The following is a 57,671-nucleotide window of genomic DNA, read 5'->3' on the forward strand; positions in this document are numbered from 1 at the left end:
GGATCCAATCCTGAAAAACACAGTACGACAGGTCGCATAACCGCTCCTTTTATATATTTTGAAATAAGTAATAAATACTATAGCCACCTACTGCCAAAAAATCTATCGTAGTCTAGCGTTTATAGAGCAAGTAGCAAGTAGCAAAAACATCATCAACGATGACCAAGTAAGTAGTGATGCTTCGCTAAGAGATGGTACAATTTTTAGCAATAGTACGTGAGATAGGTGCTTATATCTTTAATTATGATAAAAGCTGCATTAAATTAGCAGACAAGGCTTGCAATTCATTTTGGCTTTGTTATAATACTCGCCCACGACATGAGACGTATTGTTAGCATCAATACTATGTTTATAGCGGTTTTATAAATGTCTTGATTCGTTAGGTGAAGTGGGTGAGTGGCTGAAACCAGTTCCCTGCTAAGGAACCATACGTGTAAGCGTATCGAGGGTTCGAATCCCTCCTTCACCGCCATTTATTCAGTTGTTATTAGAGTAGTAGCGCAGTATACTGGCGTTGAACATTTTAATGGTTAAATCAAAAAGTATTTTGTTTTTAATTAAAAAAGATGTTGACACAAGCGATATTATCTATATAATAGCCAACCTAATTTACTGAGATTGTTTTTAACAAGTCAGTAAATGATTTGCAAAATACGCGCCTGTAGCTCAGTTGGATAGAGCACTTGGCTACGAACTAAGGGGTCGGGAGTTCGAATCTCTCCAGGCGCACCATTTGCATAATCAACTAAATCAATCGCCTGTCTTATGACAATTGGCGGTTTTTTTATGTCCAAATTTTGTGTTGTTTAAAACCTTAAGTCGTCGTCTAAAGTTATCAGTGACTCCTTTGTAATTTGTCATCATTATCTTATGACTGATGTAGATGCATGGTGTCGGTCGCTAGCGTGATTGGACAGTCATTTAGGATAATGTACGACAGTCCAATAATTTACGGTACAATAGCGCTATTATTCACTGCTTGCTATGAGCTTGTACCATGTCAAAACGTCCATCTAAACGCCCGTCAAAGCCTACTCGCAATGCGAAGCCTCAGCCGAGCGCTTCTGTGCAGCAAAATCCCAATGAAGAGCCTACCATCGCTAAACCCACGACTAGAGTTGTGGCGATTCTTTATGATGGCATGCTGATTTTGGCATTGTTGTTTTTGGTGGGAACGATACTGACGGTAGTGGGAACGATTCTAACGATGGAGACGGGGACTGAGTCATCGCAGGCCCAGTCGCTACCGCTATGGTACCAAAACGCCATTATGACGCCGTCGTTTGTACTGACGTTGGTCGCATTCTATGGCATATTTTGGCGCCGCGGCGGGCAGACATTGGGAATGCAGACATGGCGATTGAAGACTATCAATGATGCTGGTCAATGGCTAACATGGGGGCAGTCGTTCAAACGTATCTTGTCAGCTTGTTTGATGCCATTACTTTTTGGCATTATTGGTAGTTTAGTCGATGGGTCACGCGCCGCCTTACTTGCCAGCGCGTTCCTTGGATTGGTATTTAACTATGTATTCTGTTTGTTCAACCCTCGCGGTCTGGCAGTACAAGACATGCTATCAAATACCATCACGCTAAAAATGCCAAAAGTAGCACACGAAGGGTTATGGCGCGGCTTTAGAAACCGTAACAAAAAACCGTAACATCATCCAATAGAACGCCTTTTTGCTAAACCCTAAACAGACCGTTTGAAACGATACCATCCAAATTATTGAAAGTTGGATGGTATAAGAAAAATGCTAGTTACATACTGACGCTTTGGATCAGCCATGCGGTATAGCCCACAAAGAAAAGTACCAATGTAGCGCCTGACAGACGACCAAATTGACGATTTTTCATAAAAGCAAACACGCATAGGGCGACAAGCAACACGGTCAGTAATCCCATCGCCATCACATCGCGTGAAAATATAATTGGATCAGCGGTAATAGGGGCAATCACGGTTGCCAAACCGACAACGGCTAACGTGTTGAAGATGTTTGAGCCAATGATATTACCTAGCGCCATATCATGCTCGCCTTTACGCGCCGCTGACAAGCTAGACACCAGCTCGGGCAATGAGGTGCCAACGGCGACAATCGTCAATCCAATGATAAGCTCACTGAGCCCCCACAGCGTCGCCAGCTCGACCGCACCCCAGACGATAGCACGTGAACTGATGACCAGCATCAGCATACCAATAAGTAAGCTGACAAGACCACGCGCCATACTTGGCTCTATGTGATCTGGATCAGTGCTCTCAACAATCACATCATCCTCATGCTCATGATACCCTTCACGGATACTCAGTACGATCTGTATCGCCAAGACGACAACCAAGAGTATCAGTAGCACAATACCATCAGCTTGGCTCAACACGCCATCACGTAGCTGCCACGCCGCTGTAGCAGTGATTAGGAGTAATAGAGGTAGATCGCGCTTTACGATACCCTTACGAATGATAATAGGGCTAATCAGTACGGTTGCACCGAGTACCAAGGCAATATTGATGATGTTTGAGCCGTAAGCATTACCCAAAGCCAGCTCAGGGCTGCCTTCAATTGCGGCTAATACTGATACCACCATTTCAGGGGCTGATGTGCCGATACCCAGTATCAATACGCCGATCAAGAAGCTTGGCACGCTAAACTTCTTTGCTAGGGCTGTCGCCCCATCAATAAAGACATCGGCACTCCAAACCAAAATTGCTAACCCAATCAGTATTGCAATCACTGCCAACCACATCAGTATGTTTCCTTATAGATAATAAAAGTGATGAACTTGATAAATAAAACTGGCACAAAAAAAGCTGAATCGACACAAAGATTCAGCTTTCGTTTTAGCATCGAGGTTTTTGGCAATAACCAGAGTTAAACCAACGCTCTAGTTTGACATCTCTCTTGATCTAACCAAAACCTCGTCATCCTGTCATATTAAGCAACTTGTACAGGGATGATATTTGCTGTGTCTTTAACCGTGTTGTCTTCATTACAGTAGACAAGTTTTGGTTGGTAGGTAGATGCTTCAACTTCATCAAACTGGGCATAAGCACAGATAATGACGATGTCACCTAAATCTGCCATATGAGCTGCAGCACCATTTAATGAGATAATACCAGAGCCTGCTTCAGCACGGATAGCATAGGTGCGAAAGCGCTTGCCATTGGTCACATTATAGATATCGATAGATTCGTTTTCACGTAGACCAGCAAGGTCAAGTAGATCACCATCGATACCGCATGAGCCTTCATAATGAAGCTCAGCATGGGTAACACGAGCACGATGTAATTTGCATTTAAGCATATTAAGTAGCATAGGTTGCTTCCTTAGCGTAACTGATATTAAATAACTAAATCAAAAGGTTAATGGGGACAAAACTACCAAAATAAAAGGTCGTTGTTATAATGACGCTATATTATTCAGGTAATTTAAAGCCATTAATTTGTGAGCGGGCTTTCTCAGTATCGCCACTCATCAACAGGGGTAGTGCTTCAAAAGCTGCTGTCAATGCGCTATCGATAGCGATTTGCTCATCGGGTGACGCTTTTGAGAGGACATGTCCACTAACTTTGGACTTGTGTCCTGGGTGGCCAATACCTACGCGTAGACGATGAAAGTCATTGCCGATGTGCGGTGTAATATCACGCAGACCATTATGACCGCCATGACCGCCATCGGTTTTGAGCTTGATGCTGCCAGCTGGGATGTCGAGCTCATCATGAGCAATCAATAGCTCGTCGTTTTTGATGCCATAAAAATTTACCATAGGCACGACTGACTGACCAGACTTATTCATAAACGTCAGCGGCATCAGTAGACGCACATCAGACCCATGAATTTGCCCGCGTCCTGTCACCCCGTGAAACTTCTTGTCAGGGGCGAGCGTGATATTGAACTGCTGTGCCAAATGATGAACGAACCAAAACCCAGCATTATGACGCGTGAACATATACTGCTGACCAGGATTACCAAGACCGACAATAAGCTTTATGGTCATAAAAACACCCTGCTTGAATACGATAAATAGAAATAAGGCTTTAAATTTGAGAAAACTGTGTATTTTCAAACCTTACTTACAAAAACAGCAGGAGATTTTAAATCACCTGCTGTTTTGTTGACTAAACGAGTCTGTTACTACATAGCGCAATATGAGTCGCTACATAGAAAGTGTATCTTACTCGTCGTCTTCTTTCTCTTCAGTGTCAACTTCAGCGTTTTGCTCAGTTGCTGGTACTTCATCAGCATCAACGTCTTCAGCATCTTCGTCAACTTCTTCAACAGTAGGTGGCTGCATGTTAACGATAGTACGGTCATGGCCGTCTTCTAGCTCAAGCTCATGAATCACCACACCTTCAGGAAGTTCGATGTCTGATAGACGGAACAAATCACCGATTTCCATACCAGAAACGTCTACATCTAGGTATTCAGGAAGTTTAGATGGTAGGCAGATGATTTCGATGTCAGATACTAGAGTAGACAATACGCCACCAGCAGCAGTACCAGGAGCATCTTCACGGCCAGAGAAATGCACAGGAACGTTCATGTGGATTTTTTGACCTTTCACAATGCGCTGGAAATCAGCATGCATTGGGAAACCTTTAGCAGGATGACGCTGCAAATCTTTGATGACTGCTTGATGCTCTTCACCATCAACATTGATAGTCAAGATGTGTGAGAAGAACGCTTCGAATTCTAGTGATTTTACTAGTTCGTTAAGCTTGATAGAGATAGCTGTTGGTTCTTCATTACCACCATAGATGATAGCAGGAACTAGGTTCTGCTTACGTAGGCGGCGGCTCGCACCTTTACCTTGTAGTTCAGCAGAACGATCAACGGCTTTTAGTTCAAAATGATTAATGCTCATGGATATAATCCTATAAAAAGAATGATGAAGTGTCTGGTCATAAAAAAGTGGATTTGCGACCAATCCACTAATACGTGATGATAGCTAAGAGGTGTCACCGCATATAAATCATACGACTAACAACATTAGCCATTTGCCTATAACAATGATATTTATAGTAATAATTACTACAGTAGCCATTATTATTCAGCTTGATCAGCACTTTTAATAATGCCAACCTTGTATAATAAAACAAAAGGTCAGCACAGGCGCGCATTATACGGGATTTTGTAGCAATAATAAAGACCTACGCAAATCACGGACATAAAAATAGCGCCAAGTACTCATACTTGGCGCTATTTCTTTGGCTTATTCAATACCTGTTAACACAGTGGTTGCTGTTTGGATTATAACAACTACTATCTAGCGTTCAGTATTAAACACCGATCACTAAACATTAGGCATCAAACATTGCACTAATAGATTCTTCGTTGTTGATACGGCGTAAGCTCTCAGCAAGCATCGGCGCGATACTGACCTGACGGATTTTGCTGCAGGCTTTTGCTTCAGCTGATAATGGAATCGTATCAGTCACAACGACTTCGTCTAGCGCCGATTCGCTGATGTTTTTGAGTGCATTACCCGATAGGACAGGGTGGGTGATATAAGCCAATACGCGGCGTGCACCATTTTCTTTTAGTGCTTCGGCAGCTTTGCATAGCGTACCTGCGGTATCGACCATATCATCAACGATAACGCAATCACGGTCACGGACATCACCAATGATATGCATCACTTGTGACTCATTAGCACGCGCACGGCGCTTATCAATAATCGCCATGTCAGTATCGCCTAACTGCTTGGCCATTGCACGTGCACGAACCACACCGCCAACATCAGGAGAAACCACCATGATATTGTCATAATCTTGTTTTTGTAAGTCGTTTAAGAGTACTGGCGTACCGTAGATGTTGTCTACAGGGATATCAAAGAAACCCTGAATCTGATCTGAGTGCAAATCAACCGTCATGACGCGATCGATACTAACGATATTTAGCATATCAGCGACGACTTTGGCTGAGATAGGTACACGAGCTGAACGCGGGCGACGATCCTGACGAGCATAACCAAAATATGGCATGACAGCTGTGATACGGCCAGCACTAGAGCGACGCAAGGCGTCTGCCATCATCATGATTTCCATCAAGTTGTCGTTGGTCGGTGCACAAGTAGGCTGCATGATAAACACATCTTTACCACGTACGTGTTCTTTGATTTCCACGGCAATTTCGCCATCAGAAAAACGCGTGATGTCAGCTTTACCAAGAGGTATATGAAGATGATCGGCTACGGTTTTTGCTAATTCTGGGTGGGCATTACCCGTAAAAATCGCCAAATAAGGCATGACAGAAGTCCTATTGATTGACTCAAGCAGCGACCGCTAAGCAGTGACAAACTGCTCAAATTAAGAAAAGAGTGGTGAAGGTGTTGATGACTACTATTATAGTAAAAATGGCAGGGGTAGCTGGACTCGAACCAACGGATGTCAGGATCAAAACCTGATGCCTTACCAACTTGGCTATACCCCTGTAATGTCTAGGCTATATACGTCCGATAGCTAATATTGATTGTTTAATCATTATTAGAATGGCGTCACGACCTATCAGTTATATTATAAACGATTGAGCCGTCTAAAGTATAACTTTTCCCTAGCGGTGTCCATTGCGAACTATACCGAAACTGGGATAACGTTGTCAATGACAATAAGATAAGAGGTTGTCTATAAACCGCTTATACTCGATGTATCTCTAACGCTTCGTACTAAAAAATGGCAGGGGTAGCTGGACTCGAACCAACGGATGTCAGGATCAAAACCTGATGCCTTACCAACTTGGCTATACCCCTATTGTGGCGACCTATTATAAGTAAATTTTCAGATTTTGCAAGTCATTTGCGCTTTTTTCTGAGATTTATTAATAAGAATCAGCCGTTGTCAGTTTTTAGTTGGTCAAAACTACCAGCATTACATCAACTTTAAACAAAAACAAAATTTATGGGAGCAATGATAGAGACTTATAAACTTTCCACCACATACCCTGCACAAGGTGCCTCTGCAACCCACTTTTCCAATAGTTTTTTATTACTGGAAATACTCGCGTCCAAAGGCAAAAACACTGCACTACCTGAGCCAGTCATACGTGCTGTACTCATTGCTTGTGCCTCTAACCCTTGCAAGTAATCTAAAGCCTCTGCAACAGCGGGAGCCAGGCTTGTCACTACTGGGGTAAAAACATTGTGATAGGGCGCGGTAAGCGTTTGCACATAGTCAGCGTATTGGTTCTGAATAGTGTCAGCCGAAATAGGGGAGATATTTCGCTGTAGCTGGGGATGGACAAATAGGGTAGCAGTATTGACATGCGCATCAGGCGTTAAAACTAAATACTGCTGATCAGGTAGATCAATGGCCGTCAATTCTTCACCAATACCCATGGCAATGGCATCTCGACCAAAGATAAATATGGGTACGTCCGCACCTACCTTTGCACCAATTTTTATCAGCTCATGGCAAGTAAAATTGAGCTGCCAAATCTCATTGAGTGCCAGCATGGTCGTTGCGGCATTGGACGAGCCACCGCCCAATCCTGCACCCATTGGTAAATGCTTGTCTAAGGTGACAGTAACTTGTACCAATTGCTTCGGTAGCTCACCTAATTGCATAGCAAATGCTAGCAATGCGCGCGCTGCTTTAAATATTAAGTTGTCTTCTATATTGGCCGTGATCGTCTCTGCACCAGATAATACCAACAGTTGATGACAGAGGGTAGTAGCATCTGATTCACTATTTTCAGTAGAAATCATAGCATCATCGCCGACCGAAAAATGCAAGTAATCGCCCCAGTCGAGCAGGCGAAATACCGTTTGCAAATTATGATAGCCGTCAACTCGTCTGCCCGTAATGTGCAAAAATAGATTGATTTTTGCAGGGGACAAACGAGTGAAGGTAGAAGTCGACGCTATAGCAGTATCTTTAGTCATAGTTTCGGTCAAAAACAGCTGTCTCAATAGGCAATGATAGCTTGTGGAATGGTTTTATTAGTGAGTCGTATGCGTTAGTGGTTGATCGTCATCACAACTTTATTTCCTTGTGACCGTACGGCACTGATCTTACTAGGTAGCTTATCATTACCCTTGTAAGTGAAGCTCGCATTCCATTCGCCATTGACTGAACTGACTAAGCGGTTTTGAGCGTCAAGCTGCGGCGCGCTGTCTGAAGGAGCCGGACGTCCAGATATCCAATAAGGCATCTGTGAGATAGGCGCTTGCCAGCCAGTGGCTTTTTTGAGCAGAGTCTCAGGATCATTAGCGGTCAATGTGCCTGTTTTTTCACTAACTAGCGTGGCCGTTTGACCATTGTACTCAATATTGGTTTTGCCGATACCGAGTGCGCCGATGAGCTCAATCGCAAAACGATCGTCTTGTTGACCCCATGCATAAAACGCACTACCGCCTTGGGTACCTGAGGTATCATTGGCAGGCATTGTCACCCCAATTTTACCAGTGATGTCAAAGCTTTCTAGCTTTTTGGGTTGATCGGCGTTTTGACCTTGCATGGTGGTTGGTTGATTGGTTGCGCTGGCTGTTTTTAGCGACTGACAGCCAGAGGTGATAACCATTGCGGTCGCCATGGCAGTCAACAGCGTCAATTTGTTTGGTTTGTAAGACGAGAGTGATACAGACATAATAGGTTCTCAAAGTAGGAAGTTAAACAAAGATATTAGCTTAAGCGTTATTTGTTGCTCGGTTATGCACGGCTGTTAGCTTCTTATAACTGCCTTGTAATTTATAACTGCTATATCATTTATAGAGCTAAAAGACCAAACAGGAAGCTTGAGCAGTCGATATCAATACAACTGTATGCGGTCATTGATATTGTGTTGTCCAAATGAGAAGCGCTGTTGTAAGTCTGCGAGTAGGGCTTCAACCTTGTCGTTATTGCCTAGCCCTTGGTAAGCGCGCAATAGCAAAGTACCTGAGCGCAGGGTGGGCAGAACATCATAAGGTGTCTGTAGATAATTAATCACTTGTTTATAGTTTTCTTTTGCCAGTGCGTTACCCGCCAATACATTTAGGGCTTGCAGATGGAGCTCATTATCATAGCGGGGGTCATCGTAGCGAATCTGAATGATAGCAGTGGCTAGTGCTAGACCCTGCTCTGAGCTGCGCTCGTTGGCCAGCAGTAACTGCGCATAACTGAGCTGGTAAGATAGGTTGCTAGGATCTAATGCCTGTAAATGATTGAGCAAAGTGCGTTTGACAACGTAATCGTCTTTGTCGTCTAAGAGCTGAGCCCGAGCAAACAGCAGCATTTCGTTATCAGGATATCTGCGGGCAGCTTGTGTTAATAAGCGTAATGCTTCTGCTGACTCATTCTGTTGCCACAAAATATCGGCCTGCATGACAAACGTGTCAGGCGCAAACACCGTAAAGTCTTTGCGTAGCTTCTCTAACGTGGCGATTGCAGCATCGACATCATTATCAAGTAATTCAAACGCGACTACTTTTCTACGTGCTTCTAATACCAAATCTTCTTGCATCACGTCATTGAGATAGTATTTGGCTTGTTCAAAGAGCTGTTGCCGCTCAGCACTGATACCGAGATAGTAATACGCTTGATCAAGATAGGTGGGGCTTTTGGCAAGCATATTGAGTAGATCGTCTGCGCTCGCATACTCTTCGATATCCAGACTCACCAACGCCGCTAGCAAAGTAATCTCGGCATCATCACTAAAGCGATCATGTGCTTCGAGCAGTAATCTCCAAGCTTGCTCGCTTTGTTTTAGATCTAATAAGTAGCGAATTTCATACAAGTACAAGCTTTTGCTATCAGGGTTACGAAGGCGCGCTTGGCTGACATAGTTGACCACGGTCTCGGCGGTAACGATTTTGCGCAGTATGTCGGCTTTTAAGGTAATAAAAGGCACATAGTCAGGCTGACGTTCTAACGCACGGTTGATGTGTACGATAGCAATTTCAGGCTCATTAAACTGGTAGAGCAGACCTGCTTTTAGTACAGATAACGAGGCATTTTGCTCGCTATCTAAAGGCTGCAAAGCAGCGAGTAGCTCACGTTTATCCTCATCGTTATTTGGATAAATACCAATGAGAATCTCGCTCAGATCTGCACGCGGATCATAACGTAAGATACGGTTTAGCGTCTCACCAGCTAAGATATAATCGTGTGCGCGCAGGGCTAAATGCGCCACATAAAACCAAGCAGGTACATGATCAGGGTTTTGGTCTTGCCATGATTTGGCAAATGCTAACGAGTCTTCAACCCTCTCGTTGCGCAAGGATAAAGTCAGTGCTCTCTCAAAAACTGCGGTGGCATCCTCTTTAAAAGATTGCTGCTTATAGATTGCAATCGCTCGCTGTCGATTGTCGCGATCCGCGGCAAACTCTGCATCTAGTAGAGCATATAAACTTGGCTCATTAAGCTCAGGCTTCCACAAGCCAGTAGGCGCTAGACCATCAATATTTGCAATGCTATCTGCCGGCTGACTGACTCTACGAACGGTCGTGTTAATAGTAGTGTTGGTGCTAGTACTGGTATTATTCGGATTATTATTGATAATAGCTGGTGCTTGCGGAAAGGTTGCCTGTGACGAAGTATCAGGCTGGCTGGCATGAACTGGTGTGGTCAAGCACAAACAAACGGCCAATGATAAGGCAAGCTTATACCGTTGGCACAGACGCTCCATAACGACCTGCAACAGAGCACGCAGGCTAGATTGCTCATTAAGTGGAGGATGCGCGTGAAATAATGATCCAAAAAACATCATAGATAGCCGTATTCGTCCATGGTTTACCTACATCACTGAGGTATTTTATTTTAATCATTGTAAATCAGATAATGGTAACGAGTACCTATGACAGACATTATAAGAGCAGAGGCACAGTATAAACAATAGGAGCCGTGTTACTCCGATGAGAGTCATAGTTCTTATATGAATACGCGACATGTGAGGCCTGTTTTAAGCCCAAACACGGTCGACTATGTTTTTATTTTTAGGTGCGTATCGATCAGAATACTGTTGAAATATAACAAGTTAAGTCATACTAAGCGAGCGATTTATGTTTGTTTTATTGAGCACTTGCCAAAATCTGGCTATTGATTTTATAAATCGTATGGGTAGTTGATTTGTTACCGCCGTGACCAGATACAGAGATATAGCTATCATAGATGGCTGAGTGTTAATTAACGCCAGCAATAATGATATAATAAGCGGTTTTTAGGGTCTTCCTTTCAGCGCTGTCATCAAAAACTGTCTTTTGAGCACAATAAGATAGCGTAAGTAGGCAACTGAGCGTCATGTTTATGGTCTATCAATAATGAGATTAGTGGTCATTGGGGTCAATCACAAAACCGCACCAGTCGCTCTACGAGAGCGCTTGGCACTTGTGGGTGACGATGTGAATGTCGCGCTCGACCAGATAGAGAGTTTCACTGACGGTAGTGTGATTGTCTCAACGTGCAACCGTACTGAGATCTATGCCCTCGTGCCGCACAACTCAGCATCGCAACCTTCAGTGCCGCAAAGCGCAGTCTCACAGCCATCTAGCTTGCAAACGACCGTTACTACCGAGCAAAACAACTTTGGTGGTAGCAGCAATGTTTCGGCTACCGCCATTAGCGCTCACATTATCAAAATCAAGACGTGGCTTGCTGAATTCAAACAGCTCCCACTCTCAGACATCGACCCTTACCTTTATGTACATCGGGATACTCATGCATTGACCCATTGGTTAAGAGTAGCTGCAGGGCTCGACTCTATGATACTGGGCGAGCCACAAATCCTTGGTCAAATAAAGCGCTCTGTGCATTTAGCGCAAGAGCAAAAAGTACTCAGTAATCAGCTTGGCTGGATTGTAGATCAAGTATTTGCCGCGGCCAAACGAGTGCGTAATGAGACGCAAGTCGGCGCGCAAGCGGTATCGCTTAGCTTTGCTGCAGCGAAACTGGTCACGCAAATATTTGATGATCTGCCCAGTCGTACACTATTGGTCGTTGCTGCAGGCGAGATGAACCGCTTGGTCGCGACCCATATCGCAGGGCTTGGGGTAGGACGAGTCATTATCTGTAATCGCAATCCTGAGCGTGCCGAAGCATTGGCGGCGGAACTGCGTAGTCCCAATCGCCGTGTCGATGTCAAACCATTGCAGGAGTTGCCACAAGTACTGGCAGAAGCAGATATTGTCAGTAGCTGTAGCGGCAGTATGGACTTGTTGATTGATAAGACAATGACGATGCAAGCACTCAAGCGTCGTCGTTATCAGCCAATGCTGATGATAGACTTGGCAGTACCGCGCGATATCGACTCCAACATCAGCCGCATTGATGATGTATATCTATACTCTGTCGATGATTTACAGCATGTGATTGCTGGCAATATCGAGCAGCGTCGGCAAGCAGCGGTTGACGCTGAGTTACTGGTGAGTCAATTGGTTGTTGAGATAGACCGCCGCTTTCAAGTTCGTCAAGTCGGTAAAGACATTCAACAGTACCGCGCCTGTACCCAAGGTCAAGTGGATAAACTGCTACACGAGTCTATCGCTAAGCTGCAGCAGGACGATGTCAGTCCAGAAGATATCCTCACCGAACTGTCACGACGCTTAACCCAAACATTGACGCATGCACCATCAAAGCTCATGCGCAAAGCGGCGCGCGAAGGCGATAGTGATCTGCTCGACTTTGTGGTTTCAGGGCTACAGGATGCTCATCGCGGGCACTGATAGTTATACACGACTTATCAACAAATCATCGACAGTGCAAGTCATAACACTGCCCCAGCATGTCGTTGTCAACCTCTAGCATCAGTGCTAATATCAAGCTCTTATGAATGGTTTAGGTCAAAATAATGTGCTGATGTCTGCTCGTAATATGACTACAAATATATTGATGCAATATTAGTAGATCTCATCAGTGTTCCTTGTTTTTTATGCGTTCAAAAGCGAGGAACCTCTAAACAGCTCAAGACATTATTATCCAAGACAATATCATCAAAGACAATATCGCTATATTAAAGTGCTATCTGGTCAATATTTTATTCTATCCTTTGTTTTTGTTCTAGCTCAGTGCTTAATTACTACTTATTAGCTAGTCATTAATTCTGCTACTTGATCAGTATCTATATTATTTCATACCCAGATACTACGGAAAAAAGAGCCAAAAAATAGTCAATCATCTAATCACACACTAGGAGTGTTCAATGCCTGCATTACGTCAAGATATCGATCCAAACGGTTTGTTAGAGTATTCAGTGGTATATACCGATCGCGCGCTGAACCACATGTCAAAAGCTTTTCAACAAGTAATGAACGACCTATCTAGTGACCTAAAATCTGTGTATAACGCTGACGCCGTGGTGATTGTACCTGGCTCTGGTACCTATGGTATGGAAGCCGTTGCTCGTCAACTGGCAAATGACGAAGATTGCTTAATCATCCGTAATGGTTGGTTCAGTTATCGTTGGACGCAAATTCTAGAGAAAGGCAAAATCGCCAAATCTTCTACTGTGCTTACGGCCAATCGTGCAGATGATAGCGAGTCACCTAAACCATTTGCACCAGTCGACATCGACACCGCCGTAGCCAAGATCAAAGAAGAAAAACCAGCCGTTGTATTTGCACCGCACGTCGAGACATCGTCTGGTATGATTTTGTCAGATGACTATATAAAAGCACTGGGCGACGCGGTCCATAGCGTTGGTGGTTTGTTGGTTATTGACTGTATCGCGTCGGGCTGCGTATGGTTGGATATGAAAGCATTAGGTATCGATGTACTGATTAGCGCGCCGCAAAAAGGCTGGAGCAGTACGCCTAGTGCTGGTCTGGTCATGCTAAGCGACGCTGCTGTCAAAAAGGTAGACAGCACTGAGTCTGATAGCTTCAGTGTCGATCTTAAGCAATGGTTAAACATCATGCGTGCTTATGAGAATGGTGGTCACGCCTATCATGCGACGATGCCGACAGATAGCTTACGCCAGTTCCGTGACGCGGTTAATGAAGCCAAAGTAATCGGTTTTGATACGCTATGTGAAGCACAGTGGACACTTGGCAAACGTATCCGTGAAGTATTAGAAGCCAAAGGTGTTGAGAGTGTAGCGGCTGAAGGTTTCAAAGCGCCTGGCGTTGTCGTCTCTTATACCGATCGTGATGACATGCATAAAGGTAGCGCTTTCGCTGAAATCGGAGTGCAAATTGCTGCTGGCGTGCCACTAAAAGTAGGTGAGCCTGATAACTTTAAGACCTTCCGTCTAGGTCTGTTTGGTTTGGATAAACTGACCGATATCGATGGAACCGTAGCACGTTTTGAAGCGGCACTGGACAAAGTGTTGAGCAAATAAAACTATTTAGGGAACGTTTATAAACTGATGCTGTCGTGTTTATAGACGTTTTTTAGATGCTGCTATCGTCATTGAAATACTGAGCCGTCAATATTCTTATACGTGCTCAGTATTTTTTTACTCTTTTATTATATTTTATAATATAATGTATTTTTATAAATAATAAACAGAAATATCCAACACATCTATATAGGCAGCTCATTATGAGTATACAAATAGACTGGCAAGCATTTACACCGATCTCTTTGGTAGGCGGTTTGATGCTCGGCGTGGCAACGGTTATCTTGCTACTTGGCATCGGGCGTATTGCGGGTATCAGTGGCATTTTTTCAAACTTGCTAAGGCCTAAGCGTGTAGAGATGTGGCAGGTGCTATTTATAGTGGGTTTGGTCATATCACCAGTGCTATACGGCCTAGTAAGACCGCTGGCTGATGTAGAGATTAGTAGCTCGTTGCCACTGTTGATTATTGCAGGGTTATTGGTTGGTTTTGGTACTCGTCTGGGTTCAGGATGTACGAGTGGTCATGGCATTTGCGGTAATGCACGTCTGTCTCCGCGCTCGCTGGCCGCGACTATGACCTTTATGCTGTTTGGTATTGTGACCGTTTATATCGGTCGGCATGTCCTAGGGCTACTGTAGGTGCTGGATGGTAGATTACCAGACAGTAGCGATCAGTCATGTTAGAGCGTAAATGATGAATGATGGTTAATAGAAAACAATAATAGCGAGAGACAACAATGCTAAAGAATATAATCGGATTGCTAGCCGGGCTGCTATTTGGGTTTGGACTGCTGGTATCAGGTATGACTGATCCTGTGAAGGTGCAAGGGTTCTTGGACGTGTTTGGCGCTTGGGATATCTCCCTTGCTCTTGTGATGGGAGGCGGTTTGGTTGTGGCGTTTTTTGGTGTGCTATTGGCCAAGCGTCAACAAAGCAGCTGGATCGGCACGCCGATCGATATGCCAAGCAAAACTATTATCACCAAACAACTGATCATCGGTGCCATGCTGTTTGGTGTCGGCTGGGGACTGGTGGGTATTTGCCCAGGACCCGGTATCGTGCTGCTTGGTACAGGACAATGGCAAGCGTATGTGTTTATCCCAGCAATGGTCATAGGAATGCTGATTTACCAATGGCTTGAACCCAAACTTGGCTGATATCGTTAGTTCTCTATAAATTGGATACGGTGTCAGCTTCGCTTAGTCTACTATCTGTAGTACTTTTACTTAGCTTCCTTGTCTCCAAATTATATTGAACCAACTATAGTATAAATAGGCTAGCATTCGAAAAAAGGTCAGTCACTTATACGTGATCGACCTTTTTTATGAGCAATGATTAATGATATGACTTAATAAGTCGCTATTTTATTTAACACTAGCAGTTACTTTTGGCGTTTCGTGTGCCAATGATTTTGCGGCTTGGCGTAGCTCAAATTTTTGCACTTTACCCGTACTGGTCTTTGGTATTTCGGCAAAAACAATATATTTTGGCACTTTGAAGCCTGCTAGGTGCTGACTACAGTGCGCCATCACGGTATCGCGTTGTAGCGTGCTACCAGTATGAATCTCGATAAAGGCGACGGGTACTTCTCCCCATTTATCATGGGGCGCGGCGACGACCGCACAGCTCTCGATTGCTGGGAGTTTGTACAAAACGTTTTCTACCTCGATACTAGAGATATTCTCACCGCCTGAGATGATGATATCTTTGAGTCTATCCATGATTTTAATATAGCCATCAGGATATTTGACACCCAAATCACCTGTACGGAACCAGCCATCGGCGAATGCTGCTTCGGTGGCTTTGCGGCTTTTGAGATAGCCTTTCATCACCATATTGCCACGCAATGCCAGCTCGCCCATCTCTTCGCCATCGGCGGCAACGGGCTCAGTGGTACCTTGTTTAAATACCTCAAACCCTGCCATGAGATGAGACGTCATACCTTGACGAGATTTTTTTTGAGCGCGTGTGGCGATATCAAGCTCATCCCATTCTTCTTGCTCAGCGCAGACTGTCACTGGTCCATATACTTCAGTAAGTCCATAAACGTGTGAGATATGAAAGCCCATTGCTTCCATCGCTGCCAGCATAGTCTCAGATGGCGGTGCACCAGCGACCCAGCCTTTGACTGTATGGGTGATGGCATCCTTATACTCTGATTTGCCACCAGCAATCATATTGTGGACGACGGGCGCGGAGCAATAATGGGTAACCTGATGCTTAGCAATCAGTTGCAATATCAAATCCGCATCAATGTGACGCAAGCAAACATTGACCCCAGCGCGCTCAGCGATACTCCAAGGAAAACACCAACCATTACAATGAAACAGCGGCAATGTCCATAAGTAAATTGGGTGTTTTGGCATGTCCCAATCTAATATATTGGAGACGGCATTGAGCGTAGCGCCGCGATGGTGATAGACCACGCCTTTGGGTTTGCCTGTCGTGCCAGAGGTATAGTTCAGCGCGATAGCATCCCATTCGTCTGCTGGTATCTCCCAATTGTCCAGACTGTCTGAACTGGCAACCAGCGCCTCATAACTCATCTGTCCAAACGGCTCAACATCGATAGCCGCATCTGCTGCGTGAATGACGATCAGGGTGGGGAAAGTCTCAGCGATGATGTCGGCGTGCTCAGCAAACTCGCTATCTAAAATTAAAACCTTTGCTTCTGAATGCTGTAAACAAAAGGTAAGGGCATTGATATCCAGGCGTGTGTTCAGTGTGCAGAGTACGCCACCTGACATCGGCACACCAAACGCGCATTCGACCATTACAGGCGTGTTTGGCAACATGACGGCGACCGTGTCATTTTTATCTATACCCAGTTTGCGTAGTCCATCTGCCAGTTGACGACAGCGAATATAGGTCTGTTGCCACGTTTGAGTGAGGTTGTTGTGCTCTAGATCATCATAGATGATGGCGGTTTTATCAGGATAAACTTGCGCGCTACGGATGATAAAATCAATAGGGGTGAGCGGTTGGTGGTTGGCGGCGTTTTTGCCAAGACCAGTATGAAAATCTGTCATGGTGATAGTCCTTTATCGTATTGCTATAATGCGGTAACTCAGCATATTACCTTTCTATAATGCGGTCACCTAGCACAGTAATTTAACACAAAAAGGTTTTATATTAGTCGATTTTTATCGATTATCCTATTATGCTACGTGAGCTACTGTAATTATGAGAGACACTGTAACTATGAGAGATACTGGCAAAAGCATCTGCCCCACTGTAGGCAAGCTGCCTGACAATTTGGGTTGGTTTTTATAACCGCCAGTGCAATTGCTTGTTCCGTACAGGGCATCCTATTATTATTTAGCCATCCTTTAACTGTCGCCCAATTGCCATCTAGCCGTTATCTTGCTGTCGTCATGTATATAGTGCTCACTCATCAGTCGTTTGTCTGCATAGCTGACAATAATAGCGGTGTGTTACGATACTGATAACGCTACATCTTATCGCATGTCTGTTCTGCAAAAATAGTCTAAAAAAACCATTCATAAGGAAAATGATATGACCGCCAGCCGTTCTGCTAATACGATCGATACTGCCAGCACCAATGAATACTATCCGCATTTATTTGAGCCATTAGATTTAGGGTTTACTACCCTAAAAAACCGTATGGTCATGGGCTCCATGCATACGGGGCTTGAAGACCGTTTCTATAACTACGGTAAGCTCGCGGCTTATTTTGAAGAGCGTGCCAAAGGCGGCGTGGCAATGATGATCACGGGTGGTATCTCGCCCAACCGCGAAGGCTGGCTACTCCCTGCTGGCGGCACCATGAATAACAAAGCAGATGTCATCAATCATCAGCGCGTCACTCGTGCTGTCCATAAGCACGACAGCAAAATCATTATGCAGATATTGCACAGTGGTCGTTATGGTTATCATCCTTTTGCGGTGTCATCTAGCCCAATCAAATCCCCAATTTCACCGTTCAAACCACGCAAGATGAGCATCAAAAACATCGAGCAGACGGTAAAAGACTATGCACGCAGTGCCAAACTTGCCAAACAAGCAGGCTATGACGGCGTCGAAATCATGGGTTCTGAAGGCTACTTGCTCAATCAGTTTTTATCCAGTCATGTCAATAAGCGTAAAGACATCTATGGCGGTGGTATTCAAGGCCGTATGAAATTCGCGGTTGATGTAGTCACAGCTGTTCGTGAAGCCGTGGGTGAAGACTTTATTATCTTGTTCCGCCTGTCAGTAATTGACTTAGTCAAAGACGGTAACGTTATGGATGAAGTCATCACCGTAGCAAAAGCGCTAGAAGAAGCGGGCGTGACCATCATGAATACGGGCATCGGCTGGCATGAAGCGCGTGTCCCGACTATTGTGACGAGTGTCCCGCGCGCGGCTTTCGTTGATTTCACTGCTGAGATCAAAAAACACATCAATATTCCAATGATGGCGGCCAACCGCATCAATATGCCAGATACGGCAGAAGAAATTATCGCTGACGGTCAGGCAGATATGATTCAAATGGCACGTCCATTCTTGGCGGATGCGCATTGGGTCAACAAAGCCAAAAACGGTCAGACAGATCGAATTAACACCTGTATCGCCTGTAACCAAGCGTGCCTCGATCATACATTTGAAAACAAACGCTCGACTTGTCTGGTCAATCCGCAAGCGTGCTATGAGACAGAGCTGGTGTACAAAAAAGCGAAAAAAGCGAAAAAAGTCGCCGTCATCGGTGGCGGTGTCGCTGGTATGTCAGCCGCTCACGTCGCTGCCTTACGTGGTCACGATGTGACGTTGTTTGAAGCAAAAGACGTATTAGGCGGGCAGTTCAACTATGCCAAAGTCATCCCTGGTAAAGAAGAGTTCTTTGAGACCGTTCGCTACTATATTAATGAGCTTGAGCACTTGGGCGTCGAGGTCAAACTCAACACCTTTGTAGATAAAGACATGCTAGAAAAAGCTAAGTTCCATCATGTCATTGTGGCCACGGGCGTCGTTCCTAGAAGCCTAGCAGGTAAGCTCGAAGGGGCTGATCTGCCGCAAGTCATCAGCTACGCAGAATTGCTCTCTGGTGAGAAAGCTGTGGGTGACACGGTAGCGGTCATCGGTGCTGGCGGTATTGGCTTTGATGTGAGTGAATATCTGACCGCCAATCATGGTCAGTCACTGGACGAGATCGGTCCTGAGGGTCTCAAAGACCCAAGCTATCGCCCTGAACCGCAATCAATCAGCGAGTGGCGCGAAGAGTGGGGCGTGACCAATGATACTGACTATCAAAGTGATGGCGGACTGGTCAGACCTAAAGCGATTAAGCCTATTCGTCAAGTCTACCTAATGCAGCGTAGCAAAGGTCGTCTGGGCAGTGGTCTGAACAAAACCTCAGGCTGGGTACATCGCGCTCATATCAAATCGCATGGCGTCATCCAAGTCGCTGGCGTGCAGTATGACAAGATCACTAACGAGGGTATCTGGGTGACCAATGCCCAAGGTCAAAGCCAGCTACTCCGTGTCGATAGCGTCGTCGTCTGCGCAGGTCAAGAGTCGGTCGTTGAGCTGATGCCAAACGTTGGCGATGCGCCAGACGCGCAATACCATCTCATTGGTGGTGCTAAGCTCGCAGCTGAGCTAGATGCAAAACGTGCAATTCGTGATGGGGCAGAGGTTGCGGCGGAGATTTAAGAGTTAGATAGTTTGAGTTAAATGTAAAAGCAGCAAGATAGATTATCTTGCTGCTTTTTTTGCTTTAGAAAAAGTGGTAGTTAGTGCGTTATTTATCTGGCTTTATTGTGGTCCGATATCGTAACTATTTTAATGGCAAAGACTTCAACTATAGAGAGGCGTTAGTGAGAGGCTATTGTATTAGAGCATCGTCTTCAGCCAGTATTTGCGTTATTGGTTGTTTGAGGTTTTGGTAAGCCTGAGGTAGCGCTTTGAACGGCTCAAGGGTAAAGCTAAAAGGCTTGTCTGCGTTAAATACCCAATAATTTCCTATTAATTTACCATCTGTCGTTTGCAGATCATCTCGTGGTACATGGTTGATAGAAAAATGATTTTTATCAGCGTCATACCAGATACCCATCGCACGCAAATCTTTCTCATCGTTATAACTTAGTGTTAGCTGTGGCTGAATTTGGTTATTTACCGTTGCTAGCGTTATTGTCTTACTAGGAAAAGGCGCTAATGCTTTTGCCCAACCAGTACCCTGCTGTGAGTTGACTAATATGTGAGACCACTGTTTTCTGACGTGGGTTGCATCGGCATTCGAGTGGACAATAGCAAATAGATCTTGTTGAGTGATTTCTACTATTTGGCGACGAGGGTATACCGTCACAGTCGTTTTATCGGCTGCAATAGTATTGTCTTCCATCCCCAAAAAAGAAGTCAGCACAAAGAAAATAATAGCTATTTGTTCCATAAGTCATTCTACCTTTTTTAACGGATTCAACTTTAAATAGCCACCTCTAAAATGCCAAAGCTGAAATGTAAATATCAGCACAAGATATCAGCAGACTAAAAGTTTAAGCATTCATCTCACCAACCAACCACTTCTCAACATCACCCACCTGCGCCGCTATTTCATGTTGCGAGTTTGCCAGTTCAGCAAGCGCATCTTTAATCTCGCTCTTGTTATATTTCACACCCGTCAATGTCTCTTTAAGCAAATCAATAAGCTCAACATTTAACGCATCAGAGAAGATAACAACCTCTGCAATCACCGCTTGCCTCACATCCATATGTACATCCATGATACCCCAATCAAAGCGCGTCTCGATATGATGGCTAAACTCAGGCGTTTTGCCAAAGCGCCAATTCCAATCTGCCATCTGCTGATAGTAAGCGTTTAGCGTTGGCTGCTTGGCAAGGCTGGCTTCATCCAACTGCTCAACTGGCGCAGTCTCTCCATAATAGTCACAAAACGCCTCGATAATCGCATTAGACAGCGTCTCATGATTGATGGCATCATTGAATTCTACCAAGTTTGCCACACGCGAACGCACAGATTTGATGCCTTTTGCTTTGAGTTTTAGCGGATGCGGATTGAGATAGTCGCCAAGCTTTTGCATATTGGCATTGACCAGTAGTGTCCCATGATGAAAGCTGCGATCGGCCGCATGTTTAAAGGCACTGCCTGATATTTTTCTATCGCCCACTTGCATGTCATTACGACCAGATAGCGTGGCATCTATGCCCAGTTTTTTTAGTGCATTGATGATAATGGTGAAGTTGGCCGTTTGGTCATACGCGTGCTTGGGGGACAAAAAAGTAAAATTAGTGTTGCCCAAGTCATGGAAAACTGCACCGCCACCACTCTGACGCCGCGCCAAAAACACATCATCTGCCGTCATCTTATCCGTCTTGCACTCGACCCATGGGTTTTGCGAGCGACCAATGACCACGGTCTCAGAGTTGCGCCACAAAAATAATGTATGCGAGTCGGCATCAAGTGTGTTGAATATCCAATCCTCGGTGGCAAGATTGAACCAAGGATTGGTCACCGCAGACTTTAAGATGCGCAGTTTCATGATAGATCCTTTTTGGAATGTGTTTAGGGTTTATAAGTTAGATAAAACTATTCTTACTGATGGAAGGTTGGAATTCAATTGGGATGTGGTAGGAAGGGTGATTTAGAAAAGCATAATATATTTATAAAATTTTTTAATAAAATAAGCTGTATACAAGATCTAATTAATATAAAAGGTTAAGCTTACAGAAGTATTCTACTTTTAGTATAGAAGGACTTTCATGATTTTATACAAATACATGTCATTATCAGGCGCGATGAAAGTTATTGAAACTTCATCCATTGGTTTTACGCACCTCGAGGATTTTAATGATCCTTTCGAATGTACTGCTTTCGGGTTTAAAGAACAGTCGAATTCTATTGTAAGCTCTAAAATCGCTCAAGAGGCTTGTAGAAACAGGTTCTCACAAGGTTATGCTGTCTTATCATTGACTAGACAACCGTTAAACCCCTTGATGTGGGCCCACTATGGAGATTCTCATCAAGGAGTGGTTGTTGGAATTGATGTTGACGAAGCTAACTTACATTCACTTTCTAACAATTTTATTCCGTATCAGCTTGGTGAAGTAATATATACAAAAACTAAACTACACAATGACTTAGATCTAATAAGTGATGACGAGTTAATGGATATTGGTCAAAACATTCTATTTGAAGGAAATATATTTAATCTTGCAAAAAGAGCTTTTTTGTATAAATCATTAGACTGGGCTTACGAAGAAGAAGTGAGAGTCGTAAAAGAAGTTAAAAGCCTAAAAGCTAGTTATCATAGCGGGGAAGGGGTCTCTGAAGACTTCAATAAAATCACAATAGCGGGTCGACCGCTGTACTGTTTCTCTATCCCTAAAAGCTCAATAAAAGAAGTATATTTAGGTAAAAATATCTATAAAAATATATCGAGAACGGCAATAGTCACACAAGATGAGTACGCATCCCTAATTCAGAGCTGGAAAAAACAAGCTATTGAGGTTTACTACTGTGAATGTGACATGAATTCTTGGGATTTGAAGAAGAGAGTTAGTAATTAACTAGGCAGTTATTATGAATGTTCAATAGTACAGTTGAACCTATGTCAACATGTCTCAGTTCAACCTATTAGGTTCTTCTTTTCTCCAAAAAAATACGAATTGCTTCTGTATTTGATTGCCATTTACTATCTATTAATATTGGATGGTAATCTCGAGCATCGTAGCTATAAATGAGTTTGCAAATATATAACCCAAACCCAAAGATTATTCAGCACAAATTTCCCACTGCGATTTGGTACTGAGATAACACTGCATCACCGCTTTGCCAGACTGCGCATAGGCATCACTGACGATACGCTGATTGGTTGGCAGACGATATCTGATAATCGCGGGCTCATCGTTGACAGTGGTCGTCCATCCAGTCACCTCATTACGGTCATTATAGTTTGCACTAGTAGAGGTTGCCATCGTACCAAATCCTGGTAGGGTATAGGTCGCTTGTCTAAACGAATACGTCATCGCCGCGCCCTCAGCGCCCTCATACTGACAGTTTAGCTTTTTTTGTAATTTGTCTTGTTTATAAACGTAGCAGGTGGTCTCACCTGAGAACTGACCAACCCCGCAAAATCCTGCTGTTGCAACTGACATCATACCGATGAATAACGCTATCCTTTTCATAATCATTCCTCAATAATTTATAAATCCTACTAATCATATCTACCATCCGTTTTTGTACCACCAGATACGAGCCAATACCTTTTAGATAGTAAAAAATTAGTAAACAAATATCAACTATTTTATTTTTAAGGAAAACTCCTACTGATTAGATAGTATTGGTTATACTTTGATATTATTAAGATTATCTATCGCGCAGTTTTATTGTTGAAAAGCTTCGATATCAGGATAGGTTCTACTCTTATAGGTACTAATGGGAGTAATGTCTCAAGAGTGACTTCGGAGTTTGCCAGTATATGAATAGTGAGGTACTGAAATAGGCTAAAGTACATAAGTTATAGGTCAGCAGCAACTACTGGTTTGTCACTAGATAATGTGTTTTACCCGGTTATTTAAGATAAAAAAAGACGAATGTATGGATACGGCTTTAAATGAAATGGGTCAATCAATTAGAATGGCGCTATAAAATTTATAAAAAACGACATATCAAACGACTAAAGTTCTACCATCATAGTGCTTTATTAGCACGATAATTTTCACCACATAGCAGACAGTTATGACCGACACGAGTTGGCAAATGCAGTCTAAGCACTTAATAGGATTATCCAATGACCAACCGTGACCTCATCATCTTTGTGACGCTCTCTTTTATGTGGTCGCTCTCCTTTGTATTTTATCGGGTTGGCGTGCCTGAGTTTGGCTCATTGGCTTTTGCCAGCCTGCGTGTGATATTTGCCGGACTGGTCATGCTTGTCTTTGTACTACTAAAGAAAAAAAACAGAGTCGGTATCAAAGAGCATTGGAAAATGCTGTCGCTCGTCGGCATATTTTCGGCAGCGCTTCCTTTTGTACTGTTTTCTTTCTCTGCTCAGTCAGTGAATGCTGGCGTATTGGCAGTATTGAATGCCTCTGTACCAATGATGAGTGGTTTTATCGCTCGCGTATTCTTTAAAGATAGGCTATCAAAAAAACAAGCATTCGGTCTGGTCATTGGCGTGGTGGGGGTCATTATATTGATGAGCGAAAGCCTGTTTGGCGGCGCGGAGCAGGGTAAAGGCTTGGTTGAAGGATTACTACCGATGGGCTACGCGTTACTGGCCTGTGTCGGTTATGCTGTCGGCGCTAACATCACCAAAAACTATCTGTTCAATGTCTCCCCTGTTGCGATCACGGCAGGCTCACTGATTATTGGTAGCATCATTATGCTGCCTGTTGCCTTTAATGAGTTCCCTTATGGTCAGGCAATTAGTCTAAAAGCATGGGTATCTGTGATATGTATCGGCGTATTTTCGACCGCTATCGCTCTTATATTTATGAACCAATTAATCAAAAATATCGGTCCAACGCGTGCCACGAGCATCACATTGGTTATTCCTATTTTTGCGATTATTTTGGGATATGTATTGCTTGGTGAAGCGCTAAATATACAAGCTATTATTGGCTCAATCGTGATCTTGATCGGTACCTATCTGTCATTAGAGCTATCTGTTAAGAGTATGCTGCAGTCAAAGAATACCACTCAGACAAATAAGGCTTAAGACTTGGTAAACAGTCTTAGTAGCAATGACTTACAAAGATTCAAATAAGTGAATATTGGTGTATCTGTTTGTAAATATTGCTTGGAATAATTGCAGCTGCCCCTATAAAGAACTCGGCTAACGAATACAGCGCTCGGCAAATCAAATCAATAAAACTGAGCGCTATATACCAACAAATACAAAACCTATCATTTAGGTTTAATACAACGAACAAGGCTTTTTATGGCACACGATAACTTATTTGAAACCGTCGAAATGGGCACTCAGACCCTAAAGAACCGCATTATCATGGCACCGCTCACGCGTCTGCGTTCAGTTGAGCCAAGCGATGTACCGACAGCGCTTGCTGGCGAGTATTACTCTCAGCGTGCAAGCTCTGGTCTGGTCATCACTGAGGCGACGCAGGTTTCATTCCAAGCAAAAGGCTATGCAGGTGCACCAGGCGTCCACACCAAAGATCAAATCACGGCATGGAAAGCCATCGTAGATAATGTCCATGCAAAAGGCGGCAAGATCGTCGTGCAGCTATGGCATACAGGTCTAGTCTCTCATGAGAGCGTACAGCCAGATGGCAAAGCGCCAATCTCTGCGTCTAATGTCGATGTTGGTGTGCGCACCTCGCTACGTGATAGCGATAACCAAGCTATCCGCGTCGATGCAACGCCGCCGCGTCCAGCCACGCTAGATGAAATCAAACAAGTCATTGCTGATTTTGCTCAAGCAACCAAAAACGCTCAAGAAGCTGGCTTTGATGGCGTAGAGGTTCATGGTGCTCATGGTTACTTGCTACATCAGTTCTGGGTTGAGCAAACCAACCAGCGTGACGACGAATATGGCGGTAGCCGCGAAAACCGTGCGCGCCTGACGCTAGATGTCATTGACGCATGCGTAGATGCTTGGGATGCAGACCATGTTGGTATTCGTATCTCGCCACTGGGTACATTTAACAATGTAGAAGCGGGCTACGACGAAGACGAAAACGTCTGGATGGTTGAGCAAATCAACAAGCGTGGTCTGATGTATTTACATCTATCAGAGCCTGACTGGGCAGGTGGTACGCCTTACAATGACGGATTCCGTCAGCGCGTCCGTGATGCTTTTGACAATATGATTATTGCTGCTGGTGGCTACACTGCCGAAAAAGCAGAGAGAAACGTAAAAGCAGGTTATATCGATGCAGTTGCTTTTGGTCGTGATTATATTGCAAACCCTGATCTGCCTGAACGTATCCAAAAAGGCGCGGCGCTCAATGAGCAGCATCCAGAGTCTTTCTATGGCGGCGGTGCAGAAGGTTACACCGACTATCCATCTTTAGATCAAGCGTAACAGTCATCGGGTCAGTATTTCTGACTCAGTAGCTGCATGACGTATCAAAAAAGCCCTCTGACTACGATAGTCAGAGGGCTTTTTTTGGGTAAATTTTATTTATTTACCAAAATTACCGGTTTGATAATCGCGAAAGGTCTGCCTTAGCTCTTCTTGTGTATTCATGACAAAGGGGCCATAACCTGCAACTGGCTCACCGATTGGCTGCCCACTCAGCAGGAGTAACTTGATAGGAGCGCTCTCATCGGTAGTTGCAAGGCAGGTCAGCTCGATGGTATCGGTAACATCGGTAGTAGCGTCAGATAGTGGCATAGGCTGATTATCTACAGAGATTGGCGCTGCAAACTGAATCAGTCTGCCTGCACTGACGGATACACCGTTAACCAACAGAGTACCTTCTTGTACGAGCAGCAACGTGTTGTGTGTACTTGGTATTTGTAGAGTCGTTGTGCCCATTGTGTGCAGCTCGATATCCCATAAGTTAATAGGGGTAAAGGTCGTTGCCGCACCAGTGAGACCATGCCAGTCACCTGCGATGATAGCGACTTGCCCTATGACAGTTTGCTTGTCAGCACCTTTAGCAACAGTATCTTGAAGGCCAGCGCCACTATCGTCCATCAGCTCGATGATAGGCATATCAGTACGCTTGATAGATTGATATTTGGGATCAGTTAATTTATCGGCACTTGGTAAGTTTACCCATAGCTGCACCATACTAAACACGCCACCACGCTGTCCAAAGGCTTCAGAGTGAAACTCTTCATGCAGGATACCGCGACCAACAGTCATCCACTGTACCCCACCTTCTAATATATCGCCGCGTCCCCCTGTCGAGTCAGCATGACTGATCTCACCTGAGTAAGCGATAGTAACGGTTTCAAAGCCTTTATGAGGGTGTTGACCGACACCATGAGGCTGTGTCTGGTAGTCAGGATTGGGTGAAAAGGTCGTGGGCTCACCATAGTCAAACAATAAAAACGGATCGGTGTGACTGTAGTTAAAGTCTGGATGGTCATCAAGATGATTGATTAACGTCTTTACAAAAAATCCGTCACCGACCCAATGTGGTGCTTTATCTCCATGAATCTGCTTAATTGGGCGCATTGATTACCTCGCAATTCAATTAACATAAATAACGATAAGTGAATATTATATATGAATGATGCAATAAAATGAACTTATGTTGTGTTTAATTTAATAATACTGATGCTAAGTAGCGTTAAACGACTTCGCCACTAACAAACCCACTGGCCCATGCCCATTGAAAGTTATAGCCACCAAGCCAGCCTGTTACATCGAGCACTTCACCGATGAAGTACAAGCCCTCTTGCAAGTTGCTTTGCATGGTCTTTGAAGATACTTCATCCGTCTTTACTCCGCCACGTGTAACCTCAGCGGTACGATAGCCCTCGGTACCAGAGGGTTTGAGTGGCCAGCCGTTGAGAGTAGCGCCAAGATCAGCTATCCGCTCATCTTTAATATTGGCAAGCTCCGTATCTTTGATGTCATCCCACAGATGAGTCTGTAGTGCTGCCAGTAGTTTTTTGGGTAGGGCGTTGTCTGTGTTCTCTGCCAGTACAGTACGGATCAGCTGGCGTGGATGCGACTGCTTGCGGGCAAGCAAAATATCAGTGACATTCACATCAGGTAATAGATTGATACTGATGGTCTCTCCAGTCTGCCAATAGTTCGACAGCTGTAGCATCGCCGGGCCAGAGAGTCCGCGATGGGTGAACAGTACAGGCAATTTAAAGGAAATACGCTCATTACTAGCAATGACAGGTAGGCTGATACCTGCCAATGCACGTATCAGCTCGCCAGTCTTGTCTGTGAAAGTAAACGGTACCAGACTAGCATCGGTAGCTATCAGTGTATGACCGAACTGCTGCGCCAACTCATAACCGAGACCAGTTGCCCCCATCGTTGGGATAGACAGACCACCAGTCGCTACAACCAACGACTCACAGCTATAGCGCGTCTGCACAGGTTGACCCTCAGTTGGCGTGTCTTTTTTGCCCAGTTTTTTGCTGGTTGTCAGTATAAAACGTTTACCTTTATCATGGTCGGTCTTTTGCACGTGGTCAATCTGAGTATTGAGCTTGACTTGGACGCCGACCGCCGTGCATTCGTCCAAGAGCATGGTCAGAATATCTTGGGCAGAGTCATCACAGAACAGCTGACCATGCTCACGCTCATGATAAGGAATCTGATGCGCCTCTACCATACCGATAAACTCCCAACTTGGATAACGACTCAGCGCTGATTTACAAAAATGCGGGTTGGTACCGATGAAGTGCTCAGGCTCAACGAAATAGTTGGTAAAGTTGCAGCGACCACCACCTGACATTAAGATTTTTTTGCCCGCTTTGTTGGCGTGATCTATGACTAACACGCGGCGACCACGGCGACCAGCTGTCAGTGCACAATACAATCCTGAAGCGCCAGCACCAACGATGATGACGTCATAATGTTTGTCATTAGACTTTTTAGATACTGACGGATTGTCTATTGACTGGTTATGTGACTTGGCTGACCTGGCTTGTTTTTGCATTTGACTCATGATGATGACTTATAAAATAGATTTAGATAAACGATATAAAGTATCCAAATTATATCATGGCAATAATAAAAGTGTTTTAAGTGATTGATGCATATCACTTAAGCCTATTTGCTATAAATCATTGAATGACCTTATTTTTTTATAGACAACAAACAGTAGTTGGTATAATGTAAAAGCACAAATATTGTTCGTTAGTACTGCTATTACGTTTATTACTTGTTGAGAATGTAGGCATTTTTATTGGAAGGACATGATGTTCTCCAAAAGTAGTTGAGTTAAAACCCAGCCGATTGACCGGCTTATTTAAACATTGTCATGGATGATAATGTTAAGACAAAAGGGACTTTATGGATATCCTACAACTGCTCATTAGCGGGATTGCTAATGGCTGTATATATGGGCTGTTAGCGCTGGGTTTTGTACTGATTTACAAAGCCTCTGAGGCCGTAAACTTTGCTCAGGGCGATATGCTCATGCTCGGCGCTTTTTTAGGCATCGCTTTCATCAATGCTGATGAAGCAAACCTTCCTTTTCTATTGGGCATCACGCTTGCCTCCATTATTATGGGGGTGTTTGGTTATCTGCTTGATCGATTCGTATTGCGCGGAATCTTTGGTCAACCGCAATTCGCCATGGTTATTCTTACCATCTCGCTAGGCTTTTTGATACGCTTTGTCGCGGGTGTCATCTGGGGACATAGCCCAGTCTCATTACAGACACCGTTCTCAGGTCAGATGCTAGCGTTAGGGTCACTGAGTATTGCTTATGTTGATCTGATAATTATCGTATCTACCATCGCACTCACTTCTATTCTGTACTTCTTCTTTGCCCATACGCGGCTCGGTATCGCGATGCAAGCGAGTAGCCAAAACCAAATGGCAGCTTACTATATGGGCATCCCCGTCAAACGAGTCAACGGTATTGTGTGGGCGCTGTCCGGTGTTGTCGCTGCGCTTGCGGGCATATTGTTTGCAGCCAAAGGCGCGATCGAACCCTCCATCGGGCTGTTATTCGGCATCAAGGCGTTTGCCGCTGCGGTAATCGGCGGTCTAGGCTCTCTCCCAGGTGCTCTCGTCGGCGGGCTGTTAGTTGGCGTAATAGAACCATTCGCCAGTCGTTATCTGCCGTTAGGTCTCAGTCAGATTGCGCCTTATGTGGTGATGTTGATTGTGCTGATCGTACGTCCAGGCGGTATTTTTTCGCAGGTCAAACAGAAAAAAGTATAGAAGCTTTGATTCATAGACGCTTTGATTCAAGGATGACAAAGCTTTCTCTAAACAATTTCAAGGAAGAGTACTGTCAATGAAAGCCCAGTTTAAACACAGCTACGATCAAGACATCAATGTCTTCGATGATAAACGCCAGCTTATAAAATACGGCGTGCTTCTCTTACTACTCCTAATGGCACCTTGGTTGCTCAGCAACTATTATATTAGTGAGCTCAGTGCCATATTAATTTGGTCCATATCAGGACTCGGTCTCATGCTTTTGACGGGTCATACCGGTCAAGTCAGTTTGGGTCATGCCGCTTTTATGGCGATAGGTGCTTTTAGTCATCTGGCACTGATGAGTCGAGGTTGGAACTTTTTTCCAGCTTTGATCGCCTGTGCAGTTATTACAGGTGTTATTGGCGCAATGATTGCTCGGCCGATCTTGAGAACCAGTGGTATTTACTTAGCCATTGCTACCTTGGCGCTTAGTATTATCATCGAAGATATTGCTATCGTTGCTGAGCCCATTACCGGTGGTATCTCTGGTACCTTTGCGTCTCCCATCAATCTCTTTGGCTATACCATCGATCGCTACATCACGCCAAAAGCCTTTTATTACTTATGCTTGGCACTAGTGATCCTGATTACCTTTGGTTATATCAATCTTCTCAGAAGCAATACTGGACGTTCGTTCTTGGCCATTAGAGACAGTGAGGTCTCTGCCCGCGCACTTGGCGTCAATGTGCCACAAGCAAAAACGTTAGCTTTCAGCTTATCTTGTGCGATTACAGCGGTCGGCGGCGCGATGTACGGGCATTTCGTGCAAGCAGTTAACTATGAGAGTTTTACTGTCGTTATCTCTATCACCATACTACTGCAGATTGTCATCGGTGGCTTAGGGTCTATACACGGTGCGTTTTTTGGTGCAGTGGTCGTCGTCTTATTACCGCAAGTTATTGCGATTTTAGGTGACGTCATCGGGCAAAGTACGGGCGCTAGTATCACCAACATTCCTGGTATTGATACCGCATTATTTGCTTTGGTTATCGTCATTATGATCATTTATGAGCCGCGCGGTATATACGGTATGTGGATTAAGATACGCACGTGGTTCAATATGTTCCCGCTGTATCGAAAAGGTCTGTTCCGCCGTTCCAAAACTTATCTAAAAACGGAGCGTATGCGATGAGCCTATTACAAGTAGAGTCGTTATCTATCGCGTTTGGTGGTGTAAAAGCCGTTGATAACATTAGTTTTGAAGTTAACGAAGGTGAAGTATTTACGATCGTAGGACCTAACGGCGCGGGCAAGTCGACTATTTTTAACTTAATCAGTCGATTGTATGAGCCGCTCAGTGGTCGTATTACTTTTGATGGTACGGATATCACCGATCTGCCAGCTCATGACATTGCCAAACTGGGCATTGCGCGCACGTTTCAGAATATCGAGCTGTTTGATCACTCTAGTGTGCTACAGAATCTACTCATCGGTCGTCACTCTCAGCGTAGCACCTCATGGATACAGGACTTGCTGTTTTCACCAAAGGTGCGCCGTAGTGAGCGCGAGCATCGTATGCACGTTGAGAAGATCATAGACTTCTTGGAACTAGCGCCTTATCGAGATCAACTGATTGCAGGCTTGCCTTATGGTATTAGAAAAGTCGTTGAAATTGCTCGCGCGCTTGCGGCCAATCCCAAGCTTATTTTGCTCGATGAGCCCGCATCCGGTCTTAGTGTAGAGGAGACGTCCGAGATGGCATGGTGGATCGAGGATATGCAAAAAGATTTGGGTTTGACGATATTGATGGTCGAGCATGACATGAGCCTAGTCAACCGAGTATCAGATCGTGTTTTGGCTGTGGCTGAAGGTAAGTTTTTGGCGCAGGGCACGGCAGCTGAGGTTCAAGCCAACCCACAAGTCATCGAGGCCTATCTTGGGCAGGAGAGCGTGTGATGAAACCAATTAAAAAATCACTGTCATCTGCAGCGCCAGCCACTGAGATGAATTTAGTGGATTCTGAAGTAAAGAACAACATGTTAGAGGTACGTAACCTAGAGTCTGCTTATGGCCCTGTCATGGCATTAAGGGGCGTAAGCCTTGAGGTACCAGAAGGTAAAGTAGTCACAATTTTAGGCGCTAATGGCGCGGGTAAAACCACGCTCATGAAGACCATCTCTGGGGTTATCAATCCACGTAAAGGCGCGGTATGGTTCCACGGTGAGCGTATCGATGGCACTGAACCTGATCGGTTAGTAAAGAAAGGTCTATCACATGTTCCAGAAGGTCGAGAGGTTTTCCCTTTCTTGAATGTTGCCGAAAATCTAGCAATGGGCGCTTATACTCGGCGTGATAAGTCTGAGATAGAGCGTGATGTTGAGATGATATACGAGTATTTTCCCATACTCAAAGACCGCCGTACGCAGGCTGCCGGCACGATGTCCGGAGGTCAGCAGCAGATGCTGGCGATCGGTCGCGGACTGATGTCACGCCCTTCGCTGATGCTCCTTGACGAGCCGTCACTTGGCCTGTCACCACTACTGGTACAAGAGATATTTGCCATCATTCGCAGATTGAACAAAGAGCAGGGCGTGACAATCTTACTGGTTGAGCAAAACGCAAGAGTCGCGCTCGCTGCAGCGGATTATGGTTATGTGTTAGAAACGGGACGTATCGTCATGGCAGGCTCAGCAGACAAGCTGATGCACTCTGATGATATTAAAGAGTTCTACCTTGGACAAACCAAAGACAATACAGCGGAAGCCACTCGGTGGAAACGCAAAAAGACTTGGCGATAATACTCATGACTCATTCTACTGATAATTCGACTGATGTGACCCATCCCGCTACTGCTGATACGGCAGTCACTGAGAGCGTCTCTGTGGCACAAGCATCGGCTCATATGGAGTCTTCTACTCACAATAACAGCCATAGTAACGACCACAATAACAGCCGCAAGATACGTAATGCGCCTTATGACCATGAGCTGCAGGTCCTAGAAGGCTGCGATACCTTAAGTAAGCTCTGGCGACAGATGTGCCTGAGCCGAGGAGAAAAAATCGCCCATCGCGAAAAAGCCTTCGGTATTTGGCAAAGTTATAGCTGGCTGGATTATTATCATCGCGGCTGTGATATCGGCATGGCACTTATTGAGCTGGGTCTGACCAAAGGGGACACGGTTTCTATCTTGAGTGAAGACAATAAAGAGTGGCTCTATTGCGATATGGGTATCTGCGCTGTAGGCGGTATACCCAATGGCGTCTACACCACAGACAGTCCAGATCAGCTCGCCTATATACTCAATGACAGTCAGTCTAAATTTTTGATCGTTGAAAACGATGAGCAGCTCCATAAGTTTTTAGAGATCCGTGAGCGGACACCGATGCTCAAAAAAGTCATCGTCTTTGAGCGTAAAGGTCTACGTAGCCTAGAAGATGAGCAGGTTATCTTTTTGGATGAGCTATATGAGATTGGTCAAAGTGTTGACAATGCGCTAGAGCGTTTTGGCAACTATATTGACCAAAGCACCGCAAATGACATACGCACACTGATCTACACGTCAGGCACGACTGGCGACCCAAAAGGCGCTATTTTAACGCACGCCAACGTCATGTTCGGGCTAAAGACAACCACCGAAGTCATCGAGGTTCTACCTACTGATGAGCAGCTATGTTTTTTGCCTTTATGCCATGTACTAGAGCGTGTGGTGTCGGTAGATGTCCCCATTCATAGAGGCTGTATCGTCAACTTTGCGGAGAGTACCGAGACCGTATTCGAAAACATGAAAGAAGTATCGCCCAATACCTTTACGGCTGTCCCAAGGCTATGGGAAAAAATGTACGCCTCTATCAGTAATATGCGTAGCGATGCCAGTGCGTTCAATGGCTGGGCATTTGATCAAGCCATAAAAGCAGGTCATGACCATGCTGACACGATTATGGCAGGGAAAACGCCTACGGCTGGTCAACGGCTTCGTTACGAGTTTTGGGACAAGCTGGTATTGCGTAAGATTCGTGATCTTATTGGAATGACCAATGTTCGCCGTGCTACCACTGGGGCGGCCCCCATATCATTGGATATTATTCGTTGGTTTCATGCGATAGGTGTGCCTATCTATGAAGGCTACGGCATGACTGAAAGTACAGGCGTGATATCCATGAATACTCAAGACGCCCAAATGGTCGGTAGCGTCGGTAAACCCTTACCACACTCTCAAGTTCGCATCGCTGATAATGGCGAGATATTACTAAAAGGTGGCAATGTGTTTGCAGGATACTGGAACAAGCCAGAAAAAACCGCTGACGACCTACGTGACGGCTGGCTACATACAGGTGATGTGGGCGAGATAAGAGATGGCTATATATTTATCACAGGCCGTATCAAAGACATCATCATCACAGCAGGTGGTAAGAACGTTACCCCAGCTGCCATAGAAAGCAAGCTCAAATTTTCACCTTATATCTCAGACGCGGTCGTCATTGGCGATAAGCGTAAGTACCTCACTTGTCTTATCATGATAGATCAAGAAAACGTAGAAAAATATGCCCAAGACAATCAAGTGATGTTCTCTGATTTTCGCTCATTGTGTCACGCGCCTGAAGTGATCGCCTTGATAGATGATGTGGTTCAGTCTGCCAATGCGACCCTAGCACAAGTCGAAACCATAAAAAAGTTCCGACTAATAGACGTGTTACTCAGTCCTGAAGATGATGAGTTGACAGCAACTATGAAATTAAAAAGGAATCTGGTTGAGAAAAAACATCATGCGTTAATCGAGTCTATGTACTGATTACACACGGACAGTTGGTATAGATCAGTGCTATCAAATTTACCGTAACATCAAACTGACAGCGACTCAGTCGCAAGGAGATAGGCAATGAGATGGACATTCAAAACGACGCTACTGGCATTGACAGTTGGGACGATAGGTTTGGTTGGGTGTAATAATCCAGAAACCACATCAGCAACTGGCACTGATGCCGAAGCGACAGCTTCTACGAGTGATATACCAGTACAAGGCGTCACCGATACCGAAATCGTCTTGGGCGGTGCAAATGATTTATCTGGTCCGTTTGCAGGTTTTGGTAATCCTGCGGTCACTGCGGCCAATATGTATTTTGACGAAATAAATGCTGCAGGCGGTGTTAACGGTCGAAAGATTCGCTACATTGTCGAAGACCATTCTTATCAAGTGCCAAAGGCAGTACAGGCCGCCAACAAATTAGTAAGCCGCGATAAAGTCTTTGCGATGTTGATGTCATTAGGCACACCGCACAACTTAGCCAGCTTCCCTATCATGGATCGTGCCAATGTCCCTAGTGTCATGCCGATTACGTTTGCAACCCCTATGCAAGAAGAGGGCGCGCTAAATCGTCGTTATACAATCGGGAGCACTTATTACGATTCAATGAAACTTGGGATGGAGTATCTGATCGCTGAAAACGATGTGAAAAACCTATGCGTCATGTATATCCCGTCAGATTATGGTGAGGAGACCAATGCTGCGGCAAAGGACATCAGTGATAATAATCCTAATGTTACTTTGGTTGCTTCTAGCTCACATCGCCCAGATGAGACAGACTTCTCAGGGGCGATTGCCAAACTAAAAGAATCCAATTGTGATTTGATTGCGTTATCTCTCACTATCCGAGGCGCTATCACGGCTGTCGGTACGGCAAACGCCATGGGCTGGAGCGATGTGAAGTTTATCGCACCTGCAACAGGATTCCATCCGGCAGTTGCTGCAGCGCCAGGCGGTGCAAGTGAAGGTCTTTATGCAGTCTCTTACTACAATGACTTGGCATTAAGAGCCAATGAACCTGAAACCAAAGCGTTCGTTGATAAGTTCAAAAAAGCCACTGGTGAAGATGTATCAGCAGGCGCGATTATTGGTCATGTTGCTGCAAGAATCACCGTTGACGGACTAAAAGCTGCAGGTCCTGACTTGAATGCCGATACATTCAATGCCGGTCTAGAGACGGTTAGTTTTGTTGATGGCGTGACAGGGTCTACGGTCGCCATTACCCCTGAGAGCCATGTTGCGATTAATGATGTTTACTTATCACAAGTGAACAGTGGCGCATGGAAAACCGTTACTCAGCTCAAATAAGTACGTACGCTATATTGTTAAATATTGATAACAGCAAGCCATACTTACGTATGGCTTGTGTCGTTTACAGCTTTATATTTCACCCTTTATTTTAATAGGTTCTTATAGTCTTATAAGTCCAAAGATTCTGCTCAATACCAGCTCAATACCAAAATAGCTCATCACTTAAAGGTAATCAAAAGCAATTAGGAACAAGAGGAGAGAACAAAATAAGTGCTTACAAAGATGAGGCTATTGGTCTGCAAGTACACAGTTGTACAGCGAAATTGTTATGTTTGGCGGTTGAAGTCTTGCAACCGTCACGCTTATTTGTCAAACTATCGCTGAGTGTCACACATTATGGAAGATGGCTCTTATTACCTGTATAGACAGTTGTCATAGACGATTATCTGTGTAGGTCATAACAATTAAAAGGACAAAACTATGACCCAGAAATCATTCCCTATCACAGCCGAGTTCATGGCTGCAGCCAATACCACCCCTGAGCAGTACACCAAAGATTATGCACAATCTATCGAATCAACCGAGTCCAGTGATGCGTTTTGGGCACAGCGTGCTGAGCTGATTGACTGGATAAAGAAACCGACAAAAATCAGCAACGTCAACTATGACCTAGACGATTTTAATATCAAATGGTTCGAAGATGGTGAGCTCAATATCTCAGTAAACTGCCTAGATCGCCACCTAGAAGAAAACCAGTACAAACCTGCCATTATATGGGAAGGTGATCATCCTTCATTACACAAGATTATTTCTTTTAAAGAATTACATGAAGCTGTTTGTCGTCTAGGAAACTCGCTACGCAAGCTTGGTGTTGGGAAAGGCGATCGTGTCACCTTGTATATGCCAATGATACCAGAAGCTATGGTTTCGATGCTGGCATGTGCACGTATTGGCGCGGTACATTCAGTGGTGTTTGGTGGTTTTTCTGCCGAGAGTCTAGGCAATCGTTTGATAGACAGCCGTTCAAAAGTTGTTATTACGGCTGATGAGGGCTTACGTGGTGGCAAACATACACCGCTCAAAGCCAATGTCGATCAGGCGTTAGAAATGGATGGGACTGACAGTGTTGAAAAAGTCATCGTCGTTCACCGTACAGGCAATTCTATCCCAATGAGTGGTCGCCGCGATGTCTGGTATCACAATCTCGTTGATGGGCAGTCAGAGATCTGTGAGCCTGAAGTGATGAATGCCGAAGATCCATTATTCTTATTGTATACCTCTGGCTCAACAGGTAAACCCAAAGGTGTGGTACATACCACAGGGGGGTATATTACTTATGCGTTGTCTACCTTCCGTGATGTCTTCGATGTCAAAGAAGATGACGTGTATTGGTGTACCGCAGATGTCGGCTGGATTACTGGTCACACGTACTCCACGTATGCACCGCTCGCTAATGGCACAACCACGGTTATGTTTGAAGGGGTACCAGAGCATCCAACCTGGGCACGTATCGGACACATCATTGACAAGCACGACATTACTATTCTATATACTGCGCCAACTGCTATCCGAGCGATGATGAAAGAAGGCGATACCTTTGTGCGTGAGTCAGATCGTTCAAGCTTACGCTTGCTAGGTTCGGTCGGTGAGCCGATTAATCCAGAAGCATGGGACTGGTACTATAACGTCGTCGGTGATAGCAAATGTCCAATCGTCGATACATGGTGGCAGACCGAGACAGGCGGTATCCTAATGGCGCCAATACCAGGCACGGTTGATTTGAAACCAGGTGCTGCAATGACGCCGCTATATGGTGTCAAGCCACAAGTCGTCAATGCTGACGGCGCAATAATGGAAGGTGCGGCAGAAGGCAATTTGGTTATCAGCAGTGGTTGGCCAGGACAGATGCGTACGATCTATAATGACCATCCGCGCTTCTTAAAGACATACTTTAGTGATTATCCGGGTCATTACTTCACAGGTGATGGTGCCCAACGCGATGAAGATGGGCATTATTGGATTACGGGCCGTGTCGATGACGTCCTCAACGTTGCTGGGCATCGCTTGGGTACAGCAGAGATTGAGAGCGCGTTGGTTGCTCATCCGGCTACTGCCGAAGCCGCGATTGTCGGTATGCCGCATGAGATACGCGGTACAGGTATCTGTGCCTTCATTATTTTAAAATCAGGTGAAGAAACAACAGACGATCTAAAAGCGGAGCTAAAGCGTCATGTACGTGCTGAGATTGGGCCGATTGCGACTTTAGATGCCATCTATATGGTCGAGGCGCTACCAAAGACCCGCTCAGGAAAGATCATGCGCCGTATCTTGCGTAAGCTAGCAGAAGGGCAGTATGTGGGACTGGGTGACTTATCTACGCTGGCAGACAGCTCAGTGATTAATGATCTGGTCGAACAGGTCAAAGCGGGTCGCGGAGAGTAGAGTCGTTGATTGGTTAGTTTTTGCCAGAGGAAGACGTGCAAAACTAACCTGTAGTGTTCGCTTGTAAAAATAAAACAAAAGCCAAAAAAGCCATGCTATCGCAAATAGCGTGGCTTTTTTACGTAGACGATATTGATATTGAGGTGTTTTGGAGGTTCAATACATCTAAACGACAATATCATGACTACACATACGCATACGCATACGAAAATATGATTCACAGAGTGGCTATGATGGCGACTCACAAAGACTCTATAAGGTTTACGACCATTATGACGGAACATGCTTCGATCTCAACGGATACCCTATCACCAAGAGTAGCGATCATCGGCGGTGGTTTGACAGGACTGCTCACCGCGACACTACTAGAACGCGCATCAAGCCAGAACGATAATCACGCACTCATACCGCACATCACTATCTTTGAAAAGTCACGTAGTGTGGGACGTCTAGCAACGCGTTATCGTACCGACAGTGATACAGGCAAAAACTGGCAATGGGCATTTGGTGCGCAGTTCTTTACAGCAAAGACTACGAGCTTCCAAGCGTTTATCGCTCCTTGGTTAGATACGGGGTTATTGCAGCCATGGTGTGCCAAAGTGGCTGAGCTGACGCCAGCATCTGGATCACAGCACAACAATGCTCAATCGCCTGATATCAAAAGCAAGGAACAATGGGATACTGTCCATGCACGCTATATCAGCGCACCAAAAATGACCAGCTGGGGACGTGAGCTGGCGGCTGCGCTAAAACACACAGACATAGTATTCAAAACTCGTGTGGCACCACTTGCTCAGTTTACCCAAAGCCCGACTCAGCATCAAAACGAAAAGCATCAAAATGAAAAGCATCAAAATGAAAAGCAAACTGAGCTCTTTGATGAGACTGGGGCTAGTCTTGGCTGGTTTGATTGGGTGATCTGTACTGCACCGAATGGTCAGGCGGTAGAGCTCATGGCGGAGAGTGGGTTTAGTCAGCAAGACAACATTACTCAGCCGCAGATGCAGGCGTGCTACACGCTGATGCTCGGTTGGGATGACTCACAGCCGTTGCCTGAAACACTAAACAATCAGTTGGCACCACAATGGGATGTTGCTTATGTAAATAGCACTGTACTCGATAGAATATTTATCGAACATCATAAGCCTGGACATGATGGACTGCTACCAAGTATCACGATTCATGCACGCAATGACTGGTCGCAGATACATGTCGATGATGATATCGAGGCGGTCAAAGAGCAATTATTACAGGCAGCCAAGCAGGCATTGGGCTGGGATGAGAATAGCGCACCTAGCCAGACAGATTGTCATCGCTGGCGCTATGCAGCAACTGTAGTAGATACGGATACGGAAGCGCTGGGCATCCTAGTAGATGAGTCCAAACAGTGGATAGTCAGCGGTGACTGGTGTACAAAAGGGAATATCGAGAGCTGCTACCAAGCAGCACTACAAACTGCTCAGACCATTGGGCAAGCGCAACAAGCGTACTAGTTATTAGTCGCTTTGGATTATCAAAATATTGAAAAGTTGAACCAAGCGGTGGTTAGATCGTTAACTCATTCAATGTGAGTTAGATAAAAACGCTATAAGCGAAAAGTTCAAAGACAAAAAAAGGCCCACAGAGGAGATACTGCGGGCTGAGGAAAACGGTCTATGTAGGTAGGTAATCTACATATTCCGTGGTCGTGATTTATTGTAGTTATTAGTTCTCTATATTGTCATTTATCACAGTCATAATGACCCATATAAAAAGTCAAGATAGACTTATTTTTGAGTGTACAAGTGTTTTATTGCAGTTGCTATCATAACCTAATTGATTATGGTTGGGCGGTTTTGGTTACAGTACATTACGTTTTAAAAACCTCAAACTATATGTCTGAAGATAACATCTGATTGCTGAAACAGCCGCATACGTTTTAAGTAGTTAGCATTTGAGCCATTGTCGTTTAAAGGGTTTCTAAACGGTAAGCGATTAAATAAATGAGAAGGTCTTTACAGTTGGGGTTAAGAGTTAGTGATCAAAGCGTTCAATGCTTTCAATAAGTTAGGTATCTATGGCCCAAATATATGATCTAGATAGTTTTGATCACTCAATCGCTGAAGAGATGGCATGACGTCTTGTCCGAAAAATGCTAAGCTATCTGCCATTATTATGTCTATATTGAACTGGGTTTGCCATGACTGAGAGCACGCATTTGCACACGCAGGAGCCGTCAAGTTCGCAAAATACTAAGAGTATTTTTAACTTGCCCAACAATCTGACGATTGCTCGTATCTTGATGATTCCGCTGTTTGTTGCAATTGCCTACTGGCCACCTGCTATGGGTATCGGTATGCCGGCAATCTCAGACAATGTTATTGCTCGAGTAGGGATGAGCGAGTTTAGCGATAGTTTGCTGCGCCACTTGCTTTTGACCGGTGTCTTTATTATTGCGGCGATTACTGATTGGCTCGATGGCTACTTTGCTCGTAAACTAAACGTCATGTCAGCATTTGGGCGTTTTTTGGACCCTGTGGCTGACAAGCTCATGGTAGCGGTCGCATTGATTGTGCTTGTACAGTGGCACCCTAATATCATCATGGCAATTGCCGCTATCGTCATTATCTCACGTGAGATCGCGGTATCTGCGCTACGTGAGTGGATGGCAGAGCTTGGCAAAAGCACCAGCGTTGCGGTGTCTTACGTCGGCAAGCTAAAAACGACTTTTCAGATGGTCGCCATTACGGTACTGTTATTAAATTGGGAGTCGCTTGAGACGATTGGTTATGTCTTGATGGTAGCCGCCGTGATACTGACATTATGGTCAATGATGATTTATCTAAAAGCGGCATGGCCTTACTTAAAACAAAGCGGCTAGTATTGAAAGCCGTAATTGACATAAAAAACGCCAGTCGCTACTGCCACTGGCGTTTTTTTGTGTTCAAATTTTTGATGTGTAACATACTATAGTTCTATAGAAAAGTTCTCACCCAAGCTTTTCTCAATAGCGGTATCTGTCACCGCCGCAGCTGTCATCTTCACAGCACTAGCGATAGCATTACCGTTCGCCCAGTATTCAGCGCCATGAGGAATGACTTTGATCAGCTGTACTGTTGGGTCTTCTTTACCTTTCTCAAAGTAAGCGTTGTAAGTCACTGACCACAGCTCATCTAACTTGTCTTTGTCATCTACCAGCTCAGCTTTACCCGTGATAGACAGGTATTTTTTATTGTCTTGACTGACATAGGCCAGATTGACTTGTGCATCGTTGTTGATGTTATCAATGGTCTCAGATGGATTATGAGCGATGAACCAAATCTCTTTGGCACCAAAACCGGTTTCGGTAGTGTTCATTGGGCAAGAGTGAAGATGGTTTTCACTAGTGCGAGTGGTCATCATCGTGTATTTGATGTCTTTTACCATGGCTTGTAGGGTGTCTAGCTGTTCTTGCTTATTCATAATAGTTATCCTTTACTATTTAATTTTTATAATGAAATGAGGGTGCGAGATAAAGCTATCTCATAGAAAATGATCTTGCATCGCCGGATAGGTACTGTCATTACAATTTGATCGATACCTGTTAATACCTGTAGGTAGTGTAGTAGAGCAGCGACTGCGACAACTGTTATCAATGCAACCACAGTTAATATAACGATATCGTCCAGTTCAGCGATACAGGCAATCTGTAATACTCTGTGATGGTTTGTAAGGGCTCATCACCGTGCAGCAATCGATTTGGCTACTGCTATAGTACCTACTAAAAAACGCCAATAAGCAGATGCTTACTGACGTTTTAGGTTATTAAATATCCGATTATCAAATAATCGTCTTATCTAATACTTATGGTTCAATACCTATAGATTATAGCGATACTTCAAACTGCTCGCCAATGTCTTCAGCAGTTTTGCCGTCTTGTAGTGCTGCTGCTGCCATTTTGAACATATTAATAGTAGAACTACCGCCTAACCAGCACTCAACACCATGTGGTACAACTTTGATTAGCTGTACGTTTGGATCTTCTTTACCATGTTCAAAAAACGCATTGTAGACTGGTGACCACAACTCTTCTAACTTGTTTTTGTCCGTTGGCAGTTCTGCATTGGCACTTACAGAGACATAGTCTTTCTCATCTTGAGAAGCATAAGACAGACCGACTTTTTCGTTATTCTGGATGTCTTTTACTATGTCTGATGTTTTGTCACCGATGAACCAAATCTCTTTGCCACCGATGCTCGCTTCGCTGGTTGTCATTGGCCAAGCGTGTACATCGCCTTTGCTATTAACAGTGCTCAGCATCGCAAACTTTACATCTTTGATGACGTTTTGGATTTTATCAATTTGATCTTGCTTGCTCATAGGATATCCCTTTTATATTAAAATTATAGTGAAACGTTTTAGTTTTTATCTGGATGTAGAATACCGAGTTGTACCTATACATTTATATAGGTGCCCAGTAATGCGATGTGAGTGTTTGTAAGGAGTATGAGGGTTAAGTAAAAAGTGTGACGCTGTGTATTTTCCCTTTCGTTTGTCTAATACAGCATTAGCAGGGTAGTGAACAAACCGTGGCACAAGCTTATTATTCTGCCGCTATTCGATAGCAGTAGCGCGCAACTTATCAGCAATTTATCTTGGTTTAGACCTGCTTATTATAGGTCTTCTTGTTATAATACCCAGACCATTTACTTAGCATGGCAGAGATGCCTTGATCTTACGGATTATGCCTTTATGATGACCATCGCCGGACAACCGTTTCTTACCGATTTTCAGACGCAGCAACTCATCAGTCAGTTCCAGCAAAAAACCGAGCTAAATGTCAGTCAAATAAGTACTCAGCAAGTCTATGTGTTATCACGAGAGCTATCTGGTGATGAGCATAAAAAAGCGCTAGATCTACTGGCGGTTGACCCATCAACAACGTTAGCGGCGCCGCAAGACAATCAATACCAAGTCATCGTTGGGCCACGTTTCGGCACCATCTCACCATGGGCAAGTAAAGCGACAGATATCTTTAATAACTGTGAAATCGAGATCAACCGCGTTGAGCGTGTCGTTGTTTATACACTAACAATCGATGGTGAAGCGGGCGAAAAACTACCAGTAGATGCCGAGCAGTTATTGTTTGATCGTATGACTCAGAGCCTAGTCTATGACTTGAGCGATGTGAGCAAATTGTTCGACGATCAAGCGCCCGCATCACTCAATCATATCGATGTGATCGGGCAAGGTCAGGCAGCGCTAGAGTCGGCCAATACCGAGTTTGGTTTTGCATTATCCAGTGAAGATATCGACTATCTGATGAATGCCTATGTCAATGAGTTGAAACGTAATCCAACTGACGTTGAGCTGATGATGTTTGCACAGGCGAACTCAGAGCATTGCCGTCATAAGATTTTCAATGCCCAGTGGACCGTCGATGGCGAGGTACAACCCAAATCACTGTTCCAAATGATCAAGAACACCTACCAGTCTAATCCACAAGGCATCTTGTCTGCCTATAAAGACAACGCTGCGGTTATGGCAGGCGCTAATGGTATGCGTTTTTATCCTATCCCGACCGACGCTATGGATGTAAATTCTGCTCATCCTTATGACTTCTATCAAGAAGAAATCGATATCTTAATGAAAGTTGAGACGCACAACCATCCAACAGCGATTGCGCCATACTCTGGTGCAGCGACAGGTGCTGGTGGTGAGATTCGTGATGAAGGTGCAACAGGTCGCGGCGGTAAGCCAAAAGGCGGTCTAACAGGCTTCCACGTATCACATTTGCACATTCCTGAGCTTAGCGAGAAATGGGAGCAGTCAGGTCAACTCAGCACGCAAGCGTATGGCACGCCAGATCGTATGGCAACCAGCCTTGAGATTATGACGGAAGCGCCATTAGGTAGTGCCAACTTCTCGAATGAGTTTGGTCGTCCTAATCTGTGTGGTTATTTCCGTAGCTTTCAGCTAGATACGTCAGCGGCAAAAGACGGTAGCGAGATGCGTGGCTATCATAAGCCAATCATGCTGGCAGGTGGTTACGGCAACATCAAACGCAACCTCATTGAAAAGAACGCCATTCAACAAGGTGACTTACTCATCGTCCTTGGTGGTCCTGCGATGCAAATCGGTTTGGGCGGCGGTGCCGCATCGTCGGTCGATAGTGGTGACCTTGATGAAGGTTTAGACTTTGCATCAGTCCAGCGTGATAATGCTGAGATGGAGCGTCGTTGCCAAGAAGTGATGGATCGCTGCTGGGCACTAGCCGGTAATGATGTCGATGCGAGCAATAATGGCAAAGACGGTAACCCTATCGTGTCATTGCATGATGTGGGCGCGGGCGGTATCTCTAATGCAATGCCAGAGCTGGTCAATGACCACGAGATGGGCGCGGTACTTAACCTGCGTAACGTTCCATCGTTAGAAGCGGGCATGTCACCAATGGCCATTTGGTCAAACGAAGCGCAAGAGCGTTATGTCCTCGCGATTCGTCCTGATAGCGAAGCTCAGTTTGATGCGATCTGTGCCCGTGAGCGCTGCCCGTATGCCATCTTGGGTACAGCTACGGATGTGCGTCAATTGGTGGTTAACGATTCGCTGCTAGATGAGCAACCTGTCGATATGCCGATGCAAGTATTGCTCGGTGGCACGCCAAAAATGAAGCGTAGCTTTGAGCGTACTGATAGCACGTTACCAGCACTAGAGCTTGGCGATGTCAATCTATCTGAGTCAATCACCGATGTATTGCGTCACCCAACGGTCGCTAGCAAGTCATTTTTGATTAGCATTGGTGATCGCTCTATTACGGGTATGGTCGTGCGTGATCAGTATGTAGGTCGCTATCAAGTGCCCGTCGCAGATTGCGCGGTGACAGCGTCAGGATTGATCGCGCTAGACGGTCAGGTGATGAGCGGCGAGGCCATGAGTATCGGTGAGCGTACACCTGTTGCGCTAATTAAACCAAAAGCCTCTGCGCGTCTGGCAGTGGGTGAAGCGATTACTAACATCGCTGGTGCGCGTATTGCTCAGTTGTCTGATATCACCATGTCAGCGAACTGGATGGCCGCCTGTGGTGATGACGCGGAAGATGCAGCACTATTCGACGCGGTACATGCCGTCGGTGAAGAGCTATGCCCAGTACTGGGTATTGCTATCCCAGTCGGTAAAGACTCGCTATCCATGCGTGCCAACTGGAATGACGAAGACGGTACGGACAAATCAGTTGTGTCACCAATGAGCCTCGTGATTACCGCCTTTGCTCCTGTAGTTGATGTGGCAAAAACGCTAACGCCTGAGCTAATCAATGGCGACAGCGCGTTCTACCGTATCGACTTGTCTAAAGGCAAGCTACGTTTAGGTGGTTCAATCCTTGCGCAAACGCTGAGCCAATTGGGTAATGATTGCCCAGATTTGGCACAGCCAAGCGATTTGGTCGACTTCTTTAACTTTGTGCAAGCGGGCAACGCACAAGGCGTCATCAGCGCTTATCACGATATCGGTGATGGCGGTCTACTAGCAACTATCGCTGAGATGCAGTTCACCAGCCGTCAGGGTATCAAGCTGTCATTAGATGATGACAACTTACTCGGTCAGCTGTTCAGTGAAGAGCTGGGCGCAGTCATCCAAGTATTGCCAGAAAACGTCGCGGCTCTAATGCAATTGGCAGAAGAGTTTAACGTCAGCGATATGCTGAGCCTCGTCGGTCAAAGCTCGGAAGAAGACAGCTTACTTATCCAAACACCAACGCTCATGGGTGATGATACGCTACGCTTTAGCCGTACTGAGTTACAGCAAGCGTGGACGCAGGTCAGCTATCAGATCGCGCGTCGCCGTGATAATCCAGCGTGCGTACAGCAAGAGTATAACTTGATTAGCGACGCGAGCCATAAAGGTCTTATCGCTGCGCCAAACTTTGATCTGAATCAAAAGGTCGAAGCACCTTATGTAAGCAGCCGCGCTGATGCTAATAACAGCCAGCCAAGAGTCGCCATCCTGCGCGAGCAAGGCGTCAACGGTCAGACAGAAATGGCAGCAGGCTTTACTCAAGCTGGTTTTGAAGCGGTCGATGTACATATGAGCGATCTACTCAGTGGTCGCATCAATCTACGTGACTTCGATGGTCTGGTCGCCTGTGGTGGCTTTAGTTATGGTGATGTACTCGGTGCTGGCTCTGGCTGGGCGAACTCTATCTTGTTCCATGACGAGCTACGCATGCAGTTTGTGCGCTTCTTTGCCCGTCCTGATACCTTTAGCTTGGGTGTCTGTAACGGTTGTCAGATGATGGCTCAGTTAAAAGACCTCATCCCAGGTGCAGAAAACTTCCCACGTTTCGTCGCGAACAAATCGGCGCGTTTTGAAGCGCGTACGGTCAACGTAAAAATTGAGCGTACCAAGTCGATCCTGTTCAAAGGGATGCAAGACAGCATCTTGCCAATCGCGGTGGCGCATGGTGAGGGTTATGCCACGCTAGACAATACTGAAATCGACGGTATGGCAAACCACGGTCAGCTTGCGATGCGTTATGTCGATAGCCAAGGTCATCCAACCGAGACTTATCCGCTTAATCCAAACGGTTCGCTCGGCGGTGTCACGGGTCTATGTAGCACTGATGGTCGCGTCACTATCATGATGCCACATCCTGAGCGTAACCTAAAAGCCTATAACCACAGCTGGAAACCAGAAGAGTGGGATGAGGACGGCGCGTGGATGCGTATGTTCCGTAACGCTCGTGCTTGGTTGCGCTAGTCGCAAACCTAGATGCTTGATTAGCTTCGTCAAACTTGCTGAGCCTACGACATGTAGTGCTTGCGCATGTTTTCCTCGCTACTCAAACCTCTAGCAATTGCTTATAGTTTTAGACATAAAAAAAAGGTGGACGTAATGCTCACCTTTTTTATGTTTGGGTTTTGGGTTTTTAAAGTAGGGGAGCTAATTCTGCTTTTCGTTACTATCTTGGTCGTCCACTGGGGCGGTGGCTAAGGCTAGAGGCATTCCAACATTCGAGCGACCACCTCTAGCCAAGCCTTCGCAGCCCAGTGACCAAACAAGTATATCCGCTACAATCAGGGCTAGAACGCGATTCAAGGCAACTATCGTTTATTGATACTGTGCTTCGCGAAGTACGCCGTGGCCTTTTTTAGAATATCTCGCTCTTACTGAACAACTTTGAGATCACGTTTAATACGTTTATTCTCTTCTAGTATAGCCATAAGCTCAGGATCATATTCTTTGGTACCGATTAGCTTGCCTTTATCAGCTTTGTTTTGCCAGTTAGATAATGTCTGCATGGCGATGCCAAGCTGCTTTATAGTCGCTGAAACATTGCTATTATTATCTGCTATCTTTTTAACGGCTTCAGCTTTGAATGCTGCACTATAGGTTCTGATTTTCTTAGTCATGATAAACTCCTCATTGAGTCGTTAGTTTACCAAGTTTGGTTCTACAGTTTTTTTCAACATAGCTCAGTTAGTGATATGGAAAACGAGGTGGCAGCGTATGATAAACAGCAAGTAGAGGTATTAAGAGAGCAGAGCCAACAACCCTGTACAATATAATTCAGGATAAATAAAGGTATTGAGTATTAAAACTTATTGTTACCTAGATGACCTATATAACAACGTATACCATCTGTCATCTGTTCCAAACTATAATTTTGAGTTCTGAGCATTGGAGGTTGGAAGTCAACAGGTACTATAAGAAAGGTAGAGTTGTAGTTAGCTGCATTTTCCGCACTGGAGCTAATGGGAAGAAGTATATTTAAAACATGCAAAGCTGACAATGCTTCAAGCAAGTTTCCTAAATTTGCTTGGTCAAAATTTTCATATCTTTGATGCTTTACACCGTTATATTGTCGCCACCAACTTCTCTTTCTAGTAAAATCTTTTATTGGCTGAACATCCTCATTTGTATCTCCTTTTTCCTTTCTTTCTTTCCTTTCCCGTTTTTCTTCTATTTCTATTTCGTGGTTATAAAACATAGCTTCAAAAGGTTGGCAAACTAAATTTTCACCACTTATATTAATAGTTACCACAGTCTTTCTCACTTCTGGGAAGTGATTAAGTAACATGTTCATATTTCTGTGAATGTTAGAGTTTACATATTTTCCTTTATTAATATATTTATATATTTGCTCGAAAACACTCTCTGTTTCCACACAGATAGCAAAGTACAACTGCATATTTTTAAGAGAGTAGGTAGCAGTATTAGCTTTAGTTATAGCTACATAATCGCTTATTTCTATAAGCAGTTTTTCTAGGGATAAATAATGCAGCCAAAACGGGTTGAGATGATTTAGCCTTATACTACCGTTTGCTTTTTCAGCCATGTTTTATCTACTATAAAATTAAGGATTGCTAGTATTAATGTGCAAGACATCTACTAATTAAAATAAATTTATCGCTCACTTAAATATTTTTTAATTATTATTTCGTACTCTTCCTTGGTAATGCCAATCAACTCAATACCATTAGAAGTATATAAACTGTTTAATTCGCTCTCATCTAAACCATCTTTGAGGTATTTAATTTCAATACCTAAAATTTGGTAGATATATTTAACTTGTTTCTTGTACTCAGCTAAACTATCTATCTTTTGATCAAAATTAGACCTTGGGTTTGTAATAGCAAACTCTTGTTTTTCCAAATCTTTTTGAGCATCATAAAATACGTTCAAACCCCTACCAGAAAGATGTTTTAATACCCTATTATCATCTACAATCTTCTCAAAGACTGTGGGATACGGAATACCATTATTTGGCTCAAACAACTGATCTATTTGAATTAAGCCGTATTTTTCGCTTTGCCCTTTTGAGTTGTACTTTACTAGAATACCCTCTACCATCTCTATGTAATCAAATGTGAGCCTCGCATTTGATTCTGCAGCTTCAAGCAGTTGAATTACTTCTTTTTCTTCCTGATTTTCGGCGCTTATGCCTGTCAGATAAATAGCTAACACAACCCCCATAAAAGTTGCAGATAGTGTTAGGAAAAAATTGTAAAAATCTCTATTTTCCTCTCTAAATCGTTTCATTTTTTTTGAAAATGCAATAAAAATCACAAAAAATATGATGAACAATAAAATAATTAGAAGCATTTTTTAATCTTATTTTAGTTGATAGATAAAAATATACACTAGATTAGAAAGGTAATCATACTTACTTAAGATAATCTCTAATCGGACGATTACCAAACTGCGATGAATCCTTTTTTAGTCGATTCATCATTTCAAACTCCCATCCGTGCTGGGACTGTCCAGCTGGGCTTACTAAATGATTATATTCTGCCATAAAAGCAGGGTTGCGAATGATACGTCCTAGCTGCTTATCATTTAGATATTCAATCGTAAACATATTGGCTGTATCTAGATCCCTACTAATACCTTGTTGTTTACTGCTTTCAGGCTTATTTTTTGACAGTACTTTAAATTCAAAACCAACAATATTTTTACCATCTTTTTCTTGCTCATAGCTAACTTTGATATCAGTGTGCTTGTTAATTTCTTTGATAGCTTTGTCTAAAATACTAGACTTGAAGTCACATGTTCGTTGGTATTCATCATCGTCTACTCCAAGTTGAGCTAAAAACATTTTTAAGCCAAATAAAGGTGTCTTTTTGGCTTAACGCCATTGTAGTATAAGCCTCAAAATGCACTGAATACATACTATTGAGCATCAATGTTTGTTCTAACATGTACTTAGTTAAAAACTGTTCTATGCGTTTATACGTGTTATTTCATTTACTACCACAGGCGTAAATATAATCTCAATAGTACCCTTATCCTGCTTATACTTTGCTTTACTTATCCAACGGGACTTAACGGGATAACCATCATTTTCGTCTAAAAAGTAAATCTGCGTTCGAATAGATTCTATTCTGCTTTGTTGAGTACATCATAAGCACTCTGTCGTGTCGCTCCAAACGCTTCAGCGCACCTTGAGGCTTTTATAGTTAAAGGCTTGTCTATTATATGTTTAATTTTGGGTAGGTCACTATTTTGAATATCATCCAATGATATCTCTAACGTGGACAGAAATGTTAAACTTCATCTACAGACTAAGCAGCAGAGAAGTTATCTATCTTTAAACGAATGTTTCGATGTTAACACCAAACGTTTATCGATATATTAATATTACTAGATAAATTGCTATATATATTTTCATTTTGGGTATCATGGTTTTATATATTTCAAACGTATTTTTATTAACCGATTTCTTGTCCAAAACTCTCTCGTTGAGCCTCCGCTATCAACTCATGAATCTCATCACTCTTTAATATCCAAAAAAAACGGCACTGAAATCAGTGCCGTTTTATAAGCCGTGACAATCTAAACCCTAACCACGACTCCTCAAATGCTGAATCACCAAAATCAATCCCAGCTTAAAATCACCTTACCGCATTGCCCACTTTCCATGATATCAAAGCCTTCTTGAAACTCATCGATGTGCATGCGATGGGTAATGATGGGCGACAAATCAATACCGCTAATCAGCATTTGCTCCATTTGATACCACGTCTCCCACATCTCGCGGCCATAGATACCTTTTAGGGTTAGCGCCTTGAAGATAATCTTGCTCCAATCCACCGTAGTGGTGTTCGGTAAAATGCCTAAGAGAGAGATTTTAGAGCCGTTATACATATTACTAATCATCGAATCAAAAGCCTGAGGCGAGCCTGACATCTCAAGCCCAATATCAAAGCCGTGCATTTTTAACGTATCGATAGCGCCTTCGATAGTTTCACCTTTGGCTGGGTTGATGGTCATCGTCGCGCCCATCTTTTTGGCAAGCTCTAAGCGATAATCGCTGATATCACTGACCACAATATTACGCGCTCCGGCAAATCGGCAAATCGCTGTTGCCATAGAACCAATCAGTCCAGCACCCGTGATTAGCACATCCTCACCAAGGACAGGAAAGGATAGGGCAGTATGCGTGGCATTACCAAACGGGTCCATAATGGCGGCCATCTCATCGCTGATACGCTCATCGAGTTTGATGACATTATCGGCAGGTATCACCAAATATTCGGCCATCGCGCCATCGCGATTCACGCCCACGCCTATCGTGTTTTCGCACACATGGAGCTTACCTCGGCGGCAATTACGGCAATGCCCGCAAGCGATATGACCTTCGCCTGTAACGCGGTCGCCCACTGCAAAATGCTTGACGCCATCGCCCATTTCACTAATGACACCGACGTATTCATGTCCGATAATCATTGGCGTCTTTATGGTTTTTTGTGACCACTCATCCCACTTGTAAATGTGCAAATCTGTCCCGCAGATAGCGGTTTTTTTAATTTTTATTTTGACGTCATTGATGCCGACGGTCGGTTCTGGCACGTCTTGCATCCAGATGCCTTTTTCGGCATGCGTTTTAACCAGTGCTTTCATAATTTTCTCTTATTTTAGCTATAAGTAGTGCCTACCTATGAATTATCAAACACCTAAGCAATCACTTCCATTTGCTTGGCAACCTTGATAAAGGCGGCGATACACTGATCGAGCTGCGCGCGCGTATGGGCAGCAGAGAGCTGGACACGAATGCGTGCCTCGTCTTTGGGGACGACCGGGTAGAAGAAGCCAATCACATAAATACCCTCTTCAAGCAGTGCTTCTGCCATTTGCTGCGAGACAGTGGCGTCATACAGCATCACTGCACAAATGGCCGATTCAGTGGGCTTGATATCAAAGCCTGCCTCTTGCATTTGCGTGACAAAATAGGCGGTATTTTCATGCAGTTTGTCTTGTAGCGTATTGTCTTCTGCTAGCATCTCAAACGCTTTTAACCCAGCGGCCGCGATCATGGGTGGAATGGAGTTGGAAAATAGATACGGGCGTGAGCGTTGACGCAGCATCTCAATCATTTCCTTTTTACCCGTCGTAAAGCCGCCAATCGCACCGCCAAATGCTTTGCCCAAGGTACCTGTGATCAGCTCAATATCACCGCGTAGGTCAAACAATTCAGTCACGCCGCCACCCGTGCGACCGACGACACCTGCTGAATGACACTCGTCAATCATGACCATGGCATCGTACTTTTGTGCCAACGCATAGATCTCATCCATCGGTGCCACGTTACCATCCATTGAAAACACGGCATCGGTGACAATCAAACGAAAACGCTGTGCTTGTGCCGCTTGCAGCTGAGTCTCCAAATCCTGCATATCTGCATTGGCATAGCGATAACGCGCGGCTTTACACAAGCGCACACCATCGATGATTGAGGCATGGTTTAACGAGTCAGAAATAATGGCATCTTCGCTAGTCAGCAGTGGCTCAAAGACACCACCATTGGCATCGAAACAGGCCGCATACAGAATCGTATCTTCGGTATTAAAAAATTTAGAAATCGCCGCCTCTAATTGCTTATGCAAATCTTGCGTACCACAAATAAAACGTACCGATGACATGCCATAACCTGAGTTTTTAATAGCCTCGGTAGCTGATTTTTTAATCTCAGGATGGTCAGACAATCCAAGATAATTATTGGCACAGAAGTTCAGCATTTCACGACCATCAGCGATGGTAATGAGTGCATCTTGCGGAGAGGTGATCACGCGCTCGGATTTATACAGGCCTGCTGCGCGGATATCGTCGATTTCTTGTTGTAGGTGTTGTTGAAAGGCTTGATACATAAAAATTCCTTTTTTATATTATTAGTGTCTGCTTAGTGTCTGTTGAACATACAAATATTGGGACTACTGATAGAACCAAACTATTTGCTTATTAATGCGGGTTAAGCACAAATCGTCAAATACTGACGCACCACGTTGTCCATACCTTGCTCTAGCGACTCAATCGTAAAGGCATGACCGATAGACACCTCAGCGATATCACTAAGCGCGAGCAGATCAGCCAAATTATCCAAATTCAAATCATGACCTGCATTGACGCGGATACCGTTTTGATTGGCGAGGGTGATACAGTCGCTAAAGCGTTGCTTGACCTCATCGAAGTCAATATTGGCATCACTCTTACCATTACTGTAGGCGCGTGCCCATTCTTCGGTATACATCTCTATCGTTTGCACGTCGCTATCGATGACTGCTTTGATTTGCTCGATATCAGGATCGATAAATACCGCGCAGCGTGTGCCAAACCCTTGCAGCTCATGACTCAGCGCTGACAGCATGTCTTTATACTTGATGATATCGAAACCATGATCGGAGGTCAGTTGGTCTTCGCTATCGGGCACAAGCGTACATTGATGCGGTTTGACTTCGCGAATAATCTTTAAGAACTGCTCGTTTGGGTTGCCCTCGATATTGAACTCAATCTCTGGATAGTCTTTTAAGAAGGCACTGATATCATAGACATCTTGGTATCTGATATGACGCTCATCAGGTCGCGGATGTACGGTAAAGCCTTTGACACCCAGATCAATGAGCTTCTTCACAAAGTACAGCAGGTTGGGATAATCTGTGCCGCGAGAGTTTCTGATTAAGGCGAGTTTGTTTAAATTAACACTAAATAGGGTGCTCATCATATTTCCTTTTTCATTGTTGTTATGGGTAGATAAATAAATAGATAGTTGTTAATGGCCAATACCTAATTTTAGTAGAAGTCACCCCGACCAGCATACTTCATATTGAGCGCCTGTAATATCGCATAGGTCTCGCGATCCATATTACCCGTTGGCTGCTGCGGTCTGAAATGCAGTTGAAACGCATAAATGACATCACGACTGGGCTTGTCCCACGTATCAGTATCGTTAACTTGATAGCCATATGTGCGAAAGGCTTGCTTGATCTCTTGTACGCTTGGCGCGACCAAGGTACGCCGATTCATAATTTCTTGTTTGTCCGCTTCATCATACCAAGCGCCGATACCATATTGCTTATACAGTTGCTCCCAAGGGAATTTTGCACCCGGGTCGATCTTGCGCGAGGGTGCCATATCCGAGTGACCGATGATGTTCTTCGGCGAGATATCATATCTCGCGGTGATATCTTGTACTAGCTCCGCGACTTTTTTAATCTGCAATTCATCAAATGCCACATAATGCTCATAAGGATGGTAATTCATACCATCATTTTTTAGCGCGTCTTGATATTCAGGCCTGATCCCAGCGTTGACGATTTCGATACCGATAGAGGTATCGTTGAGGATGGTACGTCCTGCAAAGCCACCGTCGCCTGCATGCCACGCGCGCTCAGATTCGGGTACGAGGTTATAAATTTTATCATCGTCACTGTCTAGGATTAGATAGTGCGCGCTGACCTTGCCCGTCGTCAATGTCTTTATCGAGCGCTCATTATCTGAGACCGTATAGTGCAGGACGATGGTTTTGATGCGCTGGCTTTTGCCTGTCGATTGATAAGTATCGCTGTCGACGCTGTAGCTTTTGGTAGTGGCAACTGGTGCAGTTGTGGTCACGCAGCCAATTAAAGGTAACGTGAAGCACGACATTAATACTGATGCCAATGCCAAGGAAGTCATACTTTGTGCCATAAATTGCTCTATATAGCGGAAATGTAGTGTGCTGATATTATGCGCTACGGTGCTACGGTTTGCACAGGCATTATTTTTCGATACCCCATTACGCCTAATATAACAAAGAGTCCTAGTAAGACATAAGCATTGAATGACAGCGCCGCTGGTGAAAATGGTAGCAGTAGCAGTGATATAAAGACCACGCTGATCAATACAGACAGGTAATTTAATAGACCTGCTTGTTTCTTTTTTCGCTCATTGATGAGGTCAGCGGTCGTGACATAAGCAAAGCCCACCGTAATACCCAAGGATGCCATGGTCACGATATCGAGCAGGTAGTTTCTACCGAGCCAAGGAGAAAGCAGACATATGAAGCAGATCAATATTACGGTTTTTTGCTTACTAAAGTGATTGTTTTTATCTGTAAAAACGCTAGGCAATAGCGCAGTGTCGCTCATAGATTCTAAGAGCTTAACAGATGACAATATAAAGCCATTGATACCGCTCATTATTGAGCCAATCATCGCTATCGATAGCAGCCAGATGCCGATGCTACCGATACGATTGTCTATGCCTTCACCTGTCGCCCAGTTGCTGTCTTTGATAGCTTGGTAGTCAAAACTCATGTTTAGCGCAGTAAAGTAGTTGATTAAAAAATAAAACAACACGCCTGCGATGAGTGAAATTAGGATAATGCTTTTGGTCTTGGTTTTTGAGTCACTGATAGCTTTTGAGATCTGCGGCGTGGTCTCAAAACCGACATATGCCCATGGCATCACGGCTAGTATAGGCAGCCATGCCAAACTAGTAATAGAGCTGCTAGACATATCAGTGGGCAAAAATGCTTGAGTAGCAGGCGTCATCCAGAGCGAGGCAAAAAACAATGCCGTCACTGACAAAATCATAAATAGGGCGATATATAGCTGGATTTTTGCGCCGACACGTACGCCCTTTAAATTGATATAGCTGAACAAAATAATAGCCGCGCTACATAGGAATACTTCACTGGCGTAGACTTCCCAACCGGCAATCGTATACAGATAACCTAGTTGTAAGCCGCTGGGCAATAGATATCGCAACAGTAAAGCGACAGCTGATATATTGAGCGCGATAATGGAGATATAACCTATCGTGACGCCCCAACCATAAATATAGGCGTGCTTTCTATTGATATACTTTTCAATCCAATAGATACCGCCTGACTCGTTTTCTGGTGTTTGGGTCAGCAAATTGATGTAAGCGCGCGCCACCATATAGATTGCCAAAGTACCGATAATAATGGCAACAGAAGAGCCTAGTAGCTGCGACTGGGGCAAAAATAAATCGCCTGGCATCACATAAGCACCCCAACCGATAATGGCGCCCACACTGATGGCTATCGCCTGTAGATAACTGATGCTTTCTGTTGGTTCACTCATGGCTGTCTCCTTTGAGATGCAAAATAAAGGAGAGAGTCGTTCTTATTGTAGAATTTGGCTGGGGCATGAAAAACCTTGTGATGCCATTACGCAGGGTACTGGCCATCTCTTATAAATAGGAAAGTCATACTAAAGGTTTTCGTTAGGTGATGCTTTTGCGATCCTGTTGGATTTTTTTAGCCAGAACCTTTTTCCAACTCTCCTCCAAACACTTAATTGCCAGCCATGGCTCAATGAACTCAACGTCAAACTTCTCTTTTGAGTTTGCCAGTTGCCAAAGTGTCTCTAGCGTAGCAAACGGATAGGGACGTTCGATCAGATACACAGGCAAATCAGCGTTAATCATACCATTACGTACCACTTGAAAATACCAGCCCGAGATACCTTGCTTGCTAACCCATGCCGCGATATTTGGCACTTTGGTAAATTGTCCAATTTGGTCATTGATTTTGTAGCACGGGCGGCGCGGTTGCACGATACGCAGTTGCACGCTATCTTCACCGTTTATATTGTCTTCACTATACTGCCCGCCATACTGATAAACATCGCCAATACAGACGTTAGACTCATCCATCTCAGGCAAGCCATTAACGGATTCAGTAGTGAGGTTTTCACCAAGTGTCCCGATGCGTACTTTTAGGTCAAACTCTGTATTGATTTTTTCATACGTCGCAGTTGGCAGTTGATGCACCGCTTTTAGCGGGCCACCATGATGTTTGCGATCGGCTTGCTCATCAGTGGTGAGGCCCATGAAGTTGACCGCAACAGGCGCTTTGATGGGTGCTTTATCAATGGCACTCATTTCTTCGCGCGCAAATGGCATAGCTTTACCAGCGCGGACACATACTAAGTTTGCCACATGCAAGGGTAGGTTAATCTTAGGGTTTGAGCTGTGGTCAGCAGACATGAGCAATCCTTAATAAAAGCGTCATAGATAAGACAAAAATTGAGTAAGAAAGGAAAAGATTATCATAGCAAGCTATCGCATTATTAGCCATTTTAATGGGTATTTATCATGACAGATATGCTCAAATATAAGCACAAAAAAAGACCAGAATAATGATTCTGGTCTTTTTGCTCTCATACTTTTAGGATGATGCGATCATTGTAATCAATGACCTTATTTGTTCTTGTTGCGACGACCAGCAGTTTTCTTTTCACGCGGTGTGGCAACCAGCTCAGCCAACTGGTCAGGTGATGACCATAGACCTTCTAAGTCATAGAACTCACGCGCTTGCGGGGTCATGATATGAACGACAACTGCGCCCAAATCGATCAGTGTCCAGTCAGAGTCGATACCGCCTTCACGACCCAGCGGCATAAAGCCTGATTGCTTGGCTTCAGCAC

46 protein-coding genes, 4 tRNA genes and 1 pseudogene (2 of these 51 cut by a window edge) are annotated in these 57,671 nt (G+C 44.4%); 21 read left to right on the forward strand and 30 right to left on the reverse strand.

Annotated features, from left to right (window positions below):
- Window positions 1–38: the 5' end (the start) of a hydroxymethylpyrimidine/phosphomethylpyrimidine kinase gene (locus AC5JPT_RS10290; RefSeq protein WP_493858019.1), read on the reverse strand. It extends 757 nt beyond the left edge of the window; only the first 38 of its 795 coding nucleotides appear in the window; the start codon lies at window positions 36–38; its stop codon lies beyond the left edge, outside the window.
- 344 nt (window positions 39–382) lie between these two features.
- On the opposite strand from AC5JPT_RS10290, the gene AC5JPT_RS10295 reads away from it, so the two are divergent.
- From AC5JPT_RS10295 to AC5JPT_RS10305, 3 genes are all read left to right on the forward strand, one after another.
- Window positions 383–472 (forward strand) — tRNA-Ser (locus tag AC5JPT_RS10295).
- Between the two features lie 183 nt (window positions 473–655).
- A tRNA-Arg gene (locus AC5JPT_RS10300) sits at window positions 656–732 on the forward strand.
- 265 nt (window positions 733–997) lie between these two features.
- Complete coding sequence (locus AC5JPT_RS10305; protein ID WP_493858020.1) at window positions 998–1,660, forward strand: RDD family protein; 663 nt, start codon at window positions 998–1,000, stop codon at window positions 1,658–1,660.
- 100 nt (window positions 1,661–1,760) lie between these two features.
- Here the strand turns inward: AC5JPT_RS10305 and AC5JPT_RS10310 are convergent, their stop codons facing one another.
- From AC5JPT_RS10310 to AC5JPT_RS10355, 10 genes are all read right to left on the reverse strand, one after another.
- Complete coding sequence (locus tag AC5JPT_RS10310) at window positions 1,761–2,741, reverse strand: calcium/sodium antiporter (protein ID WP_493858021.1); 981 nt, start codon at window positions 2,739–2,741, stop codon at window positions 1,761–1,763.
- Window positions 2,742–2,929: 188 nt separating this feature from the next.
- Entirely contained in the window at window positions 2,930–3,310 is a 381-nt protein-coding gene (panD, locus tag AC5JPT_RS10315) for an aspartate 1-decarboxylase (RefSeq protein ID WP_201548990.1), read from the reverse strand.
- 100 nt (window positions 3,311–3,410) lie between these two features.
- Entirely contained in the window at window positions 3,411–3,992 is a 582-nt protein-coding gene (gene pth, locus AC5JPT_RS10320) for an aminoacyl-tRNA hydrolase (protein WP_493858022.1), read from the reverse strand.
- A 177-nt stretch (window positions 3,993–4,169) separates the two neighbouring features.
- Entirely contained in the window at window positions 4,170–4,859 is a 690-nt protein-coding gene (locus AC5JPT_RS10325; protein WP_493858023.1) for a 50S ribosomal protein L25/general stress protein Ctc, read from the reverse strand.
- A 436-nt stretch (window positions 4,860–5,295) separates the two neighbouring features.
- On the reverse strand, window positions 5,296–6,243 hold the full coding sequence (locus AC5JPT_RS10330) for a ribose-phosphate pyrophosphokinase (protein ID WP_057758042.1): 948 nt from the start codon (window positions 6,241–6,243) through the stop codon (window positions 5,296–5,298).
- Window positions 6,244–6,351: 108 nt separating this feature from the next.
- Window positions 6,352–6,427, reverse strand: a tRNA-Gln gene (locus AC5JPT_RS10335).
- A gap of 240 nt (window positions 6,428–6,667) precedes the next feature.
- Window positions 6,668–6,743 (reverse strand) — tRNA-Gln (locus AC5JPT_RS10340).
- Window positions 6,744–6,911: 168 nt separating this feature from the next.
- Window positions 6,912–7,874 (reverse strand): 4-(cytidine 5'-diphospho)-2-C-methyl-D-erythritol kinase, encoded by a 963-nt coding sequence (gene ispE, locus AC5JPT_RS10345; RefSeq protein ID WP_493858024.1) that lies wholly within the window; start codon window positions 7,872–7,874, stop codon window positions 6,912–6,914.
- Between the two features lie 74 nt (window positions 7,875–7,948).
- Window positions 7,949–8,578: a lipoprotein insertase outer membrane protein LolB gene (lolB, locus tag AC5JPT_RS10350; protein WP_493858025.1), complete on the reverse strand. Its 630-nt coding sequence runs from the start codon at window positions 8,576–8,578 to the stop codon at window positions 7,949–7,951.
- A gap of 162 nt (window positions 8,579–8,740) precedes the next feature.
- Window positions 8,741–10,678, reverse strand: a complete 1,938-nt coding sequence (locus AC5JPT_RS10355; protein WP_493858026.1) for a tetratricopeptide repeat protein — start codon at window positions 10,676–10,678, stop codon at window positions 8,741–8,743.
- 550 nt (window positions 10,679–11,228) lie between these two features.
- Between AC5JPT_RS10355 and hemA the strand changes: the two genes are divergently transcribed.
- From hemA to AC5JPT_RS10375, 4 genes are all read left to right on the forward strand, one after another.
- On the forward strand, window positions 11,229–12,629 hold the full coding sequence (gene hemA, locus AC5JPT_RS10360; protein WP_493858027.1) for a glutamyl-tRNA reductase: 1,401 nt from the start codon (window positions 11,229–11,231) through the stop codon (window positions 12,627–12,629).
- Window positions 12,630–13,105: 476 nt separating this feature from the next.
- Window positions 13,106–14,242 carry an aminotransferase class V-fold PLP-dependent enzyme gene (locus AC5JPT_RS10365; protein ID WP_493858028.1) on the forward strand — a complete coding sequence of 379 codons (1,137 nt, stop codon included), beginning with the start codon at window positions 13,106–13,108 and terminating at the stop codon, window positions 14,240–14,242.
- A 203-nt stretch (window positions 14,243–14,445) separates the two neighbouring features.
- Entirely contained in the window at window positions 14,446–14,883 is a 438-nt protein-coding gene (locus AC5JPT_RS10370) for a YeeE/YedE family protein (protein ID WP_493858029.1), read from the forward strand.
- A gap of 98 nt (window positions 14,884–14,981) precedes the next feature.
- Entirely contained in the window at window positions 14,982–15,401 is a 420-nt protein-coding gene (locus AC5JPT_RS10375) for a DUF6691 family protein (protein WP_493858030.1), read from the forward strand.
- 207 nt (window positions 15,402–15,608) lie between these two features.
- Here AC5JPT_RS10375 and AC5JPT_RS10380 read toward each other — a convergent pair whose 3' ends face one another.
- Window positions 15,609–17,273: an AMP-binding protein gene (locus AC5JPT_RS10380; protein ID WP_493858031.1), complete on the reverse strand. Its 1,665-nt coding sequence runs from the start codon at window positions 17,271–17,273 to the stop codon at window positions 15,609–15,611.
- Between the two features lie 487 nt (window positions 17,274–17,760).
- Here AC5JPT_RS10380 and AC5JPT_RS10385 point away from each other — a divergent pair, with 487 nt between their 5' ends.
- Window positions 17,761–19,896: a 2,4-dienoyl-CoA reductase FMN-binding domain-containing protein gene (locus tag AC5JPT_RS10385; protein WP_493858032.1), complete on the forward strand. Its 2,136-nt coding sequence runs from the start codon at window positions 17,761–17,763 to the stop codon at window positions 19,894–19,896.
- A 172-nt stretch (window positions 19,897–20,068) separates the two neighbouring features.
- Here AC5JPT_RS10385 and AC5JPT_RS10390 read toward each other — a convergent pair whose 3' ends face one another.
- Together AC5JPT_RS10390 and lplA are read right to left on the reverse strand one after the other, a co-directional pair.
- On the reverse strand, window positions 20,069–20,632 hold the full coding sequence (locus AC5JPT_RS10390) for a hypothetical protein (RefSeq protein ID WP_493858033.1): 564 nt from the start codon (window positions 20,630–20,632) through the stop codon (window positions 20,069–20,071).
- 103 nt (window positions 20,633–20,735) lie between these two features.
- Window positions 20,736–21,740 carry a lipoate--protein ligase gene (gene lplA / locus AC5JPT_RS10395; protein ID WP_493858034.1) on the reverse strand — a complete coding sequence of 335 codons (1,005 nt, stop codon included), beginning with the start codon at window positions 21,738–21,740 and terminating at the stop codon, window positions 20,736–20,738.
- 220 nt (window positions 21,741–21,960) lie between these two features.
- Here lplA and AC5JPT_RS10400 point away from each other — a divergent pair, with 220 nt between their 5' ends.
- Window positions 21,961–22,767: a DUF2971 domain-containing protein gene (locus tag AC5JPT_RS10400; RefSeq protein WP_493858035.1), complete on the forward strand. Its 807-nt coding sequence runs from the start codon at window positions 21,961–21,963 to the stop codon at window positions 22,765–22,767.
- Between the two features lie 204 nt (window positions 22,768–22,971).
- Here AC5JPT_RS10400 and AC5JPT_RS10405 read toward each other — a convergent pair whose 3' ends face one another.
- Complete coding sequence (locus AC5JPT_RS10405) at window positions 22,972–23,385, reverse strand: hypothetical protein (RefSeq protein WP_493858036.1); 414 nt, start codon at window positions 23,383–23,385, stop codon at window positions 22,972–22,974.
- Between the two features lie 605 nt (window positions 23,386–23,990).
- Between AC5JPT_RS10405 and AC5JPT_RS10410 the strand changes: the two genes are divergently transcribed.
- Together AC5JPT_RS10410 and AC5JPT_RS10415 are read left to right on the forward strand one after the other, a co-directional pair.
- Complete coding sequence (locus AC5JPT_RS10410) at window positions 23,991–24,920, forward strand: DMT family transporter (protein WP_493858037.1); 930 nt, start codon at window positions 23,991–23,993, stop codon at window positions 24,918–24,920.
- Between the two features lie 222 nt (window positions 24,921–25,142).
- Entirely contained in the window at window positions 25,143–26,246 is a 1,104-nt protein-coding gene (locus AC5JPT_RS10415; RefSeq protein ID WP_493843877.1) for an alkene reductase, read from the forward strand.
- A 99-nt stretch (window positions 26,247–26,345) separates the two neighbouring features.
- Here AC5JPT_RS10415 and AC5JPT_RS10420 read toward each other — a convergent pair whose 3' ends face one another.
- Both AC5JPT_RS10420 and AC5JPT_RS10425 read right to left on the reverse strand, forming a co-directional pair.
- A complete protein-coding gene (locus tag AC5JPT_RS10420) occupies window positions 26,346–27,350 on the reverse strand; it encodes a pirin family protein (RefSeq protein ID WP_493858038.1) in 1,005 nt (334 codons plus the stop codon).
- A 115-nt stretch (window positions 27,351–27,465) separates the two neighbouring features.
- Window positions 27,466–28,806, reverse strand: coding sequence for a BaiN/RdsA family NAD(P)/FAD-dependent oxidoreductase (locus AC5JPT_RS10425; RefSeq protein ID WP_493858039.1), 1,341 nt, complete (start codon window positions 28,804–28,806; stop codon window positions 27,466–27,468).
- Between the two features lie 347 nt (window positions 28,807–29,153).
- On the opposite strand from AC5JPT_RS10425, the gene AC5JPT_RS10430 reads away from it, so the two are divergent.
- The 9 genes from AC5JPT_RS10430 (at window position 29,154) to pgsA (ending at window position 41,368) form a co-directional block, all read left to right on the forward strand.
- Complete coding sequence (locus tag AC5JPT_RS10430; RefSeq protein ID WP_319051226.1) at window positions 29,154–30,032, forward strand: branched-chain amino acid ABC transporter permease; 879 nt, start codon at window positions 29,154–29,156, stop codon at window positions 30,030–30,032.
- A 76-nt stretch (window positions 30,033–30,108) separates the two neighbouring features.
- Window positions 30,109–31,206: a branched-chain amino acid ABC transporter permease gene (locus AC5JPT_RS10435; protein ID WP_493843874.1), complete on the forward strand. Its 1,098-nt coding sequence runs from the start codon at window positions 30,109–30,111 to the stop codon at window positions 31,204–31,206.
- Window positions 31,203–31,970: an ABC transporter ATP-binding protein gene (locus AC5JPT_RS10440; RefSeq protein WP_443525223.1), complete on the forward strand. Its 768-nt coding sequence runs from the start codon at window positions 31,203–31,205 to the stop codon at window positions 31,968–31,970. Before AC5JPT_RS10435 ends, AC5JPT_RS10440 begins: the two co-directional genes overlap by 4 nt.
- Window positions 31,970–32,812, forward strand: coding sequence for an ABC transporter ATP-binding protein (locus tag AC5JPT_RS10445; protein ID WP_443525225.1), 843 nt, complete (start codon window positions 31,970–31,972; stop codon window positions 32,810–32,812). The genes AC5JPT_RS10440 and AC5JPT_RS10445 overlap by 1 nt, the downstream gene beginning before the upstream one ends.
- Before the next feature lie 5 nt (window positions 32,813–32,817).
- Window positions 32,818–34,803, forward strand: coding sequence for an AMP-dependent synthetase/ligase (locus tag AC5JPT_RS10450; RefSeq protein WP_493858040.1), 1,986 nt, complete (start codon window positions 32,818–32,820; stop codon window positions 34,801–34,803).
- Between the two features lie 87 nt (window positions 34,804–34,890).
- Complete coding sequence (locus AC5JPT_RS10455; protein WP_493858041.1) at window positions 34,891–36,123, forward strand: ABC transporter substrate-binding protein; 1,233 nt, start codon at window positions 34,891–34,893, stop codon at window positions 36,121–36,123.
- Between the two features lie 423 nt (window positions 36,124–36,546).
- The gene (gene acs, locus AC5JPT_RS10460) at window positions 36,547–38,508 is read left to right on the forward strand and encodes an acetate--CoA ligase (protein ID WP_493858042.1); all 1,962 of its coding nucleotides are present in this window, start codon (window positions 36,547–36,549) and stop codon (window positions 38,506–38,508) included.
- A gap of 272 nt (window positions 38,509–38,780) precedes the next feature.
- Window positions 38,781–40,001, forward strand: a complete 1,221-nt coding sequence (locus AC5JPT_RS10465) for an NAD(P)/FAD-dependent oxidoreductase (protein WP_493858043.1) — start codon at window positions 38,781–38,783, stop codon at window positions 39,999–40,001.
- A 686-nt stretch (window positions 40,002–40,687) separates the two neighbouring features.
- Window positions 40,688–41,368: a CDP-diacylglycerol--glycerol-3-phosphate 3-phosphatidyltransferase gene (gene pgsA, locus AC5JPT_RS10470; RefSeq protein ID WP_443525233.1), complete on the forward strand. Its 681-nt coding sequence runs from the start codon at window positions 40,688–40,690 to the stop codon at window positions 41,366–41,368.
- A gap of 86 nt (window positions 41,369–41,454) precedes the next feature.
- Here pgsA and AC5JPT_RS10475 read toward each other — a convergent pair whose 3' ends face one another.
- Together AC5JPT_RS10475 and AC5JPT_RS10480 are read right to left on the reverse strand one after the other, a co-directional pair.
- Window positions 41,455–41,949: a pyridoxamine 5'-phosphate oxidase family protein gene (locus AC5JPT_RS10475; protein WP_493858044.1), complete on the reverse strand. Its 495-nt coding sequence runs from the start codon at window positions 41,947–41,949 to the stop codon at window positions 41,455–41,457.
- Window positions 41,950–42,351: 402 nt separating this feature from the next.
- Window positions 42,352–42,846 carry a pyridoxamine 5'-phosphate oxidase family protein gene (locus tag AC5JPT_RS10480; protein WP_319051217.1) on the reverse strand — a complete coding sequence of 165 codons (495 nt, stop codon included), beginning with the start codon at window positions 42,844–42,846 and terminating at the stop codon, window positions 42,352–42,354.
- A 372-nt stretch (window positions 42,847–43,218) separates the two neighbouring features.
- Between AC5JPT_RS10480 and purL the strand changes: the two genes are divergently transcribed.
- Entirely contained in the window at window positions 43,219–47,220 is a 4,002-nt protein-coding gene (gene purL / locus AC5JPT_RS10485; RefSeq protein ID WP_493858045.1) for a phosphoribosylformylglycinamidine synthase, read from the forward strand.
- A 410-nt stretch (window positions 47,221–47,630) separates the two neighbouring features.
- Here the strand turns inward: purL and AC5JPT_RS10490 are convergent.
- The 11 genes and pseudogenes from AC5JPT_RS10490 to rsfS form a co-directional block, all read right to left on the reverse strand.
- A pseudogene (locus AC5JPT_RS10490) lies at window positions 47,631–47,873 on the reverse strand (transposase); the annotation flags it as partial.
- A 182-nt stretch (window positions 47,874–48,055) separates the two neighbouring features.
- A complete protein-coding gene (locus AC5JPT_RS10495; protein WP_493858046.1) occupies window positions 48,056–48,799 on the reverse strand; it encodes a hypothetical protein in 744 nt (247 codons plus the stop codon).
- Window positions 48,800–48,867: 68 nt separating this feature from the next.
- On the reverse strand, window positions 48,868–49,566 hold the full coding sequence (locus tag AC5JPT_RS10500) for a hypothetical protein (protein WP_493858047.1): 699 nt from the start codon (window positions 49,564–49,566) through the stop codon (window positions 48,868–48,870).
- A gap of 61 nt (window positions 49,567–49,627) precedes the next feature.
- On the reverse strand, window positions 49,628–50,059 hold the full coding sequence (locus AC5JPT_RS10505; protein WP_493858048.1) for a replication initiation protein: 432 nt from the start codon (window positions 50,057–50,059) through the stop codon (window positions 49,628–49,630).
- 779 nt (window positions 50,060–50,838) lie between these two features.
- Window positions 50,839–51,864 carry an L-threonine 3-dehydrogenase gene (gene tdh / locus AC5JPT_RS10510; protein ID WP_493858049.1) on the reverse strand — a complete coding sequence of 342 codons (1,026 nt, stop codon included), beginning with the start codon at window positions 51,862–51,864 and terminating at the stop codon, window positions 50,839–50,841.
- Between the two features lie 53 nt (window positions 51,865–51,917).
- On the reverse strand, window positions 51,918–53,108 hold the full coding sequence (gene kbl, locus AC5JPT_RS10515) for a glycine C-acetyltransferase (protein ID WP_493858050.1): 1,191 nt from the start codon (window positions 53,106–53,108) through the stop codon (window positions 51,918–51,920).
- A 101-nt stretch (window positions 53,109–53,209) separates the two neighbouring features.
- Window positions 53,210–53,956 (reverse strand): pyridoxine 5'-phosphate synthase, encoded by a 747-nt coding sequence (locus AC5JPT_RS10520; RefSeq protein ID WP_493858051.1) that lies wholly within the window; start codon window positions 53,954–53,956, stop codon window positions 53,210–53,212.
- Between the two features lie 71 nt (window positions 53,957–54,027).
- Complete coding sequence (locus AC5JPT_RS10525) at window positions 54,028–54,924, reverse strand: N-acetylmuramoyl-L-alanine amidase (RefSeq protein WP_493858052.1); 897 nt, start codon at window positions 54,922–54,924, stop codon at window positions 54,028–54,030.
- Window positions 54,925–54,968: 44 nt separating this feature from the next.
- A complete protein-coding gene (locus AC5JPT_RS10530) occupies window positions 54,969–56,324 on the reverse strand; it encodes an APC family permease (protein ID WP_493858053.1) in 1,356 nt (451 codons plus the stop codon).
- A gap of 142 nt (window positions 56,325–56,466) precedes the next feature.
- Window positions 56,467–57,231, reverse strand: coding sequence for an MOSC domain-containing protein (locus tag AC5JPT_RS10535; RefSeq protein ID WP_493858054.1), 765 nt, complete (start codon window positions 57,229–57,231; stop codon window positions 56,467–56,469).
- 213 nt (window positions 57,232–57,444) lie between these two features.
- Window positions 57,445–57,671: the 3' portion of a ribosome silencing factor gene (gene rsfS / locus AC5JPT_RS10540; RefSeq protein WP_443525250.1), read on the reverse strand. Its footprint extends 187 nt past the window's final position; only the last 227 of its 414 coding nucleotides appear in the window; the start codon falls outside the window, past its right edge; the stop codon is at window positions 57,445–57,447.

It is taken from the genome of Psychrobacter sp. H26 (genome assembly GCF_059073035.1).

Coding starts and splice junctions, on each gene's coding strand:
- purL (WP_493858045.1), top strand. CDS start 43,219: ATGATGACCATCGCCGGACAACCGTTTCTTACCGATTTTCAGACGCAG.
- AC5JPT_RS10355 (WP_493858026.1), bottom strand. CDS start 10,678: ATGATGTTTTTTGGATCATTATTTCACGCGCATCCTCCACTTAATGAG.
- AC5JPT_RS10310 (WP_493858021.1), bottom strand. CDS start 2,741: ATGTGGTTGGCAGTGATTGCAATACTGATTGGGTTAGCAATTTTGGTT.
- AC5JPT_RS10465 (WP_493858043.1), top strand. CDS start 38,781: ATGACGGAACATGCTTCGATCTCAACGGATACCCTATCACCAAGAGTA.
- AC5JPT_RS10480 (WP_319051217.1), bottom strand. CDS start 42,846: ATGAGCAAGCAAGATCAAATTGATAAAATCCAAAACGTCATCAAAGAT.
- lplA (WP_493858034.1), bottom strand. CDS start 21,740: ATGAAACTGCGCATCTTAAAGTCTGCGGTGACCAATCCTTGGTTCAAT.
- tdh (WP_493858049.1), bottom strand. CDS start 51,864: ATGAAAGCACTGGTTAAAACGCATGCCGAAAAAGGCATCTGGATGCAA.
- AC5JPT_RS10370 (WP_493858029.1), top strand. CDS start 14,446: ATGAGTATACAAATAGACTGGCAAGCATTTACACCGATCTCTTTGGTA.
- pgsA (WP_443525233.1), top strand. CDS start 40,688: ATGACTGAGAGCACGCATTTGCACACGCAGGAGCCGTCAAGTTCGCAA.
- AC5JPT_RS10495 (WP_493858046.1), bottom strand. CDS start 48,799: ATGGCTGAAAAAGCAAACGGTAGTATAAGGCTAAATCATCTCAACCCG.
- AC5JPT_RS10415 (WP_493843877.1), top strand. CDS start 25,143: ATGGCACACGATAACTTATTTGAAACCGTCGAAATGGGCACTCAGACC.
- AC5JPT_RS10505 (WP_493858048.1), bottom strand. CDS start 50,059: ATGTTTTTAGCTCAACTTGGAGTAGACGATGATGAATACCAACGAACA.
- AC5JPT_RS10365 (WP_493858028.1), top strand. CDS start 13,106: ATGCCTGCATTACGTCAAGATATCGATCCAAACGGTTTGTTAGAGTAT.
- AC5JPT_RS10305 (WP_493858020.1), top strand. CDS start 998: ATGTCAAAACGTCCATCTAAACGCCCGTCAAAGCCTACTCGCAATGCG.
- AC5JPT_RS10445 (WP_443525225.1), top strand. CDS start 31,970: ATGAAACCAATTAAAAAATCACTGTCATCTGCAGCGCCAGCCACTGAG.
- pth (WP_493858022.1), bottom strand. CDS start 3,992: ATGACCATAAAGCTTATTGTCGGTCTTGGTAATCCTGGTCAGCAGTAT.
- AC5JPT_RS10430 (WP_319051226.1), top strand. CDS start 29,154: ATGGATATCCTACAACTGCTCATTAGCGGGATTGCTAATGGCTGTATA.
- AC5JPT_RS10380 (WP_493858031.1), bottom strand. CDS start 17,273: ATGACAGATTTTCATACTGGTCTTGGCAAAAACGCCGCCAACCACCAA.
- AC5JPT_RS10405 (WP_493858036.1), bottom strand. CDS start 23,385: ATGAAAAGGATAGCGTTATTCATCGGTATGATGTCAGTTGCAACAGCA.
- lolB (WP_493858025.1), bottom strand. CDS start 8,578: ATGTCTGTATCACTCTCGTCTTACAAACCAAACAAATTGACGCTGTTG.
- AC5JPT_RS10325 (WP_493858023.1), bottom strand. CDS start 4,859: ATGAGCATTAATCATTTTGAACTAAAAGCCGTTGATCGTTCTGCTGAA.
- AC5JPT_RS10330 (WP_057758042.1), bottom strand. CDS start 6,243: ATGCCTTATTTGGCGATTTTTACGGGTAATGCCCACCCAGAATTAGCA.
- acs (WP_493858042.1), top strand. CDS start 36,547: ATGACCCAGAAATCATTCCCTATCACAGCCGAGTTCATGGCTGCAGCC.
- AC5JPT_RS10520 (WP_493858051.1), bottom strand. CDS start 53,956: ATGAGCACCCTATTTAGTGTTAATTTAAACAAACTCGCCTTAATCAGA.
- AC5JPT_RS10455 (WP_493858041.1), top strand. CDS start 34,891: ATGAGATGGACATTCAAAACGACGCTACTGGCATTGACAGTTGGGACG.
- AC5JPT_RS10530 (WP_493858053.1), bottom strand. CDS start 56,324: ATGAGTGAACCAACAGAAAGCATCAGTTATCTACAGGCGATAGCCATC.
- AC5JPT_RS10450 (WP_493858040.1), top strand. CDS start 32,818: ATGACTCATTCTACTGATAATTCGACTGATGTGACCCATCCCGCTACT.
- kbl (WP_493858050.1), bottom strand. CDS start 53,108: ATGTATCAAGCCTTTCAACAACACCTACAACAAGAAATCGACGATATC.
- AC5JPT_RS10420 (WP_493858038.1), bottom strand. CDS start 27,350: ATGCGCCCAATTAAGCAGATTCATGGAGATAAAGCACCACATTGGGTC.
- AC5JPT_RS10535 (WP_493858054.1), bottom strand. CDS start 57,231: ATGTCTGCTGACCACAGCTCAAACCCTAAGATTAACCTACCCTTGCAT.
- AC5JPT_RS10440 (WP_443525223.1), top strand. CDS start 31,203: ATGAGCCTATTACAAGTAGAGTCGTTATCTATCGCGTTTGGTGGTGTA.
- hemA (WP_493858027.1), top strand. CDS start 11,229: ATGAGATTAGTGGTCATTGGGGTCAATCACAAAACCGCACCAGTCGCT.
- AC5JPT_RS10425 (WP_493858039.1), bottom strand. CDS start 28,806: ATGAGTCAAATGCAAAAACAAGCCAGGTCAGCCAAGTCACATAACCAG.
- AC5JPT_RS10525 (WP_493858052.1), bottom strand. CDS start 54,924: ATGGCACAAAGTATGACTTCCTTGGCATTGGCATCAGTATTAATGTCG.
- AC5JPT_RS10410 (WP_493858037.1), top strand. CDS start 23,991: ATGACCAACCGTGACCTCATCATCTTTGTGACGCTCTCTTTTATGTGG.
- AC5JPT_RS10375 (WP_493858030.1), top strand. CDS start 14,982: ATGCTAAAGAATATAATCGGATTGCTAGCCGGGCTGCTATTTGGGTTT.
- AC5JPT_RS10400 (WP_493858035.1), top strand. CDS start 21,961: ATGATTTTATACAAATACATGTCATTATCAGGCGCGATGAAAGTTATT.
- AC5JPT_RS10435 (WP_493843874.1), top strand. CDS start 30,109: ATGAAAGCCCAGTTTAAACACAGCTACGATCAAGACATCAATGTCTTC.
- panD (WP_201548990.1), bottom strand. CDS start 3,310: ATGCTACTTAATATGCTTAAATGCAAATTACATCGTGCTCGTGTTACC.
- AC5JPT_RS10475 (WP_493858044.1), bottom strand. CDS start 41,949: ATGAATAAGCAAGAACAGCTAGACACCCTACAAGCCATGGTAAAAGAC.
- AC5JPT_RS10500 (WP_493858047.1), bottom strand. CDS start 49,566: ATGCTTCTAATTATTTTATTGTTCATCATATTTTTTGTGATTTTTATT.
- AC5JPT_RS10390 (WP_493858033.1), bottom strand. CDS start 20,632: ATGGAACAAATAGCTATTATTTTCTTTGTGCTGACTTCTTTTTTGGGG.
- AC5JPT_RS10385 (WP_493858032.1), top strand. CDS start 17,761: ATGACCGCCAGCCGTTCTGCTAATACGATCGATACTGCCAGCACCAAT.
- ispE (WP_493858024.1), bottom strand. CDS start 7,874: ATGACTAAAGATACTGCTATAGCGTCGACTTCTACCTTCACTCGTTTG.